The sequence below is a fragment of the Nocardia sp. NPDC041819 genome, from assembly GCF_055590505.1.
Genome location: NZ_JBVJAP010000019.1, coordinates 55,940 through 111,979, shown reverse-complemented (window position 1 = coordinate 111,979; position 56,040 = coordinate 55,940). Strand labels below are relative to the sequence as shown.

The window sequence follows — 56,040 nt, the reverse complement described above, 5'->3', positions numbered from 1 at the left end:
CCCGAGAACGCCACGGCGACAGGAACATTCACTTCACCCACCGTGACATCGTGACGTCACCGCGACAGACTCACCACCGAAAGTGCGACAGAGCCGAAAGTGCGACAGAGCCGTTGTCTTTACAGTCCCTCGCGGCGAGCGACGGGGCGTTGACGAGATCGAACGCTCGCAACGAAAAGCCCGACTGGCAGGACATGGAGTCGTAGTGATGCTCCAAGTTCTGCTCTGTCAGGATTGCTCGTATTAGAGTGCCTGACTGGCTGACATGGAACCGCCGCAGCCGGTGTCGATCGTTCGCCACGCGAAGATCGGTCGATTTATGAGAAATCTGGGATATGTTCCCGGTGTTGTCTCAGTGCGGTAGTCTCGGCGTCGGATCGACTCGGGATCGATAGATTCTCGCAGGTTCGGCGTGTGCTTCGCACCGCTGACGGTTCTTTCTGGATGGTGGGCTCTGGGTATGGGTGAGCTGTTCGCGCGGGCGTTCACGCAGCAGGCTCTGCTGGACGCGTGGCAGATCGTCCGAGACAACGCGCTGGCCGATGGTCGTTTCGATCCGGCGGTGGAGCGATTCGAAGCCGACGCCGCCCGGCGGGTCGCAGACATCGCGTCGGAGTTGGCGCTGGGTGAATGGCGTCCGGGGTCGTTGTACAGGGTGGAAATTCCGAAAGCCACTGGCGGCGTGCGGAAATTGAGTGTCCCCAGGCTCGAGGATCGGGTGGTCGAGCGGGCATTGCTCGCGGTCTTGGACCCGGTCATCGATCCGCGACTGTTGCCGTGGAGTTTCGCCTACCGCAAGGGTCTGGGTACGAAAGAAGCAGTGGCCGAACTGGTTTCTGCGCGCGACAGTGGACTGGATTGGTGCGCGCGTGGCGATGTCGCGAATTGCTTCGACAGCATCCCGCGGTGGGAGGTGATGCGGCGGCTGAAGGACCTCATCACCGATGACCGGGTGGTGCACCTGGTCGGGGCATTGCTGGATCGCCGAGTCGCTGACGGCCGGTCCGGCGCGGGCGATCGGGGGCGTGGCCTGCACCAGGGCAGTGTGCTGGCTCCTCTATTGAGCAACTTGTACTTGGATGTCTTCGACCGGGCGATGCTGAACGCGGGGTGGCGGGTCATCCGCTACGGGGACGATTTCGCGATTCCGGTCACCGACCGGCGAGATGGTGAACGTGCACTGCAATCCGCGGCCACCGAGCTGTCGGATATCCGGCTGGAACTCAATTCCGGGAAGTGCCGGGTGATCTCGTTCGAGGAAGGAGTTCGGTTCCTGGGCGAGACGGTCACGGCTTCGACGTTGGCGGCGGCCGAGATGCTGTCACATCCACTGGAAACCGTGGTCTACGTCGAACGTCAGGGCGCGGTGGTCCGCACCCGCGGTGACCGACTGGTGGTCACCGATGGTGAGCAGTCGCTGCTGCGGCTGTCGTTGCGCCGCGTGCGCCAGGTCGTCGGCTTCGGGGCAGTGGGATTCACCACGCCTTTCCTACGCCGGGCGGTGGACACCGGTATCGATGTGGTGTTGCTCAGTGAGAACGGCACCCTCGGCGGCCGGATCTCGGCGCCGATGACCTCCGATCCCACCGCGCGGGCGCGCGCAATACCGCGCCGCCGACGACGAGCGCAGGGCCAAAACGCTGGCCACCGCGTCCGTCGCGGGCAAACTCGACAATCTGCGAGTGTCGCTGCTGCGCATCGCGCGCCGCGCCGACGACCCGGTCGCCGCGACAGCCGCCCAACGGCTCACCGACGCCGCCGAAAGACTCGCCGCTACCACCAGCCTGCCCGAAGTCCTCGGCATCGAGGGCAGCGCGAGTCGTGACTACTTCCAATCGGTGGCACGAATGGCCGACCCGCTCTGGGAATTCACCGGCCGCGCCCGACGGCCACCGCCGGACCCTGTCAATGCCATGCTGTCCTATGGCTACACCCTGCTCTGTCACGAAGCCATCGCCGGCCTCGAAGCCGCAGGCCTGGACCCCATGGTCGGATACCTGCACCAGCACCGCTGGGGCAGGCCCGCACTCGCGCTGGACCTGATGGAAGAGTTCCGGCCGATGACCGTCGATGTCGCGGTACTGCGATGTGTTGCCACCCGCCAGGTCCGCCCCGAACAATTCAGCACCGAACCCGACACCGGATGCCGCATGGGCGACGACGCCAAACACACCTTCCTGGCCGCCTACGAACGACGCATGCTCACCCTCGTCACCCACCGCACCCTCGGAAGGCGGGTATCGCTACGCGTCGCGGTTCACCTGCAAGCCAAAGCTCTCGCCCGCCACCTACTCGACCCGGGCGAGCCCTATGAAGCCATGCGCTGGAAGTGATCCCGTGATCGTTCTCATCACCTACGACATCACCGACGACCAACGCCGAGAAGACGTCGCGGTCCTGCTCTCAGGCTACGGCACACGAGTACAGCTGTCGGTGTTCGAATGCGAATGCCGCACCACCGACGAACTCCGCGATCTACGCGCCCGCCTGCGTAACCTCATCGACCCACTCGAAGACCAGATCCGCCTCTACCCCACCACGACCACCACCTTCGCCCAGCGCTACATCCTCGGAGCCAGAACCGTCGAAGAACGCGCCGACTACTGGATCGTCAGATGACAACGCCGACGCACTCTCGACATAGGCAACCGCAGCGCGCGCCGGCCCGAGCCGCCGCAATGATCACCCCGTACAGTACTCCCGGCTCGGCAGCCGAAACGGCCTCGGTGCTCGCAGTGACGACAGCCCAGGTCACAGACGTGCGCAGGCATCAAAAAGCAGGAACAAGATCGACGTCCAGCCAACCACGGTCACGGCGCTCGCAAGCTCCTATATTGACCCAAGTCGCAGGCCACCCGAAACGGTAGCTCTCGCAACGGACAGCCCGATCAATAGGGCGTAGAAACATCGACTGCGATACGAGAACAGTGGCAATCCAACCTCGCAACGGAACGAGAGTTATCCGAAGCGAAAGAATCGGGAGACCTTCCAGGGCCATGTCAGTGAGTCCAGCAGGTTGCGTTTCACCCCGGTCAACGTCACCAGGCGGAAGTCGACAGCAGCCACTTTGCCTCGGTCAGCTCGGCGCGGCGAAGGCGATCTTGTCGGGGATCCGGCCTCCGTCCGCGACAGAGTAGAGTCTGTATACGGGATCGTCATCGGCGGGACGGACCACGCGGTTCGGCGGTCCGCGAACAAGTTCCTGCAACGGCGACCGCGGCGGGATGACCGGAGCGATCACTGCTGACCACCCCTCCCGGGAGCAGTGCCAGCAAACTTTCCGAGGAGGTCACCACTGTCGCAAAGTGGCAGAGCTACCACGAATCGATCCAGGTCAAGGCGCGTTTCCGCTGTGATGCAGTCGCCCGCGCTCCCGACTGGACGACGCGCTCGGCTCCGATCTCGACTGCCGCGGACTCGAATACGTTCTCGATGCAGCATTGCCGACCATCCGTGACGCTCGTCGACCTGACGTGGCGAGGAGCTGGCATGCTGCCGCTGGATTGCCGATGACCCGCCTGTCGACGCTGCGGCCGGACGGATACATTCCCGCGCACCGTAAACACTCTTCACTCTTCGGCTCAGGTAGGGCTCTATCTTGTCCTATCACCCACTACAACGCTGCGATGCAACACGTGTCCACGATGGTGAGTTCCGAAGGAGGGCTGCCGGAACGGTGGAAGCCACCTTCACGCCGGTGGGGCGCTCGTAGATGACGATCGAGTCTGCTTCGATCAGCCAGCGGCCACCAGCGATCGGCGCATCGGATGTCTCCATGTAGATCTCGACAGCGGCGCGCGGGTAGGTGGCGTCGGACGTCGTGTGCGCGGCTTCGCCGACGGTGCCGGTCGACGATCGCGGGCCCTGTACGGACGGATCAGGCCATCCGCTGTGCTCGTGGTCGCCGGTCCTGCGCGCGGTGCGCACGCCGCGCGCGGATCTGCCCAGTGCGGTGAGCGCAACCGTGGCGGCATGGGGGTTGGTGCCGCGGGGCGGGTCTTCGGCCCTGCGTGCGCTGCCCTTTCGGCGTGCGTCTGCCGCAGGGGCTGGGCAGGTGTTCAGGTGTTTTGCTGTATCGGCTCGGTGGGGTGCGATTGCTGCGCCGGTCGGCCGCGGCCGCTGGGGCGCAGAGCGGAGTCGACCGTGAGAATGGCTGGGTGTGGTGTGCTGGTTGAGCCATTGCTTCCAGGCGGCGCGGTCGTGGTGGTGGCGGGTGAGGTGTTCGATGCGCCGGTGGTGGAGGCCGTGGGCGTGCGCGACGTCGTCGAGGCTGGTCGTTCCAGGTTGCAGGCGCCCGTGGGTATGGGTGAGCAGTCCTGCGGTGGTGAGGACGGCCAAGGCGTTGTATCCGGCGCTGGAGCTGATACAGGTCGCGGCGAACACATCGGCTGGAGTGGTGACCCCGTCGCGGATGACGAGTTCATACAGTTCTCGGCAGTGCAGGCCGAGGACCGACCATGCGGGATGGACGGGTTCAACCCTTGTGCGCCTGGTTTGGGCCTCGGCGGGGTGAATCGGGCGAACGCCGTGGTGTGGTGTGACCAAAGCGTAGCGGTCGGCGAGCAGTCCTTGGCCTGGGCGGATGCGGAAGATCGGTGCGCCGGGTAGTTCGCGTAGTTCCCGTAGGACACCCCACACGGTGGATTCGGGTAGGTAACCCGCGGCCAGTGACAGTGACCGGCCACCGAACTCGACGACGGGCACACCTCGCGCGAGCTGCCCTCCCACCGCGGAGGCCCAGGCCAAAGCTTGCAATACCGCCAGCACCGTCCATCGCCGTGGGGACCGGGGCCACTGCGCGTGCACCCACGACGTCGCCGCCGCCAGCCACCGCTTCTGCAGGTGCGCCGCCACTCCCAGCCCAGGCGTCCCCTCCTGGTACCCCCCTGTGTCTTTCGTCTTGTGCGCTACGGACAGGAATTCGGCGACAGTGTGTTCGGCCCACCGGCGGGCGGAGCTCCAGTCGCGGTACATTGCGGCGTCAGCGCCTCGGCCGTAGCGGCGGTAGGCGTCGGCGAATCCGCGCCAGCCGCCCCCGGCAGCAGGGAGTTTCGCGCGCACGTCGAGGTAGGAGTAGCCGCGCACGACCGCGGCGGCGAGCACGGATTGGCGTGCGGCGGAGCGATCCAGCCGACCTGCGCGCGTCGTCCAGCGGCCATCGGAGGGCGCAGCGCCCTCGCGCGCGAAGGCCTCGACGGTGGCAGAGATCGGGCTTCGGCGGCGGTATCTCGCGCGCAACCGCGCACGCTCGCCTTCACCTTCCCACAGCTGCATGTCGCGCGCGGTTCGGCCGTCTGCGCACAATGCGCGCGGTGTCGCGCACGCTGCGCGCGCGGTGTACGCGTCGTGCGCGGTTCCGGCCAGCAGGTGGTGCAGTCGGGCGACGAAGCCGGGCGCGGAGCGGATGGTAAGGGTTTCGGCGGCGTTGTCGAGGTTGCCGTCGAGGCGGCGGTATCCGCCTTGTTTGCACCGCGATCCGGGTGGAGTGATGCAGCCGGTGGCGGGGTTGAGCATCGGTGTGATGTCCAGGCTGGGCAGCCGCGCGGCCAGTGCGCGCATAAGGGATTCGGCTTGGGCGAGGTCGAGGGTGTCACCGAGGGGCAGCGGGATGAGGATGTGGCGGCCGCCGCTGGTGGAGTGGTCGGTGATCGCGCGGCCGCTGGCTTCCCGAATCCATCCCAGGCAGCGATCGACATCGCGGTCGACCGTAGCGGGGCTGTCGCGGTTGCTGTCGAAGTCCAACGCGAGCAGGCGGGTTCGGCCGTCGCGATAGATCGGCACCGCGGCGGGTTGGTCGGGCAGTTTCCGGGTCAGTGCCCGGGCGCGGTCGTTGTAGCCGTCCAGGCTCGGGTTCCACAGGCGCATCGAGCGGCGCGCAGCCAGTAATGGTGCGAGCCGAGCGAACGCTTCGTGCGCGGCCGTGGCCTCATCGACAGCCGTCGGCGCGGAGGTGTTTTCGTTTCTTCGGGTTAGCTGCGCGGGTGGCCGGTAGGGGATGGTCCCTGTGCCGTTGGCGGCGTTTGATGCCGTGACAGGGCGTGCGCTACCCTCGGAGGTGCCTTTCATGAGCAACCTTCGGGTTGTGTTTCAGAAGTGCCCTCAGTGCCAGCTGGGGGCCTTCGTCATTTCTGGAGTTGTAGTGAGCTGAGGCTCACGAGATCGCGGGGTGCGCGGCTTAGCGTGCGGCTAACCCGCGCACCCCGGTCGTCGTTTCAGGCGGAGGTGATCGAAGGGCCCACCACCTGCCTGGATCCGATTCGGAAGCCCATCGACTCGGCGCGAGCCACGATGCGATCGACGGTCGAGCGGGTCCAGTTGACGCCCGTGATCTGACTCAGTTCGGTTGCGATCGCGTTGGCGTTGGTCCCACGCTGCGCAAGCCGCAGGAGTTCCTCGATTTCTGTCTCTGGCTTTTGAGTCAACTTGCCGCGCACCAGCTCTCGGGCGATGCGACGGCATTGGTCAGGCTCTGACACATCGATCAGCACCCGTTCCGGCATCTTCACCTGCTGCTGCGGCAGCGGCTGGTGTTGATGCGGCGTTTCGCTTGAACCTACGGACGGTTCGGTGGTCGACGCCACGAGGCGGGTCGCATGTGCAGGAGGTGCGGTGGTCTGTGCCATGACCGAAGCGGGGTAGTCGTCCACATGCAGCGGACGAATCGTCTGATCGGCGCCATAATCGCCGTTGACCGCACGATCTGTCGTGTCGGACGTATCGTCGGGGGTGCCGGTTGGGCTGATCATGTTGATGAGCCGGGCGTAGCGGGCAGCCAGCCAGGCGTGCAACCACATCAGGACCACCACCATCACCGGCGCGACCGCATACTCGGCGGCGCGGCCGAGGTCTCCTGCCGCGAGATGCGGCCCACTGTTGAGGCCCACCGTCGCGGTCAACAGGCAGGCCTCGAACAGCAGAATCCTGCGGCGTTCGACCGTGACTCCCAGCCGCGCGGCGGTCGCGGCCTGTGCCATCACTTCCAAGATCGGCACCGAAATCATCGCCTCGATGCCGAACGACAGCAGCCACAGCAGCCACCACGACGCACCCGTCGGTCCGCCCTCGGGCACGAGGTTGCGTCCGACGTTCACCGCCGACCACACCAGACCGACCACGATGACCGCCCGCAGCCGCAACGACGACCAGGTCGCGCGACGGTGCAGCATGCCCTCCAACGCATCCGCGCTGGTGGCACGGCGACGCTCTGCCCGAGCGCGCGCATGCCACCGCAGCTCCCGCTGCTCACTCGCGCGAATCCGCTCCGTGGTGCGCCGCGAGCGATTCTTTGATGCGCGCTCCCGGCGAACCTCACTCTGACGATCCCGTCGGCTCCGCGCCCGAATCCATCGATGCAGTCTTTGCTCGGCCGCCAGCTCACCTTCGTCGATCGCGTCGTACAGCGCCGGATCTTGCAGAGAAGGCAGACACGCCTTCGCCGCCGCCAGGCGGCGAGCAAGCTCATCCGGATCCAAAGCATCAGCGCGCCGGACACGCGGGCGCAGCGGCCATGAACCGCGCCGGCTCATCAACGTCGCCACGTCCACTGATCTGAGAGTCGGATCCGTTCGATCCGCAACGGGATTCATCTCGGGAAGTCCTCCGTAGACGCGGGTAGGAGATTCGGGGCCAGCGGGTGCGGCTCCCCGGTCAAGACCGACAGGGCATAGGCCACCTCTTCGCGTGTCGCACGGGTATAGATCGAGGTGGCGCCATCGTTGTGGTTGTCGGCGTGCCCGGCATACGCCTTCGCGACAGCGTGTCCGAAATTGCGCTCCACCCATGTCAACGTGGTGTGACGCAGCCAGTGGCACGTGATTCCCTGCTGTGTGACCCATGGAAGCTGCTCGCCGATCTGCCGCCACATGATGTCGAATCGCTTCACACTGATGGGATTGCCGTTCTTGGATCGGAACAGTCTTTCGTCAGCTTTTTTGGCGACCGGCCTGCCGTTTCGCGCCAGCCGGTTCTTGTCCCTCCGCAAGCACGTGCGGGATAAGTGGTGGTCCAGAAGCGCTCGCATGAGTGTCGGTGACACCGGCTGCCATCGTTCTGTGTTGCCCTTTTCGCGCAGCAGAACGAGGCATTGGTCGGGATCCAGATCTCGCCGCCGCAAGGCCAGGATGCCGCCTCGCCGACAGGCGGTTTCGGTGCACATACGCAGGATCAGTGTGGTGAGTTCGGGTTCATTGCCATACTCGGCTGCGATACGGTTGATCTCGGCGAGGCGGTCAGTCGGAATGGCTCCACGGCTCGAGGGGCGCATCTTCGGCTTGACCAACGTGGTTGCCGGATTGTCGGCGGAACGGATCAGATTGTCATCGACCGCGTGGCGGTACAGGCAGCGCAAAGCGTTCACTGCTACTTGGGCAACACCGTATCCACCGCGGTCGGTGCGGCGGACTGCACGGTGAGCCTGGAAGCCCGCGATGAGCTGTTTGAATTCTGTGTTGGTCGGCTCATCGAGTCGACGATCAGGCCACACTTCGACGAGCTTTCTCCAGTAGACCATGTAGCCAATGCGGGTGCGGCCGGGTGGCATGGCCGAGTAGACGACCGGTACGTACTCGGCAAAGGTCGGTATTGCGCGCCTCGAGCGAGCGGAAACTAGATCGTCAAGGCTTACTCCCAGCCGCTCGAGAAGCAATTGGACGGTCTGCACCTCCGCGCTCGACGCTGACTGTGTCATCGGTCGGCTCCCGAGGGAGGCGTTGTTCGCCGCTGTCGCGAAATCATGGAATCGACAGCGCTAGGACCGAAAAGAAGGAGGAGGCCTTCTGCGATGTCTGCTGCGAGGAGGATCCGATCGGAGGTGTGTAGTCCGGCGTTGCGACGGAATCGTGCTGGCAGTCGGAGATCACCAGCGGCCGTGATCCATAGTTCAGGATCCCCGAAGCGACCCACGACAACGACGTCGCCCTCCACGCTGTACCCGAGCCACACGCCGGGACGCCAACCCAGAGCAGGAAGCAGAGCCTTCTCGATCACCCTGCCTCTGTCGTCTACACGCCGAACGCTGCAAAGCCACTGCGGCTCATGCCGCGACGGACGCTGATACAGCGTAGTCAGCGGGCGGTCGTTGCGGTGGTTGGTGAGTGCGGGTACCGCGAGCGGCCGACTACCGCCGGGTAAGATCGGCGGCAAGATGTGACTCACACCAACCACCCCCGACCGGCGGACCTCAGCCTGAGTGCGAACAGCCCTCGAGACGAGGTGTCAGATCTGTTGTAGAGCGTCTGCCAGGTTGCGAGTTCGCTACGGAAAGGTGTTCTAACTGTTGGAGGAAGTATTACGGCCGCTCGTCGTCGTGTTCGGCACGGTGGCGATCACTGTGACGGCCGGGCTGCTGATCGACCGACTATTGCGCTACATCGCCGGCAAGCGTCCGGACACCCAACTCCCCACACTGTTGCGCCGGGTGCAACTGCCCGTGCAGGTGTTGCTCGGCGCGCTGGCGTTGCACGCCACCTATCCGCTGGCGCACCTCGATCTGCGCCAGGACACGATGATCCGGACCATCCTGGCCTCCGCGGCGATCATGGCGGCGGCCTGGGTGGTCATCCGTGCCGCCGACGCGGTCGCGGAGAACATGCTGCGTTCTTATGCCCGGCGTACCCAGGACATCACGCGGGTACGGCAATTGCGGACCCAGCTCGGCCTGGTGCGCCGGATCGTCACCTCGGTCCTGGTGGTCACGACCGCCGCCGTGGCGATCCTGCTGCTGGTGCCGAGTCTGCGGACCCTGGGCACCTCACTGCTGGCCTCGGCGGGGGTGATCGGCATCATCGCCGGGGTCGCGGCGCAGTCGACCTTGAGCAACCTGATCGCCGGTCTGCAGATCGCCTTCGGTGACTCGGTGAAGATCGGCGACACCGTCGTCGTGGAGGGGGAGTGGGGCATCGTCGAGGAGATCACCCTCGCGTTCCTCACCGTGCGGATCTGGGACGACCGGAGGCTGACCATGCCGGTCTCCTACTTCAACAACAAGCCGTACGAGAACTGGTCGCGTGGCGGCCCGCAGATCACCGGCACCGTCTACTTGTATCTCGATCACAGCACACCGGTGCCGCTGCTGCGTGAGCATCTGCAGGAGTATCTGCGCACGCGCGCGGACTGGGACGGTCGCGACTGGGGTTTGCAGGTCACCGACAGCACGCCGACGAATATCGTGGTGCGCGCGACGATGTCGGCGGCCAATGCCGACGACGTCTGGAACCTGCGCTGCGCGGTGCGCGAGGAAATGCTCGACTGGCTCGGCCGCAACCATCCCCACGCGCTGCCGAAGATCGCCACCGCCATCACCGACTCCTCCACCGACGACCGCCATCTGGCGCCGGTCGGCGACCGCGGCGACGGTTTCGGTGACTGACCCGGACGGCTACCATCGAGTCTTCGTGTGACCGCCGGACGAGATGCGGACCCTGGAAGTGCTGACCGCTACCAAGCGCTAGCGGTCGCCGGTGGTCGGGGACGCACCGGCGAGGCTGGAGCGATGGGCTCGCGCGGCGTGCCGCTGGGTCAGTGTTTCGGGAGGGTATGGAGGGTCACCCGGCTCAGTCGGCCGGACTGTATCCGCGCCGTGAGATAGGTGTGCTCCGGTTGGCGGCGCCGATCCGTCGGCGAACCGGGATTGAGCAAGCGCAACCCGGTGTCGGCAACACTGTCCCAGGGGATGTGGCTGTGCCCGAAGACGAGCAGATCGGTGTCCGGGAAATTCCGGGCGCAACGTTCCTCCCGGCCTTTCGCGGGTCCGGTCTCGTGCACCACCGCCAGCCTGAGTCCTCCGACTTCGGCATGCGCGATCTCGGGCAGCCGTGCGCGCAAGTCCGGCCCGTCGTTGTTGCCGTAGACGCCGATGAGGCGTGCGCTGCGCGCTTCGAGCCGGTCCAGCAGCGCCACCTCCACCCAGTCGCCCGCGTGCACGATCACATCGGCCGCCTCGACCTCGCGCCAGAGCGGCTCCGGCAGATCACGCGCGCGCTTGGGCACGTGCGTATCGGACATGATGAGCAACCGCATGGTGACCGGTGTACCACGCCGGGATGTGACCGGCCGACCCGCGGATGAGCGGTTTCGGCGGCGCCGGATTATCCCGGTCGACTCGTAGGCGGCGTGGTGCATTTCTCGGGTGAGATCTATCACATCCACTCGGCGGTCTCGACGAGATTGGACCTCGGAGCGTGGGTATGTCCGGCGTGACGGTGACGCAGCGCGGCGCACCGGTGCGACAGTTTCCATCGCGTTGTCCGGGAGGGCTTGTGTCTTCGATGCTTTCATTTCTCATGCTGATGCTGATGCTGCCGGGGATGGCGACCGTCGCTGCGTATGCGACGGTGGCGGTCAGCGTGTGGCTCGAGGAGCGTCGCGACGCCGCCGACTCCGCGGTGCGTGTCGAAGCGCGCCAGTCATAAGCGCCGAGCGCTCAGCCGTGCGGCCGGTGCCACCAGCGCGTCTTCTCCCGGCGTCGGGGCCCGGCGTTCCAGTCGATGCCCGCGGCAGCCGCGAAGGCCGCCGCATCGGCGGACGTCGTCGTTTTCGGGTGCGTGCGAGCCCACGCCGTGAAGCGTGCGGTGAAGTCGCCGTCACACGCGTGCGCCAGCAGCGGGAAACGACGCGCCACCTCACCGGCGCGCTTGTAGAGCAAGGCGTCCGCCGCCGCACCGACGGCGTCCACATCGAATCCCGCGGGTACCGCCGTCCCCGCCACCAGTGCCCGCACCAGTGCCGCTTGCCGCTCGGCGAGAGTCGGGTGCTCCGGCGGGGAAGTCACGCCGGTTCCGCTCTGGCACCAGCTGTGACCGGCGGCCGGGCGGCGGCTGCGGCGATGGCGTCCAGTTCGTCGAGCAACTCGGCGGCGGGTGGATAGTTGCCGTCGCGCTCCAACATCATCGGCGCCGGATGCCGGGCGGTGAATTCCGCGACCAGCGCGAGAACTTCGGCGGGCAGCGGATCGGTGTGCGTGTCGTGGTAGCGGCCGGCTGATTCGTGACCGCCCGCGACGTGGCAGTAGGCCACGTGTTCGGCGGGCAGGCGCAGCAGCTCGGTGAGGGGGTCGCGACCCCGGTTGCGGGCGTTCGCGTAGACATTGGCGAGATCCAGCAGCAGCAACACGCCGGTACGGTCGACGAGTTCGGCCAGGAATTCCGCTTCGGAGTACTCGTCGTCGGGCCAGTCGAACAGTGCCGCGATGTTCTCCAGGGCGAGGGGGACCTCCAGCGCCGCCCGGGTGCGGGCGATATTGCCGGTGAGTGCGTCGAGCGCTTCCCTGGTACGCGGTACCGGCAGGAGATGGCCTGCCTCCAGTCCGCCCGCCCGGACGAACGCGACGTGCTCGCTCACCAGCGGAGCCGCGACGGCCGCCGCGCAGGCCGCCAAGTGCTCGATGCGATGGCCCGCCACGGGCTCGGCGCTACCGAGCGACAGCGAAATGCCGTGCGGCACCACGGCGACGCCTCGCCCGCGCAGAGCGGCCAGCTCCTCGGGCACGGCCGGCTGCCCGGCGCGGTGGCGGTCCCGGGGCAACGATTCGGCGATGACCTCGCAGAACCCGAGCCCCGTCAAGGTGGCGATGACCCCGCAGATCTCCGGCCGCCAGCCGATACCGAGCGCCCCCGGCGGCAGCGGTCCGGACTCATCCACCGCAACCGCCGCAGCCCCCGCCACACCCACTTCCGCAGCCGCCTCCGTCTCCGCCGCCGCTGTCGCCGCCACCGTCACCGCCGCCCGACGCGCTCGGCGGCACGACTGCCTGGGCAAGGCCGGGATCCAGCGCGATGAGCGCGCCGATACCGAAAACGGCGGCCGCGAGCGCCGCGCTCTCGGCGCCATAGGTCGCGTAGGACGGTGAATAGCTCGGACCCAGATGCCGGTTGCGCTCGGCCGCGGTGTCCCTGGCACGGACACCGAGCGCGGTCAGCCGGGGCTTTCGAACCACCAGCCAGTAACCGAATGCCTGCACGATCACCAGCGCCACCAGCACGCCGACCGGGTTTCCGTGCGAAGCGCCCGCGATTATCCGCACCACGCCGAGCGCGCCGGTGACCAGGATCGGCATCCCCGCGTCGCGCAGCCCGTGACGGACGGCGGGCCCGGGGAAGTACCCGAGGTCCACCATCCTGGCGCGCAGCGCGTCGAGGGCGGCGGGTGATCCGCCCACTATCGCCCGCACGTTCTTGCGCTCACCCGTCGCCAGCCGGTCGTACACCGACACGGTGAACGGATCCAGCTGCGCCCGCTCCTGCGCGGTGAGGGCGCGAACCGTCGTGGCCCCCGAATCGATCGCGTCGAGAGCGCGTAGCCGCGCCATCGCCGCCAATGCGGCGTTCTGGTCGCCGAACAGCAGCCCCACCTCGGGTGAGGTCAACTCCGCGCCCGGCACGCTGACCGCGTCGGCCTCCGGATCCGCGCCCGTGACCCGTGACCGCAGCCAGATCCCGGCGATCACCGCGACCAGCACCACCGGCAAGTAGATGGCCAGGAACTGCGGCCCGGAGATCCCCCAGGTATCACCGGCCGCGACAAGCCCGTCCGAGTCCACCCCGATTACATTCATCTTCCACCTCGGAATCGGTCCAACCTGCACTCAGTATCGGGCCGCGGGTGTCCGCGCGCCATGGCGAATCGCCGTGGCACGCATATGTCGCCGAGTATCGTCTCTGCGCTCACCTGGATGATTCGCCAGGGGAGCGGGGCGGACCCGGCTCACCTCTTCGGCCGAGGCCGAGTTGCTCGGAAACCATCAGGGCGACTTCGGTCTCCAGCCGGTTCATCGTCAAGGGGTGGCCGAGTACTTCTTCGGCCCTGCGTATCCGGTAGTGCACGGTGTTCTTGTGCACGTGCATGCGCGCGGCGGCGTCGGTAAGGCTGCCGCGGGCTTCCAGATAGGTTTGCACCGTCTCACGAAGACGCGCGGTGGTCTCGTCGTCGCCCATGAGGTCACCCAGCACCCGGTGCACCCACGCGCGAGTATCGGGGAGCCGGTCGATCAGCAGACTCGCCAGCGCCACTCGGGAATGCAAGGTCAACGGGCGAGCGGGATCGGCGATCAACGCGAGGTTGCGCGCACGCTGGGCATCGCGGAAAGTCTGCCGGAAGCCGGTCAGTCCGGCGCCGGAGTCGCCGATCGCGACGCGAAGGCCCGGCCTCCGGCGCAGGTCTCGCTCCAGCCGTTCGGCGTCGAGCGACGGTTTGCCGACGGAGGAAATCCAGGCCCAGCAGTTCTGCTCGTCGACCAGGACCGTCAGCGGGTGCTTCCCGGTCGCGGCGGTGAGCATCTCGGCTCCCGCGCGCAGCAGGTCGATCGATGACCCGACGGGTTCGCGCACCCAGACGATGGCGGCCATATGCCATCCTCGCAACGACGTGGCGAGCATCTGCTCGGCGGAGGCCAAGTCGAGGTCCTCGGTGTCGAGCACGGCGCGGATCTGCGCCGCGCGTGTGTTGTCCGTGCGCGCGTCCCAGCGCCGGCGTTCGCTCTCGTAGATGTCGATGACACCTTCGATGACGTGGTCGATGTAGCTGTTGACCAGCATGCCGATCCGGCTGGTGGTCTCCAGGGCCAGATCGGCCGAGGCCTCGGAGCGCCGGAGTGTGGCGATGGTCCGCTGCATGAACATGTGTTCGCCGAGGCGGTACGCCCGCAGCAGGGCCTCCAGGGACATCCCGTGCTGGGCGAAGCGCCGGGCGTACTCGGCGGCGGCGGGCGGCACGGTGATGTCGTCGCGGGAGATGCTCAGCGTGAGCATGTCGAGGATCGCGGTGAGGTTGGACGCGGTGCTGGCGATCATCAGACGCCGCACCTCGTCGTCGTGGCGGAACTCCGGGATCACCTCGCTGAACATCGCGGTCATCTCGGCGGTGAGGCGGTCGATCTCGGCTTTGACGCGTCCGGCGACATCGCGGATGGTTCTGTCCACGTCAACGCTCATGCCGGGACCGTACCCGACCCCGTGCGGAGGATCCGACGCATTCCGCATCCTTTTGTGCCGTCGGTACAAAGCCGGACGAAAACACTGGGATGCGGGCCCGTAGCCGGGTTCTGGCACCGCACCTACCTTGGAAATGTAATTCCCGTCACACCCGATCATCTGGGGAAATCGTGCAGCACGTCGTAGAAATTCCGGAGGTCCGGGCGACATGGAATCCGTCCGGTCCCTGCATCGCGGACGACCGCGAACAACTCGACAATCAGACTTTCGCGAAACGGGTATGCGCGGCAGCCGCTGTGCTGTCCGCGAACGGAGTCGGCGAAGGCGATGTGGTCGCCCTCGTCTTGCCGAATCGACTCGAATTCGTCGTCATTCTGTTCGCGGCGTGGCGGCTCGGCGCCGCGGTCACCCCGGTGAAGCCGGATTCCACTTTCGAGGAGGCGCGCTATCAGATCGAGGACTGCCGGGCGAAGGTGGTCGTCACCGAAGGCGGGCACGGAGCGGGAACGCTCGATATGACCGAAGTGGCGGGCGCGGGCCGCGAGGCCGCCGTGGCCGAACCGGCGCCCGTCGACCCCGGCGCTCCCGCGCTGATCATCTACACCAGCGGCACCACCGGGCAGCCGAAGGGGGTGGTTCTCGACCACGCCAACATCGCCGCGATGTGCGAGATGCTCGTCGCGGCACTGGCGTTGGACGACGCCGACCACAGCCTGCTCACGTTGCCGCTGTTCCACGTCAACGGAATCGTGGTCGGCATCCTGTCGCCGCTGCTCGCGGGCGGCCGCGCCACGATCGCGGGCCGCTTCTCCGCCTCGGCGTTCTTCGGCATCGTGGAACGGGTTCGGCCCACCTACTTCTCGGCCGTACCCGCCATCTACGCGATGCTGGTCGCGCAGCAGGCGAGTTCGACGCCGGACACCTCGTCGTTGCGCCGCGTGATCTGCGGGGCCGCGCCCATGCCCGCGGAACTGATCGCGCGATTCGAAACCCGTTTCGGTGTACCGATCGTCGAAGGCTACGGACTGTCGGAAGGCACCTGTGCCTCGACGCTGAATCCGCCGGGCGGGCCGCGCAAACCGGGAACGGTGGGTCTGCCGCTGCCGGGGCAGACCGTCGCGATCATGGACGCCGAAGGAGCGATCGTGGCCGCCGGGACGAGCGGGGAAGTGGTGATCCGGGGCGCCAACGTGATGCGCGGCTATCTCGGCAGGCCGGAGGCGACCGCCCGGACGGTGGTCGACGGCTGGCTGCACACCGGGGATGTCGGCTACTTCGACGAGGACGGATACCTGGTCCTGGTCGACCGGATCAAGGACATGATCATCCGGGGCGGCGAGAACATCTACCCCAAAGAGATCGAGAACGTCCTGCACGCCCATCCCGCGGTCTTGGAGGCCGCCGTGGTCGGCGCTCCCGATCCGGTCCTCGGCGAAGTCCCGGTCGCCCATGTGGTGACGATGCCCGGCGAGCGGGTCGGTGCCGAAGATCTCCTCGAGCACTGCCGCAGGTCCCTGGCGCGCGCGAAGGTACCGGTGTCGATCGAACTCACCGAGGAACTGCCTCGGAATCCGGTCGGAAAAATCGACAAACGCAAACTCCGCGCGCTCGTCGCCGACACGATCGCCACCACATAGACATTCTCCGCTCGGTGCCGAGTGGAAATCCATGATCCGAAACGAAATCGCCCGGGTCCTCGTATGCGCTCGATTCATCGGATGAGAAAGGCCGAACAATGGGATTCAAAACAGCGGATTTTCCGCCCGTCGATGTGACGACATTCCTCGACCAACCGTTGCGGGAGCGGATGCGAACGCTCGCCCTGCACTGGGCCGAATACGGTTTCGGCACGCCGAAGATGATCCATACGATCTATCTGCTCAAGGTGCTGCTGGTGTCGGTGCTGGGCGGGGTCGCCGTGGCCACCTGGAGTTCCGGCGTCGGGCCCTTCTGGGATGTCTCGGCATGGTGGAACGAGCCGGTGGTCTACCAGAAGCTCGTGTTGTGGACCGTCCTGATCGAAGCGATCGGCATCGCCGGGTCGTGGGGGCCGCTCGCGGGCAAGTTCAAGCCCATGACCGGAGGCATCCTGTTCTACGCGCGCCCCGGCACGATCCGCCTGCGGCCGTGGCGGCGGGTGCCGTTCACCAGTGGTGACACCCGCACGGTGATCGACGTGCTGCTGTACCTGGCGTTCCTGGCGACGTTGCTGGCAGCGATCGTGCTGCCCGGCGTATCGAGCGCTTCGCTCAGCGCGGTGCTGCCCGAGAACACCTCCGGCTTGGTGCATCCCGCGCTGCTGATCGCTCCGATCGCGCTGTACGTGCTGTGCGGCCTGCGGGACAAGACGATCTTCCTCACCGCCCGCGGCGAGCAGTACCTGCCCGCCCTGGTGTTCTTCGCGGCGTTGCCGTTCGTCGACATGATCATCGCCGCCAAGCTGCTGATCTGCGCGGTGTGGATCGGCGCGGGTGTGTCGAAGTTCGGGCGGCACTTCAGCAACGTGATACCGCCGATGGTCTCCAACAGCCCCGGCATGCCCGCCAAGTGGGTCAAGCGGCTGCACTACCGTGACTTCCCCCGGGACATCCGCCCCTCCAAAGTCGCCTCGTTCCTGGCCCATGTCGGCGGCACGACCGTCGAGATCGTCACACCGCTGGTGCTGCTGTTCTCCACCGACCACCGGCTGACGCTGGCCGGTGTGGTGCTGATGGTGGTCTTCCACGCGTTCATCACCTCGACGTTCCCGCTGGCGGTGCCGTTGGAGTGGAACGTCTTGTTCGCCTACCTGACGGTGTTCCTGTTCCTGGGCTTCCCCAACGGCGGTGGGTACGGCCTCGGTGACATCTCCTCCCCGTGGCTGGGCCTGATGATCGTCGCGGCGCTGGTGTTCTTCCCGATCCTCGGGAATCTGCGCCCGGATCTGGTGTCGTTCCTGCCGTCGATGCGCCAGTACGCCGGCAACTGGGCGTCCGCATTGTGGGCCTTCGCGCCCGGCGCGGAGGAGAAGCTCAACACCATCGGGCACCGGCCCACGCTGAATCAGATCGACCAGTTGAAGGCCATGGGCTACCCGCCCGAGGTCGCGGAGATCACCATGCAGCAGACCATCGCGTGGCGCTCGATGCACAGTCAAGGGCGTGGACTGTTCTCGCTGCTGTACAAGCACATTCCCGAGATCGACCGGTGGACCGTCCGGGAAGCGGAGTTCGGCTGCAATTCGCTGATCGGCTTCAACTTCGGCGACGGCCACCTGCACAACCTGGATCTGATCAAGGCCGTGCAGTCCCGGGTCGGATTCGCGCCGGGCGAGTGGATCGTGGTGTGGGTGGAGTCGCAGCCCATCCACCGGGGTATCCAGCGGTATCAGGTCATCGACGCGGCGCTCGGCGTCGTCGAACGCGGCACCTGGCGAGTGCGCGACGCGGCGCAGACGCAGCCGTGGCTGCCCGACGGCCCGATCCCGCACGAGGTGACCTGGCGGCGCGCGGACTACACGGTGCCGATGCCGCCGGACGACCCGACTCGGGTCCTCGCGCCGCAGCCGGTCGGCTGAGGCCCTCGCACGGACAGGAGAGCGATATGAGCACCGCAGTCGTGGTCGGCAGCGGCCCCAACGGCTTGGCCGCGGCCATCACGTTGGCCAGGGCCGGACTGGACGTCACCGTGCTGGAGGGCGCCGACGAGATCGGGGGCGGCACCCGCACCAGCGAGGCGATCGTGCCCGGTCTGCTGCACGACCACTGCTCTGCCATCCACCCGATGGCGGTCGGCTCTCCCTTCCTGCGCGGCCTGGACCTGGAACGCTACGGATTGTCCTGGGCATGGCCGGAGATCGACTGCGTCCATCCGCTCGACGACGGCAGCGCGGGCGTGCTGCTGCGCTCGGTCGCCGAGACCGCCGCCGGTCTCGGCGGCGACGGCCGGGCATGGCGGCTGCTGTTCGAACGGACGGTGGCGGGCTACGACCGGATGAGCGCCGACATCATGCGGCCGCTGCTGCGCCTGCCGCGCCATCCGATCCGGCTGGCCCGTTTCGGGATTCCCGCCCTGGCCTCGGCCACGCTGCTGGCCGGCCTGTTCCGTACCGAGCAGGCCAGGGGACTGTTCGGCGGTGTCGCCGCGCATGCCTTCCACCCGCTGCATCGGCCGCTCAGCGCCAGCGTCGGCCTGGGCATCCTCACCGCGGGCCACACCTACGGCTGGGCGGTCGCCGCCGGTGGATCGCAACGGATCACCGAAGCCATGGCCGCGATGCTGAGTGACCTCGGCGGAAAGATCGAAACGGGTGTCCACGTGCGGTCGGCGTCCGATCTGCCGCAGGCGGAACTGACGATGTGGGACCTCGCGCCCACCGCGGTCGCGGACATCCTCGGTGAGCGCCTGCCCCCTCGGGTCAGGAGGTCCTACCGCGCGTTCCGATATGGGCCGGGCGCGTTCAAGGTCGACTTCGCCGTGCACGGCGGCGTGCCGTGGACGGCGGAGACGGCTCGACGGGCGGGAACGGTGCATCTCGGCGGCACGTTCACCGAGATCGCCGCCACCGAACGCGAGATCCACGCCGGACGCATGCCCGAACGCCCGTTCGTCCTGGTAGGCCAGCAGTACCTCGCCGATCCGCAACGGTCGGCCGGCGACATCCATCCGATCTGGGCCTATGCCCACGTGCCGCACGGCTATCCCGGCGACGCGACAGCGGCGATCACCGCCCAGCTCGAACGCTTCGCTCCCGGTTTCCGCGACCGCATAGCCGGGACCAGCGTGCGCAGCGCCGCGGGATTCGCCGAGTACAACCCCAACTACGTGGGCGGCAACATCATGACGGGGGCGAAAGACATTCCGCAGTTGCTGTTCGGTCCTCGAAAGACTCTGCAACCCTACGACATCGGTGTGCCGGGCCACTATCTCTGCTCCGCGGCCACACCGCCGGGCCCTGGTGCGCACGGCATGTGCGGGGCGAACGCCGCGCAGCGGGCTCTCCGGCAAGCGGGCATTCCGGAGCCGTCCTAGCGTCGCGCACGCCGATATCGGCTTGCCCGCTTATGCGCCGAACGAGCACCATAGACGAGCATGGACATCGAACCGCGCTACGCACTTGCACCGGGTGTGGGGCCACCGCAACGAATCGAAGTCGGAGAACTGCTGTTGCGGCGTTGGCTGCCGGAGGATCTGCTGCCGCGGCTCGAGGCGATCAACGCGTCGTTCGACGAAATCCACCCCTGGATGGACTGGCTGCCCGAACCGGCGACGCTGGAGGGCCAACGCGCCTTCGGCCGGGAAACGGACGAGAGCTGGCCCACCGCCGCCGGAAGCTTCAACTTCGGCATCTTCGACGCCGAGGGCAACGTGCTCGGCGCGATCGGTCTGCGCGACCGGCTCGGTGCGGGAGCCGTGGAGATCGGCTACTGGTGTCACACCGCGCACTCCGGCCGGGGAGTGATCACCCGGAGCGCGGCCGCCTTGACCCGTATCGCGTTGGCATTACCCGGTGTCGACCGTGTCGAGATCCATTGCGACGAGGCCAATATCCGCAGTGCCGCGGTCGCCCGGCGGCTCGGCTACCGGCTGGATCGGATCGAGCCACGGGAAAGGACTGCGCCCGCGGAGTCCGGTCGCGGAATGTACTGGGTCATGCGGCGGTGATCACCCGCCCGGTCTCAGCCCCTTGTCAGCGCTGAATCCGCCGCCGTGGCGACAGGTGCGCTGGGTTCGTGGACAGCGGGGCCGGGTTCGGCGTCGTAGAGTTCGGCGATCTCGGCGGCGTACTTCTCGGCGATCACTCGCCGCTTGAGTTTCATGGTGAGGGTGACTTCGTCGCCGCCCGCCTCCCAGAAGGCGGGCAAGACACGGAACCGTTTGACTTGCTCCACCCGCGAGAGTCGAGCGTTGCCCGCGGCGATGCCGGCGGCGATTCGCTCGATGACACCGGCATCGGCCGACAAGGCCGCCGCAGACGAGTCCGGTAGATGGTGGCGCGCGGCGTACGGTCCGGCGGATTCGGCGTCGAGGACGACCAGCGCGGTGTTGTAGGGGCGGCCGTCGCCGATCACGGCGATGGCCCCGATCAGCGGGGTCGCCGCCTTGATCGCGTTCTCGATGTTGGTGGGGGACATGTTCTTCCCGGCGGAGTTGATGATCAACTCCTTCTTGCGGTCCACGACCCGGAGGTATCCGTCGTCGTCGATGGTGATCACATCGCCCGTGCTCAGCCAGCCCTCGGAATCGACGGCCTCGGCGGTCTTGCCGGGTTCTCCGCGATAGCCCTTCATCACGAGCGGTCCACGCACCTGTAGTTCGCCGTCCTCGGCGAGCCTGGCCTGCATGCCGGGCAGCAGCTTGCCCACGGTGCCGAGTCCGGCTTCGCCGGGATGACTGACGCTGCAGATGCAGGTGAGTTCGGACATGCCCCAGATCTCCGCGATCGGGATCCCGAGGCCGGCGAAGAAGCCGAGCGTTTCGGCCGGGATGGGCGCCGCGCCGGAGATCGCCCAGCGGACCTGGTCGAGACCGAGTTTCGCACGCAGCCCCGACAGCACGAGCCGGTCGGCGCGCACCCACTCGGCGGCGACCGCTTCCGGGACCGGTTCCCCGTTCAGTTGGTGCGCGCTGCGCCGGGCGGCGACCGCCAACGCCCAGTGCAGCGCGGCCCGGCGGTCCTCGTCCGGTTCGCTGGCGACGGAGAATTCGATTGCTGCCTTCAGCTTTTCCCATACGCGAGGCACGGCGCCCCAGATCGTGGGATGCAGGTCGGCCAGCGCGGCGCCGATCCCGGTGGGGTCGGCGACGCAGGTCACCTGGGTGCCGAAGACCTCCTGGAAGTAGAGCGCGGTGAGCCGGTCCGCGATGTGCGCGCTCGGCATATAGGACGTGATCGTGTCGCCGAAGCGAACTCCGAGCACTCGATCGACGGCGTAGCACTCGAACATCAGGTTCGCGTGCGTCGTCTCCACGCCCTTGGGGTTGCCGGTGGTCCCCGACGTATAGATCAGCGTGGCGACGTCATCCGGCCGGACCGCACGCCACGCGGCGTCGAAGTCGAAGTTCTCCTCGCCCGCGGCGACCACGTCGGCGACCGACAACGCGCCCTCGGGTGCGTCGTCGACGCAGACGATGTGGTCGAGTTCGACTCCGCTCGCACGGATCGGCTCGACATACCGAGGCTCGCACATCACCAGGCGCACACCGGCATTGCCGAGGACGTACGCGATCTGCTCCGGGGCCGCGGTGTTGTACACCGAGAAACTGGTGGCGCCCAGGTGCTGAGCCCCGACTTCCAGGGGATAGAAATCGATGCGGTTGGACATCATCGAGGCGACGGTGTCGCCGCGCCGCACCCCGAGCGCCGACAGTCCGGCGGCGATGCGCCGGACCTGCGTCGCGTACTCGCGCCAAGTGAGGGTGGCGGCGTCCCCGGGGGATCGAAGGGCGATCGCGTCCGGATCGACGGTGGCGTTGTACTGGAAGGCGGCGGGAAGTGTGTCGAAGGTCGGGGTGCTCACAGGAGGAATTCCTTCGGATCGGGTGACGCGGGCTGCGGCCGGACCATGCTGCGTGGAGCTGAGATGGACGGCCGCGAGCCGCCGTGACCGGAGTACGGCGACCGCATGCGGAATGAGACGGGCTCGGAGGTCACGACGGGGTCGCGCGGGCTTCGACCCGGCGCAGCAGGTCGTGCACGCGGGTGTCGCGAGCGAGTGCGCTGTCGAGCACGACATTGATCGCCCCGCGCAGCAGTGCGTAGGGTTCCCAGCCCGCCGGTGCGATGGTGCGCGCCGCGCGCCGCTCGATGCCGTCGGCGATGGTCCCGGCCGCCTGCGCGGCCGAGATCCGCACGTTCAACGGCCAGGGCAGCAGGTCGTCCAGTTCTCGGCCGAGTTCGTCGTGATCGAGGGTGTCGTGTGTCATCCGGGTGTCCACGATGCCGAAATAGGCGATGCCCGCCGAAGCGCCGAAGGGGGCCAGTTCCACCCGCAGCGCCCGGCCGAGCTGTTCGACCGCCGCTTTGCTGATCATGTACGGGGCTCCCGCCATGCCGGGCGCGAAGGCGGCGCACGACGACACCACGACCACGTGACCGCCCGCGGTGACGATGTGGTCGAGCGCCGGCCGCACCGTGTTGAACACACCGGTGAGGTTGATGTCCATGACCCGATCGAAGTCCCGCCCGTCGAGCGTGCGCACCGTCGCCGGGCGGGGCACCACGCCCGCATTCGCCACCACCACGTCCAAGCGGCCGAAATGCCCGGTGGCCTGGTCGATCGCCGCGCGCATCGCCGCGCGGTCGGTGACGTCGGCGGCGATGGCGAGAGCGCGCTCGCCCAGCGTCTCGGCGGCCACGCCGACCGCGTCCTGGTCGACGTCGACGAGGACGACCGAGGCCCGCCGGTGGTGCAGTACCTCCGCCAGTTCGCGCCCGATGCCGTGGCCCGCACCCGTGATGAGCGCGACCCGGCCCTCGACCGAATAGCTCCGGCGCCTGCGGCCGATCGAGAAGATGTCGTCGATCATCGGCTCACCTCGTAGGCTTCGGTGTCGAATCGGCTGGTGCGCTGCCGGTATTCGAAACTCCAATTCGGATACAGACCCGCGTTGAGCCCGTCGGGCGTCTGGTAGTAGCTGCGGCAACCGCCGGTCAGCCAGACCGTCGACGAACTCCGGCGCGCCATCTCCTCGACGAAAGCCGCCTGCGCTTCCGGGCGCACCTCGACGCGGCGGGCGCCGGAGGACCGTGCGTGGCGCAGGGCGTCGACGATGTACGCGATCTGGGATTCGATCATGTAGATCGCGGACTGGTTACCGGCGGCGCCGAAGGGACCGAGTGTGCAGAAGAAGTTCGGGAACCCGGCCACCGCCACACCGAGGTAGCTCTGCGGTCGTCGACGGTAGAGCTGGGCGAGCGTTTGCCCGTCGCGTCCGGCGTAGCGTTCGTAGGCGGTCGGGATCGAGGTGAAGCCGGTGCCGAAGATGATGGTGTCCACCGGGTGCTCGCTGCCGTCGCGCAGCAGGATCGAGTGCGGCCGGATCTCGGCGATGGGTTGGGTGACCACGTCGACGTTCGGCTGGTCGAGCGCCGGTAGGTAGGTGTCGGAGAAGATCGCGCGCTTGCACCCGATGACGTAGTCGGGTGTGAGCTTCTTGCGCAGATCCCGATCGCGCACCTGGCGCAGCAGCTGCCAGCGTCCCAGTGCTTCGTAGGGGTGCCGGAAGCGCTGGTCGACCAGCGAGATGAGCCCGAACGTCTCGATCGCCGCGTAGAACCCACCGCGAATCGCGCGCTGCGCCAGCGGTATACGCCGCAGCAGCCGCCGCTCCAGGTCGCGTGTGCGGCGATCCATGCGCGGGACGATCCACGGGGCCGATCGCTGGAACAGCAGCAGCTGGGCCACCTTCGGTTGGATTTCCGGGACGAACTGCACCGCCGAGGCGCCGGTGCCGATCACCGCGACCCGCTCGCCGGTGAGATCGTGGTCGTGATCCCAGTGCAGGGAGTGGAATGACGTGCCCGCGAACGAGTCCATGCCGGGTAGCTGCGGATACTTCGCCTCGGCGAAGAGCCCGGCGGCGGAAAGCAGGAAGTCCGCGGTGAGCGTTCCTCGCGAGGTCTCGATGCGCCAGAGCGAACGCTGCTCGTCCCACCGGGCATCGAGCAGTTCGGCGCCGAATCTGATGTGCCGCACGACATCGTGTTCGACGGCCACCGTGCGCAGGTAGCCGAGGATTTCGCGCTGCCTGCCGTAGGTGCGCGACCAGTCGGGATTGGGCGCGAAGGAGTAGCTGTAGAGGTGGGAGGGCACATCGCATGCGCAACCGGGGTAGGTGTTGGCGCTCCAGGTGCCGCCGAGGTCGTCGGCTCGTTCGAGGATGACCAGGTCGTCGAATCCGGCCTCGCGCAGCTTGATCGCCAGGCCGATGCCGCCCAGTCCCGCGCCGACGATCGCTACGGGTGTGTGCTCGATCGGGTCGGATGTCACTGGTGCTTCCTTCCGTGCAGAATCGCGACGAGCAGGTCGGCGATCGCGTCCGCGCGATGGTCGCGCCGGAACGAGGTGAGCGGCAGCGGGGACGGGAAGCGCTGGCGCGTGGTGGCTTTGGCGTAGGTGAATTCCCGGAGGCCGTCCGGGCCGTGCACACGGCCGAAGCCCGAAGCGCCCACACCGCCGAGCGGCAGAGCGGGGATGGTGGCGTGCGCGACGAAGGCGTTGATGGAGGTGCCGCCCGCGCGGATGCGGTCGGCGATCTCGCGCCCGTGGCGGCGGGCGAAGACGGTGCCGCCCAGCCCGTAGGCACCGCGGTTGACCAGCTCGACGGCCTCGTCCATGTCCCGGACCCTGGTCACCGTCAGGGTGGGACCGAAGGTCTCCTCCGTCACCGCGGCCGCGTCCTCGGGGACGTCGACCAGGATGGTCGGCTGGACGAATTGGCGAACGATCGTGTCCGGTCCGCCGAGCACGGCCCGCGCGCCGCGCGCGACAGCGTCCTCGATGTGGCGGCGGATGATCGAAAGCTGTTTCGGCATGGTGATGGGTCCGATTCGCGAGCCCTCCCCACCTGCCTCGATCTCGGCCGCCGCCGCCACCAGCTTCGCGAGGAACTCGTCGTAGACATCGGCATGGACGTACACGCGCTCGACGGCCAGACAGGTCTGCCCCGCGTTGGACAACCCGCCCCATACCGCCGCGTCGGCGGCGGCCTCGAGATCGGCGTCGGCGTCCACGATGAGCGCGTCCTTGCCGCCGCACTCCATCAGCACCGGCGTGAGATTCTCCGCGCACGCGGCCATGACCAGCTTGCCCGTGGCGGTGGAACCGGTGAACCCGATCTTGCCGACTTCGCTGCGGCACAACGCGTTCCCGGTATCGCCGAGCCCGGTGATCACCTGTAGCACCGGCTCGGCGGGCGCGGTGCGGGCGAAGGCCTGCGCGAGCCACAGCCCGACGCCGGGGGTGTACTCGCTGGGTTTGAATACGACGGCGTTTCCGGCGGCCAGCGCGAACGAGATGGAACCGAGCGGAGTGAAGACCGGGTAGTTCCACGGGCCGATGACGCCGACCACCCCGAGGGGACGGTATTCGACCGTGGCCGCGTGGTTGAACGTCAGCAGGCTCGACGGCACGCTACGGCGCCCGAGTACCTTCTCGGCGTTGCGCGCCGCCCACCGCAGGTGTTCGAGTGCCATGGCGATCTCGAGCTTGGCGTCGGAGATCGGCTTGCCCATCTCGCGGTGGATCACCTCGGCCAGTTCCGCACGGCCAGAGGCGATCTCGCCGCGCCACGCGTCCAGGTGCCGCGCGCGCCCGGCGAAGTCGAGGTCGCGCCACCAGACCGCGGCCCGGTGAGCCGTGGCGACGGCGGCATCGACGGCATGGCGGTCGTGGACCGGGTAGGTGCCGACCACCGCGCCGGTGGCAGGATCGTGCACGTCGAAGGTCGACACTTCGGACTGTGCGGGGTGGCCGGTCGAGACGCTCATCGGGTCGTCTCGCTCGATCGGCGACGGATAGACAACGCTGTCCCTTTCGTGTGGCGGTCTCAGAGGTCGACCACGAGGCGTTCGCCCGCGGCGCGGGACACGCAGACCAGCATCTGGTTCTCGCGTTCGGCGGCGGTGAGCACGCGGTCACGGTGGTCGACGGCGCCGGAGACGACGGCGACCTTGCAGGTGCCGCAGAAACCCTGGCGGCAGGAATACGGGGTATCAGGCAGCGCGCGGTGGATCGCGGTGAGCGCCGTTTCGTCGGCGGCGACCCGGACGGTGGCGCCGGTGCGGGCCAAGGTGAGGTCGAATTCCGCGCCGTCGGCGACCGGGAGCGCGGAGAACCGTTCGGTGTGCAGCGAGCCGGTCGGGTTGAGTTCGAACATGCACCGCTGTGCCGCCTCCAGCATCGGCGGCGGCCCGCACACGTACACCGCCGCGCCGGGTTCGGCACGCGACAACAGGGCGGCGACATCAGGTGGGCCGAATTCGTCGTCCGGCCTGACCTCGGCATCGGGGAGGTCGGCGAGGAACGGCATGGTTGCGCGCGAGCGGCCGACGTACACCAGGTGCCCACGGTCACCCGCGGCCTGGACCATGGGTTTGATCGGCGTGATGCCGATGCCACCGGCCAGGAACAGATACGACGGTGCGTCGACGAGGGTGAAGGCGTTGCGCGGCCCGCGAATCCGCAGACTGTCGCCGACTCGCAGCGATCGGTGTATTTCGCGGGAGCCGCCGCCGCCCTCCGGGATGAGCCGCACCGCGATGCGATACCGGAACCGGTCGCTCGGGTCGCCGCACAGGGAGTATTGACGCTGGCGTCCGGAGGGCAAGAAGACGTCCACGTGAGCGCCCGGCCGCCACGCGGGCAGCGGACCGCCACCGGCGGCGCGCAATGTCAGGCCGACCACGTCGGCGGCTGGACGATCGATCGCGGCGATGGTGGTGTCGAAGTCGAATCCCGTGCCGCGCACCATGTTCGGGCGCGACAGGAGCGGCGCGGCGCGTCCGGTGACGAACACCCTCCGGTAGATGTCCATGACATCGCCGATCAGCCGCAGTCCCGCCGGCGCCGGATGGTCGGTCACGGTAGGCGATCCGCTCATCGGTTCGCCGCCCGCGCGGCAGGCGAGTGCGCCAGATAGCGCAGGGCGTTGTCCATCGGCCCCAACTGGGACGGATGGAAGCCCGGCCGCAGGTACCGCGGCATCTCGGTGAAGAAGACCGTCCATTTCGGGATGACGCCGCGCCGGGTCGCACTCCAGAACTGCAGACCCCAGAACCGGCCTTTCCGCGGCGACGGGTCCTTCCGGTACAGATAGGCGGTCGAGACGATGAACAGCGGCAGCAACGTCGCGCTGGCCAGCAGCGCCGTGCGGGCCTTGCGCGCGTAGCTGCCGTCGAGATGCATGAACGCGTCGTAGACGACGCTGCGATGCTCCACCTCTTCGGCGCCGTGCCACCGGACCAGGTCCAGCATCGCCGGGTGCATGCCCTTGGCTTCGAGGATGTCGGCGTTGAGCAGCCATTCCCCGAGGACCGCGGTGTAGTGCTCCATGCCCGCGAACAGGCCGAGCCGTTCCTTGAGCCACTCCTCCCGGGCGCGCCCGGTCAGGCCGTGGTCGCCCAGGATGCGGTCGACCAGCCAGGCGACCTTGGTGACATACGACTCGACGTCCAGGCCGATGGATTGCAGATGCCTGCGCGCGGCGTCGTGGCTGCTCGCGTGCATGGTCTCCTGCCCGATGAACCCCGTCACCTCCTCCCGTAACCGCTCGTCATCGATGTGCGGGAGGGCCTCGGCCAGCGCCTGCGCCATGGCTCGTTCCCCTTCGGGCAGCACCAGGTGCATGACATTGACGATGTGGGTGGCCAGGGCCTCGCCCGGCACGTAGTGCATGGGCACCGAATCGAAATCGAAATGGACGTCGCGCGCATGGATGGCATGCGCTTCGTCGCGATACCGGCGCTCCGACGCGCCTGCCTGCTCAGCCATGCCCCGACCCTACATAGCTACAAATCGTATTGCAATGTTGCAGCAACAACTCGGTCTGGATGTTGCAGAAGGGTGCGTTTTTGCTAGCGTTGCTTCATGCCCACCGCCTCGAAGGCCGCCGCGAGCAGCGAAAACGTCGCCGCCACCCTGGTCACCCGGATCTTGGACGCGGCTCTGGTGCAGTTCGAGCAGGTCGGCGTCAAGAAGACGACGATCGAGGAAGTGGCCCGGAAGGCGGGTGTGGACCGGGTGACGGTCTATCGCCACGTCGGAGGCCGCGACGACCTGGTGCAAGCCGTGATCAGTCGGGAGGTGGCCGCGGTGCTCGCCGAGATCACCGAGATCGCCGACCGTCACGACGACCTCGGCGATCTGGTCGCCGACATCTTCGTCACCGTCATCACCCGCTGGCGCACGAACCCGCTGGTCGAACGCATGCTGGCGCTGGAACCGGCGCGTGTGGTCCTCAAACTCACCGTCGACGGCGCAGGTCCGTTCGCGATGTCCGTGCACACGACCGATCTCGCGCTCCAGCGTGCCGTCGAGCGGGGGATTCTCCCGCCCGCAACGGATCTGACCACTCGCGCCGAGATCGTGTGCCGGATCGTCCATTCGCTGATCCTCGCGCCGCACGGCCTCACCGAACTCCGAACCGACGAGCAACTCGGCGATTTCGCACGAACGTACCTGGTGCCGGTAGTGGCCGGATCCAACGCCGTGTCCGGCTGACACCCGGGCGCATCCGGTCGGTGAAACCGGCACGCGGATGTGCCGCGGGTGAATCCTCCGTTCCGGCGCGGCAACCATATTCGGTGACTTGTAGTGTTTGCGCGGGGCCGGAGACATGTCCGGCGCGGTGGAAGGGACGGCGGGGATGTCGGACGCTTCGGTCGAGGTGCTCCTGGACGACTTCGAGAGCAAGGACAGGTGGGAGATCGCCGGGGCCGGTGCGGACCGGACGCATCTCACGACATTCGCCGAAGGCGCGCCGAGCAAGCGCCCCGGCGTGTACGCCGACGGTGTCGCGGGCGCCGACCACCGGGCGCTCGTCCTACTGGTCCGGTCGGCGACCGACGATCTCGAGGTCGATCTCGTGGCCAAACCCGGGCAGGCGTTCTCGATCGCCGGACGGCTGACGGCCCTGCGCCTGTGGGTGCGTTCGCCGCACGCCTCGATCAGGGTGTCCGCGCGACTGCGCGGCACCGGACACGGCGAGCGAGAATTGATCCTCGGCGGCGTCTCCGCCGCCGGTGAATGGCAGCGTCTCGAGCACGAACCGGCCGACCCCGTGGACGACAGCGACCTCGTCGCTTTGACGATCCGGCTCGGCGAGGTGGTGAAGCGGGAGGGGGAGGTCATGATTCTGCTCGACGACCTGACCGCTACTACTACGGCGTGAGAAGCGGGGAGGGCGGCCCGAGTTCACGTCGCCGCTGTGAGCCGGAGTCGGCGCCGGTGACGTGTTCCTCTTTCTCGGTGTGCTTCAGCCGATTTCGGTCTCGGCCGACGAAATCGATCGCTCGGATCGCTGATTGTGATGTGCCGTTGCCGAGCGCCCCGACGAACCTGTAGGCGCGGTCACGCGCTCGGCGACGGAGCGCGCCGGTGTGGTGTGGACAGCCGGGCACGGGACCTCGTGCGCGGTTCGGCGGGAAGCCGACAGGTCCTCCGGCCTGGAATGATGCGGACCTACACCGATTCCCCTGGATAGCGAAATGTGTGCTGTTCGGCTCGGAAATCGGGACACGAACTGTGCGCCGTAGGTTGTCGGGCGGCCGTGGACGGGTCGCCGGGCATCGTCCCGCTGATCGTGTCACGAAGCCTTTTGCGGTGCGGCCGCGCACTTCTGGCCTGCCATGGGAGACCGAATACCCGGCTCGACGATCTTGCCATCCGCAGCGCCTCAGCCAACGAAGAGTTCAGGTAGCTCAATGTTGACTATGCGCTGTGAAGGAGGAGGGGTGGCAAACGCGATGACCTGCGAGGTGGCTGTCGTCGGCGCGGGGTTCGGCGGCATCGGGATGGGAGTCGGGTTGCGACGGGCCGGGATCACCGATTTCGTGATCTTCGAGCGGGGCGGCGACGTGGGCGGGGTCTGGCGGGACAACACCTATCCGGGGTGCTCCTGTGATGTGCCGTCCCACTTGTATTCGTTCTCGTTCGCCCCATACCGCAGCCGGCGCACCCGGTTTCCGCGCCAGTCGGAGATCCTGGAGTACCTGCGCCAAGTCGCGGCCGACCACGGCTTGGCGCCGCACCTGAGATTGGGCACCGCGATCGACGAGGCCACCTATCTGGAAGACCGGGGCGGCTGGGAACTGACCACCTCCGATGGACAGCGCGTGTTCGCCAGCGTGGTGATCTTCGCCGTCGGACAGCTGCACCGGCCGAACGTTCCCGACATCGCCGGACGGGCGGATTTCGCCGGACCGTCCTTCCATTCCGCGCGGTGGGACCACGGCCAGAACCTACGTGGGGTGGACGTGGCCGTGATCGGCACGGGCTCGAGCGCGGCACAGATGCTGCCGACCCTGGCCGCGACGGCCCGCCACGTCCGCGTCTTCCAGCGCACACCGCACTGGGTACTGCCCAAACCGCCGGCCGATTTCGGACCGCTCGCCCGAACGGTGCTGCGGCTGCCCGGCGCCCACCGTCTCTACCGCCGAGCCCTGTACTACGGCGCCGACGTCGTGCTCGCGCCGATCATGCGCCGGGGTTGGTCGGCGCGTCCCGCCCAATGGGCTGCCCGACGGTATCTGCACAGCCGGATCGAGGACCCACGGCTGCGCGCGAAACTCACACCCGACTATCCCCTCGGGGGCAAGCGCATCATCTTCGACAGCGACTACTACTCGACGCTGACCCGGGACAACGTCGAGCTGGTGACCGCCCCGATCGCCCGGATCACCCGCGACGGACTGCTCACCACAGACGGCGCGCACCATCGGGCCGACGTCATCATCTACGCCACCGGTTTCCGCGCTCCGGAGTTCCTGATTCCGATCACCGTGCGCGGACGCGGGGGAGTCCTCCTGCACGACCAATGGCGCTCGGGCGCGACAGCTCTGCTGGGTGTGGCGGTCCCCGGGTTTCCGAACGCCTTCCTGATCGCCGGACCGAACAGCTTCAACCCCGCGGGAAGTAATCCGGGGATGAAGGAATGCCAGATCGACTACATCATTCGTTGCCTGCGCTGGCGCGACCGGATCGGCGCCGCCACGATCGAAGTCCGCGCGTCCGCGATGCGGACACACCAGGAGTGGATCGAGCGAGCTGTCGCGAAGACGGTCTGGCCTGCCATGGGACCGAGTTGGTACAAGCACCACAGTGGGCGCGTCACCAATCCGTGGCCTGCCTCGGCCCGCACTTTCGACCGCGCTATGCGGCGACCGCCGTCCGAATCGTTCGGCACCGTTGCGTCCGATGCGGCCACGCCGGATCGGAAGCGCCCGAAACGAGTGAAGTGGACGAGGAAGTCCGCGCAGTCGGTGCAATCCGAAGAACCGACGGTGATGCGCGCCGAATGAGCGGGCTCGGCCGAGCCGCGCTCGCACCGCTACTTCGGTGTCCGCGTCGGCTCGGTCGCGTCACGGCTGGGCAGTGATCGGTTCGTAGAGCGCGATGTGCCAGACGGAACCGGGTGTCGGCCGGATGACGGCGCGGCGCTCGTGCGGTCCGGTGACCGGTTGCGCAACCTCGAAACCCCCGGTGCGCAACCGGTGCAGCGCGAGATCCAGATCGTCCACCTTGATCGCGAGGAACGGGGTGTCGTCGTCACGGTCGGCGCCCGCGAGCATGACCCGGACGCCATTGCTGTCGAACTGGGCCCAGCGGTCGCCGTCCACCACGGTGGGCCCGGCGCCGAAAACGGCCGTCAGCAGTGCCACGGTGGTGGGCAGGTCGTCGGTGGGGTAGGCGGGGCCGATTCGCTGGATCGTCATCTGTGCTCCGTAACAGTGTGTGCGGGCGGTCAGGGACGCCGCTGGGCGTAGGCGGCACGAACGGCCGAGTAGGCGGCAGTGTTCGCCAGTACCGCCTCGGGCAGGGTGTCGGCCATGCTCATGAAGCCGTGGAACATCCCGTCGTATCGGCGGATCTCGGCCGCGACACCGGCTCGCCTCAGCCGCTGCCCGTAGTCTTCGCCCTCATCGCGCAGTGGATCGAATTCGGCGGTGACGATGTGCGCGGGCGGGAGTCCGGACAGGTCGGCGTCGAGCGGGTCGGCGTACGGGTCGGCGCCGTCGTGCGAGCCCAGGTATTGGCGCCAGTACCAGCGCAGGTGCGCGGCGGTGGTGAAATAGCCGTCGGCGTTCTCCCGATAGGACGCGCTGTCGCAGGCCGGGTCGAGCATGGGATACAGCAGCAGCTGCCGGGCGATCTCGGGGCCGCCGCGATCTCGTGCCATCAACGCCGTCACGGCGGCGAGGTTGCCGCCGGCGCTGTCCCCCGCCACCACGAGGCGGGCGGGGTCGCCGCCCAGCGACGCGATGTGGTCGGCGACCCAGCACAGCGCCGCGTACGCGTCCTCGGCCGCCGCGGGGAACCGGTGTTCGGGCGCTTGCCGGTAGTCCACCGACACCACGACCGCGTCCGCGCCGACGGCCATGGCCCGGCAGAACCGGTCATGGCTGTCGAGGCCGCAGATCACGAACCCACCGCCGTGGCAGAAGACCACCGTCGGAGCCGGCGCCACGGCGCTCGCGGGCCGATAGATCCGGACGCGGACCTCGGGTGCGCCCGGTGGACCGGGGATCCGCCGCTCCCACACCTGGGCGACCGGGATCGGCTCCACGGCCGGTGCGGCACGTGCGGCGAGCAGCCGCCGTGCCTCGGTGGCGTCGAGCACTTGGGTGCCCAACGCGGGAAACGCGGCGCTTGCGGCATCGACGACCACCTGCGCTTCGGGTGTCAGCGGCATCCGGCTCGCTCCTTCGCTATCGCTGTGCGTCCGGTGGCAGGAACTTGCCCGCTGCCAAGCCGCCGTCGATCGTCACCTCGGCGCCGGTGACGTAGGCCGAGGCGTCGGAGGCCAGGAACGCGACCAGTTCGGCGACCTCTTCCGGCACGCCGGTGCGTTGCAGCGGCAAGGACGGGAAGCTGCCCGGCCCGGTGGTCAGGTACGGGACCATCGGCGTCGCGATCGGGCCGGGGTGCACCGAGTTGACCCGGATCGCGGCCGGGCCCAGCTCGAGCGCGGCGGTCTTGGTCAGGCCGCGCAGTCCCCATTTCGAGGAGCCGTAGGCGGCGTGACCCATCAGCCCTTCCAGGCCCGCTTGCGAGGAGATGTTGACGATCGAGCCTCCGCCCGCCCGCGTCATCGGACCGACCGCTGCCCGGATGCCGCGGAACGCCCCGATCAGGTTCACGCGCAGAATGCGCTCGAATTCCTCCGGCGTGGTCTCCGCCAGCGGCTTCGCGGTGTAGATGGCGGCGTTGTTCACCAGGACATCCAGTTTGCCGAACGCCGAAACCGCCTCGGCAACGGCGACTTCCCAGTCCTCGCCGCTGCCGACATCGTGCCGCACGAAACGTGCGGCGGCGCCGAGCGATTCGGCCAGCCGGGTGCCTTCCTCCTCCAGAACGTCGGTGATCACCACGCGGGCGCCGCGCTGCACGAACAGCCGCGCCTCGGCGGCGCCCTGTCCCCGGGCCGCGCCGGTGATCAGGGCGACCTTCCCACTCAGGTCAACCATGTCGAACTCCTCGTTGTCGTCGGCGATCGCCGGGATCAGCTGTTGCGGAAGTGGGGGATGACCTTCTCGCCCCAGTGCCGGATGGTCTCCAGGCAGGCCTCTTGCGGCACCGTGCCCATCTGGATCAGGCAGAGGATCTCGTCCGCGCCCGCGGCCTGCAGACGCTCGACGTAGGCGATGGCGTCCTCGGGGCTGCCGTAGGCGTGGTCGGCGTTGAAGACCGAGGTGGCGCCGGTCTGCACCGGGATCTTGGCCTCGTGCAGGTAGGCGACGTGGTCGTCGGCGGCCTGCTTGATCGCGGCGAGCTCGTCGGCGTTCGGGTCGACGGCCTCGTCGGGCGCCGGGCCCGCGCCGTAGTAGTGCTTGATGGATTGCGCGAAGAAGCGCTGCCCGCGCGCGCCGATCCGCTGGGCCTTCTCCCGGTCGTCGAGAACGATCGTCGGGCACAGCGCCGCGAAATGATCGTTCACCACGGTCGACACGAAACGCTCACCCGTGCGCGCGGCGATCGCCTCGTCGTAGGTGCGCCGCAGTTCCGCGATCTCCTCCACGCCCGCGAAACCCAGCACCAGCGCGCCGATTCCGTAGTCGGCGGCCATCTTCAGCGTGTCCTTCTTGGTGCAGGCCATGAACAGCGGCGGATGGGGCAACTGCTCCGGCCGCGGCAGCAGTGAATGCGGCGAGACCTGCAACAGCTCGCCGTTGTACTCGAATTCGGCTTCCGGATCCTGCCACGCCTTGCCGATCATCCGCAGCGACTCCTCGACCTCCTGGTAGGTGCGCTCGGGGTCGACACCGCACATGGAGGTCTCCACCGGCGTCGCGCCGCGGCCCGCGCCGAGGTTGAGCCGTCCGCCGGACAGCACGTCGAGCATCGCGGCGCGTTCGGCCGCGCGCACCGGGTGGTTGAAGTTGAACGGCATGCACACCACGCCGTGCCCGATCCGGATCCGCTCGGTCTTGGCGGCCACCCAGGTCAGGAAGACCTCCGGGGCGCTCATGTGGGCGTACCACTTCAGCCCGTGGTGTTCGACCGCCCACACGGTGTCGAACCCCATCTCGTCGGCGAGCACCGCCTGCTCGACACAGTCGCGCAGCACCTGGTGCTCGTGCTCGCGCGACGGGTCGGCCATCTGGGCTTCGAAGATCATCGAGAACTTCATCCGGTCTCCTTATCGAGCGCCCGATCGGGCGTTTTCGGGTTTCGTCGGGGTGTCTGGTCCCGGTGCGGGACAGTCGGCAGCGGTATGCCTAATCGAAATATGTCCGCCGGAACTTCTCAGGTCAGGCCCTAGTCCCGGTGGCCGGGACGGTCCGGTGCCGCGCCTCGATGGGCGACCTAGCGTCGGTGAGCAAGCGACGGTGAGAGGACGGAATTCGGTGGGACAACTCGACGGCAAGGTGGCGCTGGTCACCGGCGGGGCGCGGGGGATGGGCGCCGAGCACGTGCGGCGGTTCGTGGCCGAGGGCGCGCGCGTGGTGTTCGGTGACCTGCTCGACCACGAGGGAACGGCGCTGGCCGCGGAACTGGGTTCCGCGGTGCGATACGTGCACCACGACGTGACCAGCGAAGCGGATTGGTCCGCGGCGGTGTCCGAGGCGGTCACCCACTACGGGCGGCTCGACGCGGTGGTCAACAACGCGGGCATCCTGCGGTTCGTCCCGATCGCCGAGATGGCCTTGGCGGACTTCACCACGATCATGAACGTCAACGTGACCGGCACCTGGCTCGGCATCAAGACAGCCGCGCCCGCGCTCGCCGAAACCGGAGGCGGATCGGTCGTGAACGTCTCCTCGGTGGAAGGGTTCGTCGGCGCGGCCGGTCTGTCCGCCTACAGCGCGAGCAAGTTCGCCATCCGCGGCATCACCAAGTCGGCCGCTCGCGAGCTGGGGCACTTGGGTATCCGGGTCAACTCCCTGCACCCGGGAGGCATCGCCACACCCATGACCGCCGCGGTGTCCGGAGCCTCCGGCGTCGACGGCGACGGCTTCTTCGCGAGCCTGCCGATCCCGCGCTGGGGACAGCCCGTCGAGGTCTCCCACGTGGCGGCGTTCCTGGCCTCGGACGCGGCCAGTTACTGCACCGGAGGCGAATTCGTCGTCGACGGCGGCATGCTGACCGGTTGCGGTTACTGACGGAAGCGACGCGATGACACAGGAATTCGAATTCGATGTGGTGGTCGTCGGCTCCGGCGCCGCGGGCATGACGGCCGCTCTGACGGCCGCCTACCGCGGACTGTCGGTGACGCTGATCGAGAAGAGCAGATCCTTCGGCGGGTCCACGGCACGGTCGGGCGGTGGTATCTGGATCCCGAACAACCCGGTGTTGCAGCGCGAAGGGGTGCCCGACAGCCCGGAACTGGCCCGCACCTATCTGAAAGCGGTGGTGGGCGATCGGGTTCCGGAGGCCAAACAGCGGGCCTTCCTCGAACGCGGCCCCGAGATGATGCGTTACCTCGGCGCTCGCAGCGAATACTGGGAGTTCGTCTACGACCGCGGCTATTCCGACTATCACCCGGAGTTTCCCGGTGGTCTGGCCCAGGGGCGCAGCATCGAACCCGCGCCGCTGGACGGACGCTTGCTCGGCGGCGATCTGCACAAGATCAATCAACCGACCATGTCGGGTCCCAAGGGAATCGCGTTCACCGTCAGCGACTTCCACGATCTGAACATGATCGCCCGCACCTGGGCCGGGAAACGCACCGCGATCAGGGTCGGTATGCAGGCGGTGGGGAACAAGCTGCGCGGACGGCTGCCGCTGAGCCTGGGCAAGGCGCTCGCGGCCCGGCTGTGGCTGTCATTGCGTGACGCCGGAGTGCCGGTGTGGCTGAACACGCCGCTGACCGACCTGATCACGGTGGCGGACGCGGTGGTCGGTGTGCGCGCCGAGCACGACGGCACGCCGGTGGTGATCAAGGCGCGCCGCGGTGTGGTGCTGGCGGCGGGCGGTTTCGAGCACAACCTGCGGATGCGCGAGCAGTACATGAGCGGGCCACAGTCCACCGAGTGGACGGTAGGCGCCACCGAGAACGTGGGCGAAGGCATCGTCGCGGGTCAGAAGGCCGGTGGCGCGGTGGATCTCATGGGCGACGCCTGGTGGGGCCCGTCCGTGCGCAATCCCGACGGGCCGCCGTTCTTCTGCCTGGCCGAGCGTTCCCAGCCCGGCGGCATCATGATCAACCACGCGGGCGAACGGTTCGTCAACGAATCGGCCCCGTACGTGAACGTGGTGCACAAGATGTACGAGCAGGAAGCGGCGGGCGTCGGGCACATTCCGGCGTACTTCATCATGGATCAGCGCTTCCGCGACCGGTACCTGTTCCTGGGGAACTTCCCCAAGCGTCCGCTCCCGCAGAAGTACGCGGATGCCGGGATCATCGACCAGGCCGAGACCTTGGCCGAACTGGCGGCGAAGATCGGTGTGCCGCCTGCGGCGCTGACCGCGACGGTGGAGCGTTTCAACCGCTTCGCCCGCGCCGGTCGCGACGAGGACTTCCGGCGCGGCGATTCCGCCCACGACCGCTACTACGGCGACCCGACCGTGCGGCCGAATCCGTGTCTGGCCCCGATCGAGCAGGGCCCCTTCTACGCCGTGGAGATGGTGCCGGGCGATCTGGGCACCAAGGGCGGTCTGGTCACCGACGAGCACGCTCGCGTCCTCGACTCCGACGACCGGCCGATCCCGGGCCTGTACGCGGCGGGGAACAACTCCGCCTCGGTGATGGGCAACGACTACGCGGGTGCGGGCGCGACCATCGGTCCCGCCATGGTGTTCGGCTACATCGCGGCCGGTCACCTCGCCGACAACCAGCCTGGCGCGACCGCGCGGGACGCAGTGGAAGGAGAGCGTTGATGGGACGGATCGACGGTAAGAACGTCATCGTCACCGGCGGCGCACGGGGGATGGGCGCGGCCTTCGCGCGGCGGCTGGTCGCCGAGGGCGCCACGGTGGTGATCACCGATGTGCTGGTGGACGAAGGCGTGACGCTGGCCGCCGAGCTGGGCGACGCCGCGACCTTCCTGCCGCTGGATGTCACCGACGAGTCGGCGTGGAACGACGTGATCGCCTACACCGAGAAGGTTTTCGGCCCGGTCTCCGGTCTGGTCAACAACGCGGGCATCGTGCACGTCGATCCGATCGAGAAGTTGTCGGAAGCCGACTTCCGCAAGGTGATCGATGTCAACCAGGTCGGGGTGTTCCTCGGCATGAAGGCCGTGCTGGGGTCGATGCGCCGGGCAGGCGGCGGCTCCATCGTGAACATCTCCTCGATCGGCGGCATCATCGCCTTCTCCAACATCCTCGGTTACACCGCGTCCAAATGGGCCGTGCGCGGCATGACCAAGACCGCCGCGCAGGAGTTCGCCGCCGACGACATCCGGGTCAACTCGGTGCACCCCGGTGTGGTGGCCACGGAGATGACCGCCGATTCCACGCGCTCGCAGGGCATGTCGGGCACTCAGCCGATGCGCAGGGCCGGGCGCCCGGAGGAACTGGCGAACCTGGTGCTGTTCCTGATCAGTGACGAGTCGAGCTTCAGCACCGGCTCGGAATTCGTCGCCGACGGCGGCTACACGTCCCTGTGACGACGTCCGGCAGGGCAACCCGGCGGACCGACCGCCGAGCGAGACAAGGAAATCAACCGTGAAGAACTTCGAGGGCACAACCGCCGTGATCACCGGTGCGGGCGCGGGCATCGGCCGGGCACTGGCGATCGAACTCGCCCGCCGCGGCGCCCGCCTGGCACTGTCGGGCCGTAACGTGGAGAACGTCGCCGAGACCGCCGCACTGTGCGACAAGGAGGGTGCGCAAGCCCGCGCCTACAAGCTGGATGTGACCGACCGGGAGGCGGTCTATCGCCACGCCGACGAGGTGGCCGAGGACTTCGGCCGGATCAATCTGGTCGTCAACAACGCCGGAGTCTCGCTCACCGCGAACGTGGAAGAACTCGGCTGGGCGGACTTCGAATGGATCGTCGGCATCAACTTCTGGGGCGTCGCCTACGGCACCAAGGCGTTCCTGCCCCACGTCATCGCCTCCGGTGACGGGCACATCGCGAACGTGTCGAGCATGTTCGGTCTTGCCGCGTGCCCCAGCCAAGGTGCTTACAGCGCAACAAAATTCGCCATTCGCGCCTTCACCGACGCGCTGCGGCAGGAGATGAACATCGCCGGTCACGCGGTGGGCGTCAGCAGCGTGCACCCCGGCATGATCAAGACCGAGATCGCCTGGAAAGCGCGCGCGGGCGGCGATCGCGACCGCGACGCCCTGGCCGCCAACTTCGACCGCCTGGCCAAGACGACCCCCGAGCACGCCGCGAGGGTCATCGTCAACGGCATCCGCAAGAACAAAGCGAAGATCTTGATCGGCACGGACGCTCACGTGATCGACTGGCTGCCGAGAATTTTCGGCGCGGGCTACCAGAAGATCCTCACCGCTCAGATGAAGAACGAAGTCGCCTGACAGTGCGTCCGGCGGGTGGCCGGAGAGTTCCCCGGGCCGGTAGGCGAGTACTACGGCTCCGGCCACCTACCGGCCGAGCGCCTCGATCAGTTGCCGCATCTCGCTGGTATGCGGGTCGATCCTCATGTGGCGCATCTCGAGCACCGCTCAGCGTTGTGCCCGACGGGAGCGCAGAACGCGTTTGAGCACCTTGCCGTCGGTGTTTCGGGGTAGTTCCGCTACGAACTCGAAGTGGCGTGGGACCTTGTACCCGGCCATTCGGGTCCGGGTCCACGTGATGATCTCCGTGGTCTCGATGTCGGCGGGTCCGTCCGGGACGACGAAGGCGAAGCCGACCTCGCCGAGCCTGGAGTCGGGAACGCCGACTACGGCGGCGTCTTGTATGCGGGGATGCGTGCGGAGGATCTGCTCGATTTCGGCGGGATAGACGTTGAATCCGCCCACGATGAACATGTCCGCGTGGCGGTCGGTGACGCGCAGATAGCCGTCGGCGTCCATGGTGCCGATGTCGCCGGTGTGCAGCCAGCCTGCGGAATCCATCGCGGCCGCTGTTGCTCGCGGGTCGTCGAGGTAACCGTGCATCACGTTGGGGCCGCGAACCACGATTTCGCCGGGCTCACCGACCGGCACGGTCCGCCCGGAACTGTCTACGACACGAATCCGCGTCCCCGGAAGCTCTTTTCCTACGGTGGCGGCGATGACGTGCACGGGTGCGTCGGGTGAGCAGATTGTGGCGACGCCGGTCGATTCGGTCAGTCCGTATCCGGTGAAGACCTTGTCGACACTCAGTTCACCCCGGATGCGCTCCACCAATCCGGTCGGCACACTCGAACCACCTGTACCCGCCAGACGCAGTGAACTCAGATCATGGGTCCCGCGCCGATTGTGGGTGAGCAGGTCGTGGAAGAGGGTCGGAGGTCCCGTCAGCACGGTGATCCGCTCGCGCTCGATGACGCCGAGCACCTGTTCCGGATCGAATCGATCCACCGGCACCATGGTGGCGCCCCGCGAGAGGCACGCGATGATTCCCGCCTTGAAGCCGAAGGTGTGGGAGAACGGGTTGACCAGGAGGTATCTGTCGTCGCCAGCGAGAGTGACGGTATCGGCCCAGCGGGTGAACGTCTCGATCGTCTGCCGATGGGTAACCGGCACACCTTTCGGCACACCCGTGGTGCCGGACGTGAACAGGATGTCGGAGATCGATTCCGGGTCCACGGACGAACTCCGCGCATCGGCCGCGGCGACGGGCACTTCGCCGCCGAGGGCGAGGAACCGAGCCCACGAGAGATCATCGGCCTCAGCGGTGTCGTCGAGCTTCACAGTGGTCCGCAGCTCCGGGAGCGTACGCCCCGCTTCCCGCAGCATCCCCGCGTAGTCGTTGCCGAGGAAATCGCCAACGGTGAGCAGCATGCGGCACCGGCTGCGCGCGAGGATGTCGGCCGCTTCGGGACCGCGTAGCCGCGTGCTGATCGGTACGAGGGTCACGCCCGCACCGAGCACGCCGAGCGCCGCGATCACCCATCGCGCGGTATTGGGTGCCCATATCGCCACTCGATCCCCGGGCGCCACCGATCGCGACATCGCCGCCCGCGTGACGCGCCGTGCAGCCGTGGCGAGTTCGGCGTAAGTGAGCGGGCCCTCCGTCCCCAGCAGCGCTACCCGCGCGCCGTCGCGTCGTGCCCGGTCGGCCAGCACCGCGGGAACCGTCGCGAGTTCATCGGTCGCCGCACGCCGTCGATCCATGCCGCGATGGTGCCGTACCCGCCGCTCCATCCGGTCCGATCGCCGCCACATATCCCGCTGACCGGGAACGTCTTTCCACGCAGCGCCCGCACCGCGCCGTGGACGCCGGGTTTCGACGGAACTCGATCCTGCTCAGCGGGACCTCGGGTACGGCCGATGACGGGCGGCACGGCAGGCTCGAACAGAGCTACAGGGGTGCGCGCCGCGGTTCGCGCCCGGCCGGGCGCACAAGGTCCGAATCGCGCCGAGGCGCGGAATGTGCAGTGATCGCAAAGGAGTGACATGACCGCCGGAGCAGAGCTAGCGGAGCGAAACGACGAGGCAGCGGGCGCGGCGCCGGTCGTCGAACTCGATGGCGCCTGCGCGCTGTCGCGGGAAAGCATCGGCGGAAAAGCGTGGAGCGTCAACCGGATGCGCGCGCTGGGTCTTCCGGTGCCGCCCGCCTTCGTGATCACCATCGAGGGCTGGGCCGACTTCGCGGCGCGCGGGGTGATCGGCGAGGACATCTGGCGGGCGGTTCGGGCCGGAATCGCCACCTTGGAGCGCGGCACCGGACGGGTCTTCGGGTCCGGCGCCCGGCCGCTGCTGGTGTCGGTCCGTTCGGGCGCCGCGGTGAGCATGCCGGGCATGATGGACACGGTCCTGAACCTCGGCATGAACGAGGCAGTCGCGGCAGCGCTGGCGGCGGAGACCGGGAACCCGGACTACGCGGTCGACACCCGGGAGAGGTTTCGCGCCCAGTATCGCGAAACCGTGCTGGGCGACCCGGCCGGTGCGGTGCCCGAGGATCCCTGGGAGCAGCTGCGAGCGGCCATCAGCGCGGTGTTCCGGTCCTGGGATTCGCCTCGCGCGCAGACGTATCGGCGCAATCGCCGCGTGTCCGGAACGCTGGGCACCGCGGTGACGGTGCAAGCCATGGTCTTCGGCAATCTCGACGAGAAATCCGGCACCGGTGTGTTGTTCAGCCGCAACCCGAACACGGGTGAGCGCGCGATGTTCGGCGAATGGCTCGTCGGCGGGCAAGGTGAGGACGTGGTGTCCGGCCGGACCACACCGCGCCCCCTCAACGAGTTGGCCACTCTGTTGCCGCAGGTGCACAGCCAGCTCGTCGCGGCGGCCGGCCTGCTGGAACGCGATGGCCGCGATATCCAGGACATCGAATTCACCGTCGAATCCGGCGCCCTGTGGCTGTTGCAGTCCCGCCCCGCCAAGCGCTCGGCGCGCGCGGCTGTGCGGGCCGCGGTGGCCATGACAGACGAGGGCCTGATCGGCGCGGAGGAGGCGCTGGCGCGGGTCACCGCCGATCAGGTGCGTGCCGTGCTGCGCCCGGCGAGCGGCGAGTACGCGGGGACGCCGCTGGCGCGCGGCGAATCAGCCTGTCCCGGACTGGCGGCGGGTGTCGTCGTGAGCGATCCGCACGAGGCGGAGCGCCGCGCGGAGGCAGGCGAGGACGTGATTCTGGTGCGCCCGACCACCAGCCCCGACGACCTGCACGGCATGATCGCCGCCCGGGCGATCGTCACCGAACTGGGCGGTGTCACCTCGCACGCCGCGCTGGTCGGCCGCGAGATCGGCAGGCCGTGCGTGGTCGGCTGCGGTCCCGGCGTCGTCGCGGCGCTGACCGGCCAGGTGGTGACCGTGGACGGCGGCACGGGCACGGTGTGGCCGGGTCGAGTCGAAGGCAAACCCGTCGACGGGAGCACTCTCGCGGACGTCGGCCGGTTGGCCGGCTGGGCGGGCACCGACATCGACGGGTTCGCGGCGTGGTTGGACGCGCGCGCGGCCGACGCCTCGGCAGAGGTAACCGTGGCAATCCCGCCGGCAGTGACGGAGGTCGCCGACCTCGATCTGCTGCGGCTGATCGGGATCAAAGGCCGGGCCGCCCACGACGCGCTCGCCGCGGGCACAGGCGCGTCGGCCGAGGCCGTCGCCGCCCGATGCGAGGAACTCGTGACCGAGGGTTGGTGCGCCGCGACGCCGATCGGTGTCCGTCTCACCCCCGAGGGCAGACAGCACCTCGACGGTTTGCTGGCGACGGAACGACGGGCGGTTGACCGCGCCGCGATCGCCTCGGTCTACGCCGAATTCTGTACTTTCAACGGCATTCTGAAAGAGATTGTGACCGCGTGGCAGATGAAGGATCCGGCCACCGTCAACGACCACGCCGACGCCGAGTACGACGGCGCTGTCCTGACCCGGCTGACCGAACTGCACCGCGGCGTGCAACCGCTACTGCGGCGGATCGGCGATGTCGCACCGCGGTTGGCACGATATTCCGGCCGGTTCGCGCACGCGATCGAGCGGATCGCGGCCGGCGACCACTCCTGGGTCGCCCGGCCCGTGCTGGACAGCTACCACACCGTGTGGTTCGAGCTGCACGAGGACCTGATCGGACTGTGCGGCCTGAGCCGCGCCGACGAGGCGGCGGCCGGCCGTGCCCACTGATCTCGCGGGCGAATCCACCGTGCCCGGTGACCGGTGGGTGGAGTTCGCCCAGATCGACAACGTGCGCGACCTGGGCGGGCTACCCGTGCAAGGCGGCGGCACCACCCGTTTCGGGGTGGTCTACCGTTCCAGCACGCCGCAGAATCTCACCGAAGCCGATATGGCGAAACTGCTCGGCCCGATCGGTCTGCGCACGCTGATCGATCTGCGGTTGCCCGACGAAGTCGAGCGCGAGGGCTACGGACTGCTGGCCACCGCCGACCTGCCGCGGGTCTGCCTGCCGGTGCGCAAGTCGCCGCAATCCTCGCTGGCGGCACGGGATCTGGTGCCGGACTCCAGCCGGGTCGATCTGGTGGACCTGTACGACAAGCTGCTGGCGGGCAGCGCCGACTCCATCGTCGCGGCCGTGCGGCTGGTCGTCGACGCGGGCCGTCACTCGGTGCTGTTTCACTGTGCCGCGGGCAAGGACCGCACCGGCCTGCTCGCGGCGGTGCTGCTGGACGCGGTCGGCGTTGCGCCGGAGGCGATCGCGGCGGACTACGCGCTGACCGGTGAACGCATGCACCGGGTCCGCGACCGGCTCGACGCGCTCCCCTCCTACACGGGACTGCCCCCGGTCAGCACCGGCATTCTCGGCGTCGAGGCCGAGGTGATGCGACGTTTCCTCGCGAACCTGTCCGCCGAACACGGCGGCGCGGCCGAATGGTTGCTGGCCGGCGGGCTGACCACCGCGGAACTGGCCCGGCTACGCGAAGTGCTGATCGCACGCGGATAGCGCGGCGGTGGGACCTGGCGCCAAATCGAGTAACCAAGTTTCCCGGTACCCCGGATGAGCCCTCACGCTATCTTCTGTCTGCTCGCAGTGCAGCGAGCAGATCGGAGTCAATTCATGCACAACACATCGATCACGCGCCGCCTTGTGATGGCCGCGATCACGCTGGTCGCGACGGCTACCGCTTCACTCGGCATCGCCACGCCACAGGCGGCTGCGGCGCCGGCGCGAGATCCGATCCTCTTCGTCCACGGCTGGCAAGGGTCGGCGTCGGACTGGAATTACATGTGGGGCCGATTCCTGGACGCGGGGTACTCCGCGGAAGAGATGGCACGATTCAGCTACAACACCACCCAGTCGAACAAGGACATCGCGCTGGAGGTGAAAGCGCAGGTCGATGCGCTGCGCGCGAAAACCGGTGCCGCCAAGGTCGACATCATCACCCACTCGATGGGCGGACTCAACAGTCGCTGGTATCTGAAGAAGCTCGACGGCCTCGATTCCGTCGACGACTGGGTTTCCATCGCCGGCCCCAATCACGGCACCGACGTCGCCAACGGATGCCTCGACGCCTCCTGCGAGGAGATGCGGCCCGGCTCGGCCTTCCTGGCCGAACTCAACAGCACCGACGAGACCCCCGGCCGGGTGAGCTACGGCACCTGGTGGTCACCGTGCGACGAGATCATCAACCCCGATGAGAGCACCATTCTCGGCGGTGCCACCAACACCCGGGCGCTGTGCCTCGGCCATATCGCGCTGCTGTCGGCATCGCCGGTTTTCGAGGGCGTGCGCGACTTTGTGAAGTAGTCGGCTGAACTCCGCGGGCCCTGAACGGCCGGGCGGGCCGGTGATTCGAGATCACCGGCCCGCCCTGTCCTCGACTACCGTGACAGCAGCTTGGATTTCAGCGTCTCCAGCGTCGGACCGTCCACGCCGAGCCCCTCGGAGACGAACCGGTCGAATGAACCGAAGGACGCGCCGGCCTGGTCGAACGCGGCATCGAGGAAGTCGCGCTGCACGCCGAGGATCGGATCGAACAGCGCGGGATCGGTGACCAGCCCCTTGGCCACCAGCCCGTCCATCAGCGCCTTGTTACCCGCGGCCAGGTTGTCGTTCGACTCCAGATAATCCTTGTACACCTGACCCTTCGGGACGCCGAGCGCCGTCATCAGGATCGCGGTCGTCCAGCCGGTACGGTCCTTGCCCGCGGTGCAGTGGAACAGCACCGGCCCGGTGGCGTTCGCGACATCCCGGATGGCGGCGCCGAACTGGCCGCGCACCGTGGCGTCGCTGACCAGCCAGCGGTAGTAGTCGCGCATGATGCCCGCGGCCCTGCCGTCGCCGAACATCTGTTGCTGCACGGCCGGGCCGCCCTGTACCGCCTTGCCCACCATCGAGTAGAAGTCGTTGCCCGGGTCGTACACCGGACGCGCGAGGGCGGGAATCGACGCGGGAAGCTTGTCGGGATTGGCCCCCGACTCGGCCGGGCTGCGGAAATCGATAACCGCGGTGATGCCCGCGGCCACCAGCTTCTGCTGGTCGGCGGCGGTGAGCTTGTCCAGGGCGTCGGTGCGGAAAACGACGCCCGTCCGCAGTTTGCCGTTGCCCTGGGTGGGATAGTCGCCGATGTCCCTGGCGTTCGCCGCCGCCGATAGCTGCATGGAACGGTCGTGCACGGTGTGCACGAGGGCGGGGCCCGCGAATGCGGTGGTGGTGGACGGGAATACGGCGATCAGTGCGGCGGCGACACCGGTCATCGCCCCGCGAACAGCACGCGAAATCGTCACTGGATCATTCCTTCCATAGGGTCGCGGCCCGGCGGCGCCGAACCGGCAAGGGGCCGGGGTGCGCGCCCCCGGCCCCGGCTCATGCGTCGGCGAGCAGGGTGACCGTGCCGGCCGACCCGTCCACGCGCACCCGCTGCCCGTCGGCGAGGGCCGCGCTGGCGGTCTTGGTGTCGACGACGCAGGGGATGCCGAATTCCCGGGCCACGATGGCGGCGTGCGAAGCTGATCCGCCGATGTCGGTGACCACCGCGGCCGCGTAGGCGAACATCGCGGTGTGGCCGGTGTCGGTGACCGACGCGACCAGGATGTCGCCCGGCTCGATGTCGTCGTCGAGGGACAGCACGCGTTTCACGGTGCCCTCCACGACGCCGGAGGACACTCCGATGCCGGTCAGGCTTTCCCCGGGCGCCAAAGCGGCCGCATCCGAGAGCGGTTCCCAATCGCCCGCGATCACGTCCGGCATCCGGATGCCATGGAGCCGGATGAGTTCCGCCCGCCGCCGTGCTACGCGCTCGGTCAGATCAGCGGGCGCCCAAAGGATTTCGTCGAGGGTGAGGAAGCAGGCGTCCTCGGTCTGCTGTAGCCGCCCTTCCCGGATCAGCCGGCCCGCTCGCTCGCGCACGGCGAGCCGCAGGCAGTGGGTGTACCGGACGACGGCGTCGCGGACGCGTTCGCGCGCCATCGTCGCTCCCGCCGCCATCCGCGCGGTGCGGTTCGGGGACGAGTCGACCGGTTCCCGCTTGGGCGCGGGCATCGCGGCCGCTCGGGCTGCGGCGGTGACCAGCAGTTCGGGACGGTCGCCGAAAGTCGGGTTGATCAGCTCGCACTCGCCCGGCCCGCGATGCCCGATCCGGTGCAGTTCTTCGTCCAGCGCGGCGGAGAACGCCGGGGAGATCGCCCGCGCCCCGGCGACATCGCCCGAGTGCGCCGCGTCCTGCAACGCGTTGTCGGCCCGGCACAGCGCGGCGAGCCGTTCCACGGCGAGCATGGTCCTGGCCGACTCCAATCGCTCGAGGTCGATGGGCACGTCCGCCGATTCCTTGCCACGGGAGTGGATTGCCGTTGCCGCGCCGGTCATCATCACGCCGATGGACGCCGCCGCCCACGAGTGGTTCAGCCGGTCCCGCCACAGCAGGGCCCGAGCGTGCAGTTGCTCGTCGGTGAGTTCGCGGATCGCCGCGGCGCTCAACGTCTCCTGGTGCGCGGCGGCGTTGATACCGTCGGTGGTCTCTCGATAACGCAGCGCCGTGCGCAGCACCCGGCCTGCGGCGCGCCAGGTGGCGCGGGTACTGGCGAAACCGGTCGGGGTGGGTGGTTTGCCGTGCGGGGTCAGCGAGATCTCGGCCGGGATGTTGCCGTAGACGTCGCGGCGGATGCTCTGCTCGTCCCAGCCCGGCATGTTCTCCGCGGCCAGCACCCCGATGGAGGCGTTGATGTAGATGTGGTGCCCGAGCACGGTGGTGACCCGGCTGGTCCAGTGCTCCAGCGCGATGCCCTCCAGCGCGATCATCCGGCCCATCGCCGCGTTGGCCAGCCGGATCGCGCCCGCCTGCAGATCAACGGTCAGTGGCGTGAGCGGGCCGGGCAGCGCCTCGGAGGTATTCGTCGCGGTGTGCACCGGATAGGCCGGGTCGACGCGATCGTCGAATTCGCCTTCGAGACCTTCCGGCGCCACCGACACCAGGGCGTGGCCGTCCGACGTGGCCGCGCGGGTAGGCACCAGATAGCCGGGCAGCGGGATCGCGCCGGTGCGAGCGACGAGTTCGCCGCCGTCGACCTTGCGGCCGCCCAATCCGCGAACGATATCCGCCGCCACTTCCGACGCGGTCCACCCGCAGCGGAATCCCCACTCGTCGCACGCCGCCGTCGAATCCACTTGCGGTACGGGGCGAGTGCGCGACTTTCGCCGCAGCCGCCGTGTTCCCGCCGCCGCACGGAGGCGGCGCGCGTCCTCGGCGGAAACCACGCCGGGCGCGGCCAGCTCCACGACGCCGGTACGTCCCGATCCCACCGCCAGTACCAGGAAGCGTTCGAAGTCGTCGGTGTGCAGCACCTGGAATCCGCCCGCCGGACGGGAACCCAGCAGCCGCAGCAGGTTTCGCCCGCTCGCGCCCTCGACACGCCTGCCCGCGACCGGCGCGGTGCGCACGATCAGCGCCTGCGCCCCGCTGGACCGCACCGTATCCTCGGCGACCGCATCCGATCCCGCGCCTACGGGAACCACGATTCGCGCCCCCGCCGCTCGGGCCGCTCGCGCGATCGCGGCGAGCGAACCGCCCAGGTGTACCACCGCCGCACAGTCGGCGGCGGCCTGCGCGCAGATCGCCGGCCCCTCCGGGTCACCGGTGATCACCTCGACCCGAGGATCGACGTACCGGTGGCGCTCGCGATCCAGCCCGACCACGTCGTGGTCCGCGGCCAGCAACATGCGCGCCACCGCGCGACCGGTCGGATCGGAAACTCCGGTGACCAGGACCCGCATGAATTCTTCCTCCTCGCTGGCGCCCACGCAGACGTGACGCCGTTCACACACCATCGCCACCCGGCGCCCCCGTGCTGGTGCGCAGTCCCGATCACCGGGACCGGAGGGTCGCTCACCAAGACGGGCCCGCGGCCACCGAGCACGGAGCGGGAAGGTCGACTCCATGAGTGATCGGAATTCGGTCGCGCCCCGCGCGGCCGCCGACGTGCGCGCCTACGACATCGAGACCGATGTGCTGGTGGTCGGCTACGGATGTGCCGGGTCCGCCGCGGCATTCGAGGCGGCGGCGGGCGGCGCGCAGGTCCTGGTGCTGGATCGGATGAGCGGTCCCGGCGGCGCATCCGCCCTCTCCGGCGGCGAGATCTATCTCGGCGGCGGCACACCGATCCAGCGGGCCTGCGGGTTCGACGACGACCCGGCGGCGATGGCCGCGTTCCTGTCGGCCGCGCTCGGGCCGGGCGCCGACCCGGACAAGATCACTCGCTACTGCGAGGACAGCGTCGCGCATTTCCACTGGCTCGCCGACCGCGGTGTGCCGTTCAAACCCACGCTGTGGGACGCGCCGGCCTGGGTACCGCCGTCGGATGACGGGCTCATGTGGCTGGGGGAGAACAGCGGGCCGTTCGCCGAACTCGCCGCGCCCGCGCCCCGTGGCCATCGCCCGGCCGCCGCCGACTTCGGCGGCAAGCTGCTCATGGACCGCCTTGCCGGGGCCGCTCGATCCGCCGGTGCCACGGCGCTCTCCGACACCAGGGCGACCCGCCTGATCGTCGCGGGCGACGGCACGGTCGTCGGCGTGGTGGCCCGTCGGTACGGCACGGAGCTGACCGTCCGTGCCCGCCGCGGCGTCGTGCTGACCACCGGCGGATTCGTCGACAACGACGCCATGCTGGCCGCGCACGCGCCGAAACTGCTGGGACACACCAAGGTCAGCGCGGGCACCGACGACGGAAGCGGGATCCGGATGGCCCAAGCGCTCGGCGCGGCCGTGCGGCACATGGCCACCGGCCAGGTGGGCATCTCACTCGTTCCCGGCCTCGCCGCGCGCGGCATGGTGGTGAACGGGAACGGGCAGCGGTTCATCAACGAGGACACCTATCCCGGCCGGATCGGCCAGGCGGCGCTGTTCCGGCAGGACATGCGGACCTGGGTCGTGCTCGACGAACGGGCCTTCGACGAAGTACCGGAACCCCAGCGGTGGGGTGTGCGGCCGACCCATGTGGCGGAGACCGCCGAGGAACTCGCCGATCTGATGGACCTACCGGCGGCCGCATTGGCCGACACCATCCGCCGGTACAACAGCTTCGCCTCCCGCGGCGCGGATCCCGAATTCGGGAAAGCGCCGCGCTGGCTTCGGCCCCTCGCGCCACCGCTCGCCGCGATCGACGTGCGGGCGGGGGTGCGGCCACCGGCGGAGTCCGGTGATCGCCGCGGGACCGGCGCATCCGTCTTCACCCTCGGCGGTCTGCACACCTCGCTCGACGGCGCCGTGCTCGACATCGACGGCGCCCCGATCCCCGGGCTGTTCGCCGCGGGCCGGGCCGCCAGCAACCTACACGGCGAGGGCTACATCAGCGGCACTTCGCTCGGCGACGGCACCTTCTTCGGCCGCCGCGCGGGCGCCGCCGCGGCTCGCACCGACTGATCCCGCCGGTGGGTTCCGGTCATCGGGATGGATCGGGGCCGACGGCGCCGCACCGGCCTAGCGTCGAAAGACGGCACTACGAGGAGGACTACCGCATATGACCAACAAGGTGCTCGATCGGGTACGGGATCTGCTGCCCGCGATCCGGGAGCGAGCCGCCGACGCCGACCGGCAGCGCAGAGTGCCCGAGCAGAGCATTCGAGAGCTGACCGACGCGGGGGTGTTCCGCATGCTGCAGCCGTCTCGCTTCGGTGGCGACGAATCGTCTCCGGTCGCGTTCTACGAGGTGATCCGGGCTATCGCCACCGCATGCCCGTCCACGGCGTGGGTGTCGTCGGTGCTGGGCGCCCACCCGTGGCAGCTCGCCTTGTTCCCGCTGCGGGCGCAGGAGGACGTGTGGGGCGCCGATCCGGACACGCTGGTCTCCTCGTCGTACGCGCCCACCGGCAAGCTGACACCCGCCGCGGGCGGCTTCGAGATCAGCGGTCGCTGGAGCTTTTCCTCCGGATGCGATCACGCCCGCTGGGCTTTCCTCGGTGCGGTCGTGCCGAACGACGAAGGGGGAGCGGAGTACCTGACCGTCCTGGTGCCGCGCACCGACTACCGCATCGAGGACGTATGGCATGTGTCCGGGCTGTCCGGCACCGGCAGCAACGACATCGTCATCGAGAACGCGTTCGTGCCCGCCCACCGGACCTACCGCGCGAGTGAGCAGGCGGAGCTACGCGGACCCGGTCAAGAGGTGAATACCGCCCCGCTCTATCGGATCTCGTTCGGCGCGGTGTTCTCCAACACCATCACCGCACCCATCATCGGCGCCGCCCAAGGTGCCTACGAAGCACACATCGAGCGGATGCGCGAGCGGGTGCGGATCTCCTACGGCGGGCAGAAGGCCGCCGAGGACCCGTTCGCGCACGTCCGGGTCGCTCGCGCGGCCTCGGAGATCGACGCGGCCGTCCTGCAGATGGAGCGCAACATCGGCGAGCAGCTGCGCTGTGCCGAAGCGGGGGAGGAGATCCCCTTCGAACTGCGGGTGCGCAGTCGCCGCGATCAGGTGCGCGGGACCGAACGCGCCATCGAGGCCATCGACCTGCTGTTCGACAACTCCGGCGGCCACGCCATCCGCCAACCCAATCCGATCGAGCGGCACTGGCGCGACGCGCACGCCGGAAGCGTGCACGTCATCAACGATGTCGAGCGCGCGCTGGTCCTCTACGGCCGCAACGCGTTCGGGCTGCCGGTCACGGATCGGATGATCTGATGACGTTCACCGCCGAGAACACCACGCGCTGGAGCACGACGGGCGGGTACGAACTGCGCTACCACGAGGCGGGGACCGGTGCGCCCCTGCTGCTGTTGCACGGTTCCGGGCCGGGAGTCTCGGGCTGGGCCAACTTCGGCGCGAACCTGCCGGTGCTGGCCGAGCGTTTCCGCTGTCTGATCGTCGACCAGCCCGGCTTCGGCGCCAGCGGCCGCCCGGCGGCCTACGAACGCAACTACCTGCGCATCTCCGCCGACGCGGTGCTCGGGTTACTCGACGATCTCCGCCTGGACCGCGTCCACCTGCTGGGTAACTCGATGGGCGGCGCGGTCGCGACGTTGCTGGCGCTGGAACATCCCGACCGGCTCGAGCGGCTGGTGCTGATGGCGCCCGGCGGCGTCGGGGTGAATGTCCTGGGACCGGAGCCGTCCGAAGGCATCACGCGGTTGCTGGAGTTCAGCGCCGACCCCACCCGCGAGCGCCTCGTGCCCTGGCTGCGCACCATGGTGTCGAACCCGCGGACTCTGACCGAGGACCTGATCGAAGCCCGGCTGGCCGCTGCCTCGGATCCGGCCGCCATCGCCGCTCTACGCGATGCCTACGCGACCTTCGCCGATCCCGTTCTCGCCGAACCGGTTCCGCTGTGGGCCCGGCTGCGCGGACTGCGCCCGCAGACACTGATCCTGTGGGGACGCGACGATCGAGTGACACCGGTGGAGGCGTCGTTGCTGCCCGCACGGCAGATCCCCGACGCCGATCTGCGCGTTTTCGCCCGCTGTGGTCATTGGGTGCAGATCGAGCGCAAGTCGGCGTTCGAACGCGCCGTCGTCGATTTCCTCGCCGCCGGGCTCTGATCGCCGCCCACGTCGGTCACAGCCCGTGATCGCGGACCCATCCCGCGACCTGGGTTCGCGAGGTGAAGCCGAGCTTGGTGAGGATGTGCTCGACGTGGGTCTCGGCGGTGCGCACCGAGATCACCAGGTCCGCGGCGATGCGTTTGTTGCTGTGCCCGGCCGCGACCAGCCGGGCGACGTCCTTCTCCCGCCGGGTGAGGACGTCGGCCGCCTCGGAGCCGGCCGAAGCGGGCTGTGGCGGACGCGCCGCGACAGGCGTGCGACCAAGCGCGTAGTCGATCGCCTCGCCCAACGACAGCGCCGCACCGCTGTCGAAGATCTCCCGGAACCTGCGTTCGCCCAGCGCTTCTCGGACGCGACCACGCATCTTGTCACCCAAGACGCCGGTGATGGCGTGCGCGAGGCGCACCGTGCTGCGCGCGAGGATCTCCGCGGCGCCGAGCAGGCGCGCGGCTCGCTCGAAGTCGGCTCGGTCCACCGCCGTCCACGCCAGCCCCTCGAATCCGGAGGCGAGCCAGACGCACCGCTCGAACAGGCTGAACATTTCGATGGACCGGGCCAGATAGTCGGTCGCGGCGGCCTGATCGCCGCGTCGCCAATGGTCCAGGCCCATCGACCACTGTGCCAGCCCGCCGAGCAGAGACGGTCCCCGCTCGGTGGCGACCGTGAGCAGCCGCTCGGCGAAAACGGTCGAGCGCGCGTCGGCGAGCACCAGCGCGCACACGAACGCGAAGGCGAGACTGTCCATCTCCATGGCGTGATGGCCGCATTCGGCCGCCAGATGCGCCGCGGTTTCCGCCAATTCGAGCGCGCGGGCGGTATCTCCGTCGTTGAAGGCCAGCAGTGCCGAATCGAGCATCGCCTCGGCGAGAATATCGGGGGCATTGAGTTTGCGTGCCAGGGTCACGCATTCGTCCACCAATTGGCGAGCGGACCCGCGGTCGGACAGCAGCGCCGCCAGCGAGGCGGCCGCGGACAGCCCGCGTGCGCGAAGCTCGGTCGGTTCGCTCGACTTCGCCAGCGCATCGGTCAGCCAGCGATACCCTTCGGTCAGGAAGCGGTTGTGCTCCCAGAACGGCCGCAGCACCGCGGCCATCTCCAGTGCCGACTCCGGTGTGTCGACGAGGCCGGATTGCAGAGCCGCGCGCAGATTCGCGTGCTCGCGGTTCAGTGCGCGGAACCACGTGACGTCGTCGGAACTCCAATACGCGGTCCGGCCGCGCAACGCCAGCCGCCGGAAGTGGCCGCGGTGACGCGCGCGCACCGCGGGCTCGTCACCCCGCTCGGCCAGCCGGTCGTGCGCGAACTGCCGGATCGGCTCCAGCATCGAATACCGGCCGACATCGCCGTCGTAGCGCAGGCTCAGCACCGATTTGTCGACCAGGCCGGTCAGCGCGTCGAAGAGTGTCCGCGCCCCGGGCAGGCACACGGCCTCGGCGGCGTCGATGTCGAAGCCGCCCGCGAAAACCGACAGCTGCTCCCACAACCGCTGCTCGGCGGGCGTGCACAGGTCATAACTCCAGCGGATCGCACCCTCGATGGTCTGCTGTCGCTCCGGCGCGAGTCGCGGTCCCGCGCTGAGCAGGCCCATGGTGTCGTCGAGCCGGGCGAGGATCTGCTCCGGAGTGAACATCCGAAACCGCAACGCGGCCAGTTCCAGAGCGAGCGGAATGCCGTCCAGTCTGCGGCAGATCGCGGCCAGCGCTCCCCGGTTCGCCGAGGTGGCCACGAATCCGGGGTTGGCGGCGCCCGCCCGTTCGGCGAGCAGCCGCATCGCATCGCTGTCCGCGCTCTCCCCCTCTGCGAGCGGCAGGGGCGCCACGGGCATGACCTGTTCGCCCTGGACCCCCAGCACCTCCCGGCTGGTCGCCAGCACCCGCACCTCGGGGGTGGTGGCCACGATCCTGCCGACCAGCCGCGCGCACGCGTCGATCAGGTGCTCGCAGTTGTCGAGAATCAGCAGCAACCGTTTGTCCGCGAGGAACTCGGTCAGCCGCCGCAAGGGCGCCGCCGTGTCGTCGCGCAGCGCCAGCGCCTCCGCGACGGTCACCGTCACCAGGTCGGGATCGTGCACATCGGCCAGCTCGACCGACCACACTCCGTCCGGGAACGCGCGCGCGACCAGCGCGCCGACCTGGCGGGACAACCGGGTCTTGCCGACACCGCCCGGGCCCAGCAGCGTCAGCACCCGCGTCGTGGGCAGCAGCCGCTTCGCGGCGGCGAGTTCCTCCCGGCGCCCGACGAAGCTGGTGACCTCGGCAGGGAGGTTGCCGATGGGACGCCGCGCCATGGGTGTCAACCCTAGGTACCGCGCGTGGCGCGCAGGAGCGTTCTGGACAAAATCGACTCCGGTGGACGTGCCGGCGTGGCGCGCCGGCCCGGAGGCGGTGGAACCGAACCGCTCCGGTTCATCGGACGGCGACAGCGGCGTCGTCGACCTCGGTCAACTGGTGGCGCATCCGGTCACGCTTGGCGCGCAGATAGCGCACGTTGTGCTCGGTCGTTCCGGCCTGCAGGGGGATTCGCTGTTCGACGGCGACACCGTAGGCGATCAGACCCGCCTGTTTGGCCGGGTTGTTGCTGAGCAGCCGGACCGACCGCACTCCCAGGTCGGCGAGGATCTGCGCCGCGGCGCCGTAGTGGCGGGCGTCGACGGGCAGCCCGAGCCGCAGGTTCGCGTCGACCGTGTCGGCGCCGCCGTCTTGGAGCTGGTAGGCGCGCAGTTTGTTGAGCAGTCCGACGCCGCGTCCCTCGTGGCCGCGCAGGTAGACCACGACGCCGCGGCCTTCGGCGGCCACGGCCTGCATGGCGGCGTCGAGTTGCTCGCCGCAGTCGCAGCGCAGCGAGCCGAACGCGTCACCGGTGAGGCATTCCGAGTGCACCCGGGTCAGCACGTCGCGCTCGCCTGGTGTGCCGAGCACCAGCGCGAGATGTTCGGCGTGGTTCGTCTCATCGCGATAGCCGACCAGCCGGAACTCGCCGAAACGGGTCGGCAGCCGGGTCTCGACGACGCGCTGCACGCCCGGCTCGAGCTCGCGGCGGTGGTCGACCAGGTCGGCGATGGAGATGATCGGGATTCCGTGCGCCCGGGCCATGGTCAGCAGCTCGGGGAGCCGGGCCATCGACCCGTCGTCGCGCACCACCTCGGCGATGACTCCGGCGGGGCGTAGTCCCGCCATCCGTGCCAGATCGACGGCGGCCTCGGTATGCCCTCGCCGGCCGAGGACGCCGCGCGGGTGCGCCCGCAAGGGGAATACGTGCCCGGGACGGGTGAGATCCCGGGGTGTGGCGGTGGGATCGGCCAGCAGGCGCATGGTGTGGGCGCGGTCGGCGGCCGAGATGCCGGTGTCGATCCCCGTCGCCGCGTCCACCGAGACCGTGTAGGCGGTGCCCTTCGGATCCTGGTTGACCGCCGTCATCGGCGGCAGCTCCAGCCGGTCCAGATCGCTGCCCATCATGGGCACGCACAGCACGCCGCTGGTGTGCCGCACCAGGAAACCG

Annotated in this window: 44 protein-coding genes and 1 pseudogene (1 of these 45 running past the window's edge); 22 read left to right on the top strand and 23 right to left on the bottom strand. The window is 68.6% G+C overall.

The genetic code is table 11. The features are described 5' to 3' along the window. Positions 1–460: 460 nt before the first annotated feature. From ACZ6DL_RS33685 to cas2, 3 genes and pseudogenes are all read left to right on the top strand, one after another. A pseudogene (locus tag ACZ6DL_RS33685) lies at positions 461–1,630 on the top strand (reverse transcriptase domain-containing protein); the annotation flags it as partial. Further along, complete coding sequence (cas1, locus tag ACZ6DL_RS33680; RefSeq protein ID WP_466057255.1) at positions 1,581–2,333, top strand: CRISPR-associated endonuclease Cas1; 753 nt, start codon at positions 1,581–1,583, stop codon at positions 2,331–2,333. The pseudogene ACZ6DL_RS33685 and the gene cas1, both read left to right, overlap by 50 nt. A 4-nt stretch (positions 2,334–2,337) precedes the next feature. Beyond that, positions 2,338–2,619: a CRISPR-associated endonuclease Cas2 gene (cas2, locus tag ACZ6DL_RS33675; protein WP_466057245.1), complete on the top strand. Its 282-nt coding sequence runs from the start codon at positions 2,338–2,340 to the stop codon at positions 2,617–2,619. Positions 2,620–3,606: 987 nt separating this feature from the next. On the opposite strand, the gene ACZ6DL_RS33670 is transcribed toward cas2, so the two are convergent. From ACZ6DL_RS33670 to ACZ6DL_RS33660, 3 genes are all read right to left on the bottom strand, one after another. After that, a complete protein-coding gene (locus tag ACZ6DL_RS33670; RefSeq protein WP_466057243.1) occupies positions 3,607–5,865 on the bottom strand; it encodes a hypothetical protein in 2,259 nt (752 codons plus the stop codon). 347 nt (positions 5,866–6,212) lie between these two features. Beyond that, complete coding sequence (locus ACZ6DL_RS33665) at positions 6,213–7,544, bottom strand: hypothetical protein (RefSeq protein WP_466057241.1); 1,332 nt, start codon at positions 7,542–7,544, stop codon at positions 6,213–6,215. A gap of 38 nt (positions 7,545–7,582) precedes the next feature. Continuing rightward, complete coding sequence (locus ACZ6DL_RS33660) at positions 7,583–8,686, bottom strand: tyrosine-type recombinase/integrase (protein WP_466057239.1); 1,104 nt, start codon at positions 8,684–8,686, stop codon at positions 7,583–7,585. Between the two features lie 588 nt (positions 8,687–9,274). Between ACZ6DL_RS33660 and ACZ6DL_RS33655 the strand changes: the two genes are divergently transcribed. Then, positions 9,275–10,366: a mechanosensitive ion channel family protein gene (locus ACZ6DL_RS33655; protein WP_466057237.1), complete on the top strand. Its 1,092-nt coding sequence runs from the start codon at positions 9,275–9,277 to the stop codon at positions 10,364–10,366. A gap of 149 nt (positions 10,367–10,515) precedes the next feature. Here ACZ6DL_RS33655 and ACZ6DL_RS33650 read toward each other — a convergent pair whose 3' ends face one another. Continuing rightward, entirely contained in the window at positions 10,516–11,016 is a 501-nt protein-coding gene (locus ACZ6DL_RS33650; RefSeq protein WP_466057235.1) for a metallophosphoesterase family protein, read from the bottom strand. A gap of 167 nt (positions 11,017–11,183) precedes the next feature. Here ACZ6DL_RS33650 and ACZ6DL_RS33645 point away from each other — a divergent pair, with 167 nt between their 5' ends. Continuing rightward, the gene (locus tag ACZ6DL_RS33645; protein ID WP_466057233.1) at positions 11,184–11,408 is read left to right on the top strand and encodes a hypothetical protein; all 225 of its coding nucleotides are present in this window, start codon (positions 11,184–11,186) and stop codon (positions 11,406–11,408) included. An 11-nt stretch (positions 11,409–11,419) separates the two neighbouring features. Here ACZ6DL_RS33645 and ACZ6DL_RS33640 read toward each other — a convergent pair whose 3' ends face one another. The 4 genes from ACZ6DL_RS33640 to ACZ6DL_RS33625 all read right to left on the bottom strand — a co-directional run bounded on the left by ACZ6DL_RS33640 (position 11,420) and on the right by ACZ6DL_RS33625 (position 14,924). After that, positions 11,420–11,767: an SCO6045 C-terminal-like domain-containing protein gene (locus tag ACZ6DL_RS33640; RefSeq protein WP_466057231.1), complete on the bottom strand. Its 348-nt coding sequence runs from the start codon at positions 11,765–11,767 to the stop codon at positions 11,420–11,422. Continuing rightward, a complete protein-coding gene (locus ACZ6DL_RS33635; RefSeq protein ID WP_466057229.1) occupies positions 11,764–12,636 on the bottom strand; it encodes an MbnB/TglH/ChrH family RiPP precursor modification enzyme in 873 nt (290 codons plus the stop codon). Before ACZ6DL_RS33635 ends, ACZ6DL_RS33640 begins: the two co-directional genes overlap by 4 nt. Further along, positions 12,629–13,549 carry a TIGR04222 domain-containing membrane protein gene (locus tag ACZ6DL_RS33630; RefSeq protein ID WP_466057227.1) on the bottom strand — a complete coding sequence of 307 codons (921 nt, stop codon included), beginning with the start codon at positions 13,547–13,549 and terminating at the stop codon, positions 12,629–12,631. The genes ACZ6DL_RS33635 and ACZ6DL_RS33630 overlap by 8 nt, the downstream gene beginning before the upstream one ends. Before the next feature lie 109 nt (positions 13,550–13,658). Then, positions 13,659–14,924: a PucR family transcriptional regulator gene (locus tag ACZ6DL_RS33625; RefSeq protein WP_466057225.1), complete on the bottom strand. Its 1,266-nt coding sequence runs from the start codon at positions 14,922–14,924 to the stop codon at positions 13,659–13,661. 170 nt (positions 14,925–15,094) lie between these two features. Here ACZ6DL_RS33625 and ACZ6DL_RS33620 point away from each other — a divergent pair, with 170 nt between their 5' ends. The 4 genes from ACZ6DL_RS33620 (at position 15,095) to ACZ6DL_RS33605 (ending at position 20,567) form a co-directional block, all read left to right on the top strand. After that, positions 15,095–16,561, top strand: a complete 1,467-nt coding sequence (locus ACZ6DL_RS33620) for a class I adenylate-forming enzyme family protein (RefSeq protein ID WP_466057223.1) — start codon at positions 15,095–15,097, stop codon at positions 16,559–16,561. Positions 16,562–16,659: 98 nt separating this feature from the next. Further along, positions 16,660–18,480 carry a DUF3556 domain-containing protein gene (locus ACZ6DL_RS33615; RefSeq protein WP_466057221.1) on the top strand — a complete coding sequence of 607 codons (1,821 nt, stop codon included), beginning with the start codon at positions 16,660–16,662 and terminating at the stop codon, positions 18,478–18,480. A 26-nt stretch (positions 18,481–18,506) separates the two neighbouring features. Further along, the gene (locus ACZ6DL_RS33610) at positions 18,507–19,934 is read left to right on the top strand and encodes a phytoene desaturase family protein (RefSeq protein WP_466057219.1); all 1,428 of its coding nucleotides are present in this window, start codon (positions 18,507–18,509) and stop codon (positions 19,932–19,934) included. Positions 19,935–19,994: 60 nt separating this feature from the next. Beyond that, positions 19,995–20,567, top strand: a complete 573-nt coding sequence (locus ACZ6DL_RS33605; protein ID WP_466057217.1) for a GNAT family N-acetyltransferase — start codon at positions 19,995–19,997, stop codon at positions 20,565–20,567. Positions 20,568–20,581: 14 nt separating this feature from the next. Here ACZ6DL_RS33605 and fadD11 read toward each other — a convergent pair whose 3' ends face one another. The 6 genes from fadD11 to ACZ6DL_RS33575 form a co-directional block, all read right to left on the bottom strand. Beyond that, on the bottom strand, positions 20,582–22,432 hold the full coding sequence (gene fadD11 / locus ACZ6DL_RS33600) for a fatty acid--CoA ligase FadD11 (RefSeq protein WP_466057253.1): 1,851 nt from the start codon (positions 22,430–22,432) through the stop codon (positions 20,582–20,584). Positions 22,433–22,553: 121 nt separating this feature from the next. Continuing rightward, the gene (locus ACZ6DL_RS33595; RefSeq protein ID WP_466057215.1) at positions 22,554–23,432 is read right to left on the bottom strand and encodes an SDR family oxidoreductase; all 879 of its coding nucleotides are present in this window, start codon (positions 23,430–23,432) and stop codon (positions 22,554–22,556) included. Further along, positions 23,429–24,895 carry a flavin-containing monooxygenase gene (locus ACZ6DL_RS33590; RefSeq protein ID WP_466057213.1) on the bottom strand — a complete coding sequence of 489 codons (1,467 nt, stop codon included), beginning with the start codon at positions 24,893–24,895 and terminating at the stop codon, positions 23,429–23,431. Before ACZ6DL_RS33590 ends, ACZ6DL_RS33595 begins: the two co-directional genes overlap by 4 nt. Beyond that, positions 24,892–26,394 carry an aldehyde dehydrogenase family protein gene (locus tag ACZ6DL_RS33585; protein ID WP_466057211.1) on the bottom strand — a complete coding sequence of 501 codons (1,503 nt, stop codon included), beginning with the start codon at positions 26,392–26,394 and terminating at the stop codon, positions 24,892–24,894. The genes ACZ6DL_RS33590 and ACZ6DL_RS33585 overlap by 4 nt, the downstream gene beginning before the upstream one ends. 59 nt (positions 26,395–26,453) lie before the next feature. Further along, positions 26,454–27,506, bottom strand: coding sequence for a PDR/VanB family oxidoreductase (locus ACZ6DL_RS33580; RefSeq protein ID WP_466057209.1), 1,053 nt, complete (start codon positions 27,504–27,506; stop codon positions 26,454–26,456). Further along, positions 27,503–28,396, bottom strand: coding sequence for a metal-dependent hydrolase (locus ACZ6DL_RS33575; RefSeq protein ID WP_466057207.1), 894 nt, complete (start codon positions 28,394–28,396; stop codon positions 27,503–27,505). Before ACZ6DL_RS33575 ends, ACZ6DL_RS33580 begins: the two co-directional genes overlap by 4 nt. 96 nt (positions 28,397–28,492) lie before the next feature. On the opposite strand from ACZ6DL_RS33575, the gene ACZ6DL_RS33570 reads away from it, so the two are divergent. From ACZ6DL_RS33570 to ACZ6DL_RS33560, 3 genes are all read left to right on the top strand, one after another. After that, positions 28,493–29,125 (top strand): TetR/AcrR family transcriptional regulator, encoded by a 633-nt coding sequence (locus tag ACZ6DL_RS33570; RefSeq protein ID WP_466057205.1) that lies wholly within the window; start codon positions 28,493–28,495, stop codon positions 29,123–29,125. 145 nt (positions 29,126–29,270) lie between these two features. After that, positions 29,271–29,795 carry a hypothetical protein gene (locus tag ACZ6DL_RS33565; protein WP_466057203.1) on the top strand — a complete coding sequence of 175 codons (525 nt, stop codon included), beginning with the start codon at positions 29,271–29,273 and terminating at the stop codon, positions 29,793–29,795. A 562-nt stretch (positions 29,796–30,357) separates the two neighbouring features. Beyond that, positions 30,358–31,923 (top strand): flavin-containing monooxygenase, encoded by a 1,566-nt coding sequence (locus ACZ6DL_RS33560; RefSeq protein ID WP_466057201.1) that lies wholly within the window; start codon positions 30,358–30,360, stop codon positions 31,921–31,923. Positions 31,924–31,983: 60 nt separating this feature from the next. On the opposite strand, the gene ACZ6DL_RS33555 is transcribed toward ACZ6DL_RS33560, so the two are convergent. Genes ACZ6DL_RS33555 through ACZ6DL_RS33540 form a run of 4 tightly spaced genes read right to left on the bottom strand, consistent with a single transcriptional unit; the run spans position 31,984 to position 35,252 of the window. Next, positions 31,984–32,337 carry a VOC family protein gene (locus ACZ6DL_RS33555; RefSeq protein ID WP_466057199.1) on the bottom strand — a complete coding sequence of 118 codons (354 nt, stop codon included), beginning with the start codon at positions 32,335–32,337 and terminating at the stop codon, positions 31,984–31,986. A gap of 29 nt (positions 32,338–32,366) precedes the next feature. Beyond that, positions 32,367–33,314, bottom strand: a complete 948-nt coding sequence (locus ACZ6DL_RS33550; RefSeq protein ID WP_466057197.1) for an alpha/beta hydrolase — start codon at positions 33,312–33,314, stop codon at positions 32,367–32,369. 16 nt (positions 33,315–33,330) lie between these two features. Continuing rightward, on the bottom strand, positions 33,331–34,089 hold the full coding sequence (locus tag ACZ6DL_RS33545; protein ID WP_466057195.1) for a glucose 1-dehydrogenase: 759 nt from the start codon (positions 34,087–34,089) through the stop codon (positions 33,331–33,333). 35 nt (positions 34,090–34,124) lie between these two features. After that, the gene (locus ACZ6DL_RS33540) at positions 34,125–35,252 is read right to left on the bottom strand and encodes an LLM class flavin-dependent oxidoreductase (RefSeq protein ID WP_357030635.1); all 1,128 of its coding nucleotides are present in this window, start codon (positions 35,250–35,252) and stop codon (positions 34,125–34,127) included. Between the two features lie 217 nt (positions 35,253–35,469). On the opposite strand from ACZ6DL_RS33540, the gene ACZ6DL_RS33535 reads away from it, so the two are divergent. From ACZ6DL_RS33535 to ACZ6DL_RS33520, 4 genes are read left to right on the top strand one after another with little or no spacing between them, the layout of a single operon-like run. After that, complete coding sequence (locus tag ACZ6DL_RS33535) at positions 35,470–36,225, top strand: glucose 1-dehydrogenase (protein WP_466057192.1); 756 nt, start codon at positions 35,470–35,472, stop codon at positions 36,223–36,225. A gap of 13 nt (positions 36,226–36,238) precedes the next feature. Beyond that, positions 36,239–37,942: a 3-oxosteroid 1-dehydrogenase gene (kstD, locus tag ACZ6DL_RS33530; RefSeq protein ID WP_466057190.1), complete on the top strand. Its 1,704-nt coding sequence runs from the start codon at positions 36,239–36,241 to the stop codon at positions 37,940–37,942. Then, positions 37,942–38,673, top strand: a complete 732-nt coding sequence (locus ACZ6DL_RS33525) for a glucose 1-dehydrogenase (protein WP_466057188.1) — start codon at positions 37,942–37,944, stop codon at positions 38,671–38,673. The genes kstD and ACZ6DL_RS33525 overlap by 1 nt, the downstream gene beginning before the upstream one ends. Before the next feature lie 58 nt (positions 38,674–38,731). Then, the gene (locus tag ACZ6DL_RS33520) at positions 38,732–39,550 is read left to right on the top strand and encodes an SDR family NAD(P)-dependent oxidoreductase (RefSeq protein WP_466057186.1); all 819 of its coding nucleotides are present in this window, start codon (positions 38,732–38,734) and stop codon (positions 39,548–39,550) included. Between the two features lie 147 nt (positions 39,551–39,697). Here the strand turns inward: ACZ6DL_RS33520 and ACZ6DL_RS33515 are convergent, their stop codons facing one another. Next, positions 39,698–41,293: a FadD3 family acyl-CoA ligase gene (locus ACZ6DL_RS33515; RefSeq protein ID WP_466057184.1), complete on the bottom strand. Its 1,596-nt coding sequence runs from the start codon at positions 41,291–41,293 to the stop codon at positions 39,698–39,700. Between the two features lie 282 nt (positions 41,294–41,575). Between ACZ6DL_RS33515 and ACZ6DL_RS33510 the strand changes: the two genes are divergently transcribed. From ACZ6DL_RS33510 to ACZ6DL_RS33500, 3 genes are all read left to right on the top strand, one after another. Further along, positions 41,576–43,738 (top strand): pyruvate, phosphate dikinase, encoded by a 2,163-nt coding sequence (locus ACZ6DL_RS33510; protein ID WP_466057182.1) that lies wholly within the window; start codon positions 41,576–41,578, stop codon positions 43,736–43,738. Then, on the top strand, positions 43,728–44,513 hold the full coding sequence (locus ACZ6DL_RS33505) for a tyrosine-protein phosphatase (RefSeq protein WP_466057180.1): 786 nt from the start codon (positions 43,728–43,730) through the stop codon (positions 44,511–44,513). The genes ACZ6DL_RS33510 and ACZ6DL_RS33505 overlap by 11 nt, the downstream gene beginning before the upstream one ends. Positions 44,514–44,627: 114 nt before the next feature. Continuing rightward, positions 44,628–45,317, top strand: coding sequence for an esterase/lipase family protein (locus tag ACZ6DL_RS33500; protein WP_466057178.1), 690 nt, complete (start codon positions 44,628–44,630; stop codon positions 45,315–45,317). 74 nt (positions 45,318–45,391) lie between these two features. Here ACZ6DL_RS33500 and ACZ6DL_RS33495 read toward each other — a convergent pair whose 3' ends face one another. After that, positions 45,392–46,297, bottom strand: a complete 906-nt coding sequence (locus ACZ6DL_RS33495; RefSeq protein WP_466057176.1) for a tyrosine-protein phosphatase — start codon at positions 46,295–46,297, stop codon at positions 45,392–45,394. A gap of 79 nt (positions 46,298–46,376) precedes the next feature. Continuing rightward, positions 46,377–48,779 (bottom strand): PEP-utilizing enzyme, encoded by a 2,403-nt coding sequence (locus ACZ6DL_RS33490; RefSeq protein WP_466057174.1) that lies wholly within the window; start codon positions 48,777–48,779, stop codon positions 46,377–46,379. A 163-nt stretch (positions 48,780–48,942) separates the two neighbouring features. Here ACZ6DL_RS33490 and ACZ6DL_RS33485 point away from each other — a divergent pair, with 163 nt between their 5' ends. The 3 genes from ACZ6DL_RS33485 (at position 48,943) to ACZ6DL_RS33475 (ending at position 52,539) form a co-directional block, all read left to right on the top strand. Next, the gene (locus ACZ6DL_RS33485; RefSeq protein WP_466057172.1) at positions 48,943–50,424 is read left to right on the top strand and encodes an FAD-dependent oxidoreductase; all 1,482 of its coding nucleotides are present in this window, start codon (positions 48,943–48,945) and stop codon (positions 50,422–50,424) included. Positions 50,425–50,521: 97 nt separating this feature from the next. Then, positions 50,522–51,685 (top strand): 3-hydroxy-9,10-secoandrosta-1,3,5(10)-triene-9,17-dione monooxygenase oxygenase subunit, encoded by a 1,164-nt coding sequence (hsaA, locus tag ACZ6DL_RS33480; protein ID WP_466057170.1) that lies wholly within the window; start codon positions 50,522–50,524, stop codon positions 51,683–51,685. Next, positions 51,685–52,539 (top strand): alpha/beta fold hydrolase, encoded by an 855-nt coding sequence (locus ACZ6DL_RS33475; protein WP_466057168.1) that lies wholly within the window; start codon positions 51,685–51,687, stop codon positions 52,537–52,539. The genes hsaA and ACZ6DL_RS33475 overlap by 1 nt, the downstream gene beginning before the upstream one ends. A 16-nt stretch (positions 52,540–52,555) precedes the next feature. On the opposite strand, the gene ACZ6DL_RS33470 is transcribed toward ACZ6DL_RS33475, so the two are convergent. Both ACZ6DL_RS33470 and ACZ6DL_RS33465 read right to left on the bottom strand, forming a co-directional pair. Continuing rightward, on the bottom strand, positions 52,556–54,829 hold the full coding sequence (locus ACZ6DL_RS33470; RefSeq protein ID WP_466057166.1) for a LuxR C-terminal-related transcriptional regulator: 2,274 nt from the start codon (positions 54,827–54,829) through the stop codon (positions 52,556–52,558). A 118-nt stretch (positions 54,830–54,947) separates the two neighbouring features. Beyond that, positions 54,948–56,040: the 3' portion of a bifunctional 3,4-dihydroxy-2-butanone-4-phosphate synthase/GTP cyclohydrolase II gene (locus ACZ6DL_RS33465; protein WP_466057164.1), read on the bottom strand. 140 nt of this gene lie beyond the right edge of the window; 1,093 of the gene's 1,233 nt are visible here — the last part of the coding sequence; its start codon lies beyond the right edge, outside the window; the stop codon is at positions 54,948–54,950.

Bases quoted from the DNA above. Each gene is read 5' to 3' on its own strand.
- ACZ6DL_RS33645 (WP_466057233.1), top strand. From the start codon at position 11,184: ATGTCCGGCGTGACGGTGACGCAGCGCGGCGCACCGGTGCGACAGTTT.
- ACZ6DL_RS33610 (WP_466057219.1), top strand. From the start codon at position 18,507: ATGAGCACCGCAGTCGTGGTCGGCAGCGGCCCCAACGGCTTGGCCGCG.
- ACZ6DL_RS33660 (WP_466057239.1), bottom strand. From the start codon at position 8,686: ATGACACAGTCAGCGTCGAGCGCGGAGGTGCAGACCGTCCAATTGCTT.
- ACZ6DL_RS33525 (WP_466057188.1), top strand. From the start codon at position 37,942: ATGGGACGGATCGACGGTAAGAACGTCATCGTCACCGGCGGCGCACGG.
- ACZ6DL_RS33475 (WP_466057168.1), top strand. From the start codon at position 51,685: ATGACGTTCACCGCCGAGAACACCACGCGCTGGAGCACGACGGGCGGG.
- ACZ6DL_RS33625 (WP_466057225.1), bottom strand. From the start codon at position 14,924: ATGAGCGTTGACGTGGACAGAACCATCCGCGATGTCGCCGGACGCGTC.
- ACZ6DL_RS33515 (WP_466057184.1), bottom strand. From the start codon at position 41,293: ATGGATCGACGGCGTGCGGCGACCGATGAACTCGCGACGGTTCCCGCG.
- ACZ6DL_RS33470 (WP_466057166.1), bottom strand. From the start codon at position 54,829: ATGGCGCGGCGTCCCATCGGCAACCTCCCTGCCGAGGTCACCAGCTTC.
- kstD (WP_466057190.1), top strand. From the start codon at position 36,239: ATGACACAGGAATTCGAATTCGATGTGGTGGTCGTCGGCTCCGGCGCC.
- ACZ6DL_RS33490 (WP_466057174.1), bottom strand. From the start codon at position 48,779: ATGCGGGTCCTGGTCACCGGAGTTTCCGATCCGACCGGTCGCGCGGTG.
- ACZ6DL_RS33670 (WP_466057243.1), bottom strand. From the start codon at position 5,865: ATGCGCCTGTGGAACCCGAGCCTGGACGGCTACAACGACCGCGCCCGG.
- ACZ6DL_RS33630 (WP_466057227.1), bottom strand. From the start codon at position 13,549: ATGAATGTAATCGGGGTGGACTCGGACGGGCTTGTCGCGGCCGGTGAT.
- ACZ6DL_RS33595 (WP_466057215.1), bottom strand. From the start codon at position 23,432: ATGATCGACGACATCTTCTCGATCGGCCGCAGGCGCCGGAGCTATTCG.
- ACZ6DL_RS33565 (WP_466057203.1), top strand. From the start codon at position 29,271: ATGTCGGACGCTTCGGTCGAGGTGCTCCTGGACGACTTCGAGAGCAAG.
- ACZ6DL_RS33585 (WP_466057211.1), bottom strand. From the start codon at position 26,394: ATGAGCGTCTCGACCGGCCACCCCGCACAGTCCGAAGTGTCGACCTTC.
- ACZ6DL_RS33570 (WP_466057205.1), top strand. From the start codon at position 28,493: ATGCCCACCGCCTCGAAGGCCGCCGCGAGCAGCGAAAACGTCGCCGCC.
- ACZ6DL_RS33510 (WP_466057182.1), top strand. From the start codon at position 41,576: ATGACCGCCGGAGCAGAGCTAGCGGAGCGAAACGACGAGGCAGCGGGC.
- ACZ6DL_RS33500 (WP_466057178.1), top strand. From the start codon at position 44,628: ATGCACAACACATCGATCACGCGCCGCCTTGTGATGGCCGCGATCACG.
- ACZ6DL_RS33650 (WP_466057235.1), bottom strand. From the start codon at position 11,016: ATGCGGTTGCTCATCATGTCCGATACGCACGTGCCCAAGCGCGCGCGT.
- ACZ6DL_RS33550 (WP_466057197.1), bottom strand. From the start codon at position 33,314: ATGCCGCTGACACCCGAAGCGCAGGTGGTCGTCGATGCCGCAAGCGCC.
- ACZ6DL_RS33545 (WP_466057195.1), bottom strand. From the start codon at position 34,089: ATGGTTGACCTGAGTGGGAAGGTCGCCCTGATCACCGGCGCGGCCCGG.
- ACZ6DL_RS33540 (WP_357030635.1), bottom strand. From the start codon at position 35,252: ATGAAGTTCTCGATGATCTTCGAAGCCCAGATGGCCGACCCGTCGCGC.
- ACZ6DL_RS33605 (WP_466057217.1), top strand. From the start codon at position 19,995: ATGGACATCGAACCGCGCTACGCACTTGCACCGGGTGTGGGGCCACCG.
- ACZ6DL_RS33615 (WP_466057221.1), top strand. From the start codon at position 16,660: ATGGGATTCAAAACAGCGGATTTTCCGCCCGTCGATGTGACGACATTC.
- ACZ6DL_RS33575 (WP_466057207.1), bottom strand. From the start codon at position 28,396: ATGGCTGAGCAGGCAGGCGCGTCGGAGCGCCGGTATCGCGACGAAGCG.
- ACZ6DL_RS33580 (WP_466057209.1), bottom strand. From the start codon at position 27,506: ATGAGCGGATCGCCTACCGTGACCGACCATCCGGCGCCGGCGGGACTG.
- ACZ6DL_RS33555 (WP_466057199.1), bottom strand. From the start codon at position 32,337: ATGACGATCCAGCGAATCGGCCCCGCCTACCCCACCGACGACCTGCCC.
- ACZ6DL_RS33485 (WP_466057172.1), top strand. From the start codon at position 48,943: ATGAGTGATCGGAATTCGGTCGCGCCCCGCGCGGCCGCCGACGTGCGC.
- hsaA (WP_466057170.1), top strand. From the start codon at position 50,522: ATGACCAACAAGGTGCTCGATCGGGTACGGGATCTGCTGCCCGCGATC.